Annotated in this window: 18 protein-coding genes and 1 pseudogene; 3 read left to right on the top strand and 16 right to left on the bottom strand. The window is 30.8% G+C overall.

The genetic code is table 11. The annotated features are described in order from the left end of the window. From BT997_RS15600 to BT997_RS13745, 7 genes and pseudogenes are all read right to left on the bottom strand, one after another. A pseudogene (locus BT997_RS15600) lies at positions 1-26,458 on the bottom strand (hypothetical protein); the annotation flags it as partial. 257 nt (positions 26,459-26,715) lie between these two features. After that, entirely contained in the window at positions 26,716-28,017 is a 1,302-nt protein-coding gene (locus BT997_RS13770) for an ATP-binding protein (protein ID WP_072682519.1), read from the bottom strand. A gap of 41 nt (positions 28,018-28,058) precedes the next feature. Further along, positions 28,059-28,502, bottom strand: coding sequence for a Sua5 YciO YrdC YwlC family protein (locus BT997_RS13765; protein WP_072682518.1), 444 nt, complete (start codon positions 28,500-28,502; stop codon positions 28,059-28,061). Beyond that, complete coding sequence (gene carB / locus BT997_RS13760) at positions 28,502-31,741, bottom strand: carbamoyl-phosphate synthase large subunit (RefSeq protein WP_072682517.1); 3,240 nt, start codon at positions 31,739-31,741, stop codon at positions 28,502-28,504. Before carB ends, BT997_RS13765 begins: the two co-directional genes overlap by 1 nt. 130 nt (positions 31,742-31,871) lie before the next feature. Continuing rightward, the gene (locus BT997_RS13755; protein ID WP_072682516.1) at positions 31,872-32,552 is read right to left on the bottom strand and encodes a ThiF family adenylyltransferase; all 681 of its coding nucleotides are present in this window, start codon (positions 32,550-32,552) and stop codon (positions 31,872-31,874) included. 137 nt (positions 32,553-32,689) lie between these two features. Further along, the gene (locus tag BT997_RS15475) at positions 32,690-33,385 is read right to left on the bottom strand and encodes a hypothetical protein (protein ID WP_143145210.1); all 696 of its coding nucleotides are present in this window, start codon (positions 33,383-33,385) and stop codon (positions 32,690-32,692) included. Between the two features lie 721 nt (positions 33,386-34,106). Next, a complete protein-coding gene (locus BT997_RS13745) occupies positions 34,107-35,102 on the bottom strand; it encodes a sensor histidine kinase (protein ID WP_072682514.1) in 996 nt (331 codons plus the stop codon). A 141-nt stretch (positions 35,103-35,243) separates the two neighbouring features. On the opposite strand from BT997_RS13745, the gene BT997_RS13740 reads away from it, so the two are divergent. Continuing rightward, complete coding sequence (locus BT997_RS13740; protein WP_072682513.1) at positions 35,244-35,726, top strand: helix-turn-helix transcriptional regulator; 483 nt, start codon at positions 35,244-35,246, stop codon at positions 35,724-35,726. On the opposite strand, the gene radC is transcribed toward BT997_RS13740, so the two are convergent. The 6 genes from radC to BT997_RS13710 form a co-directional block, all read right to left on the bottom strand. Beyond that, positions 35,723-36,367 (bottom strand): DNA repair protein RadC, encoded by a 645-nt coding sequence (gene radC / locus BT997_RS13735; RefSeq protein ID WP_072682512.1) that lies wholly within the window; start codon positions 36,365-36,367, stop codon positions 35,723-35,725. The genes BT997_RS13740 and radC overlap by 4 nt on opposite strands. 83 nt (positions 36,368-36,450) lie before the next feature. After that, a complete protein-coding gene (gene xseB / locus BT997_RS13730; RefSeq protein ID WP_072682511.1) occupies positions 36,451-36,651 on the bottom strand; it encodes an exodeoxyribonuclease VII small subunit in 201 nt (66 codons plus the stop codon). Then, on the bottom strand, positions 36,652-37,758 hold the full coding sequence (locus tag BT997_RS13725; protein ID WP_072682510.1) for a homoserine O-acetyltransferase: 1,107 nt from the start codon (positions 37,756-37,758) through the stop codon (positions 36,652-36,654). It lies immediately after the preceding gene. 99 nt (positions 37,759-37,857) lie between these two features. Continuing rightward, complete coding sequence (locus BT997_RS13720) at positions 37,858-38,304, bottom strand: protein tyrosine phosphatase family protein (protein ID WP_072682509.1); 447 nt, start codon at positions 38,302-38,304, stop codon at positions 37,858-37,860. Positions 38,305-38,306: 2 nt separating this feature from the next. Further along, a complete protein-coding gene (locus tag BT997_RS13715; protein WP_072682523.1) occupies positions 38,307-39,305 on the bottom strand; it encodes an adenosine deaminase in 999 nt (332 codons plus the stop codon). 14 nt (positions 39,306-39,319) lie between these two features. Next, positions 39,320-39,730, bottom strand: a complete 411-nt coding sequence (locus BT997_RS13710) for a gamma-glutamylcyclotransferase family protein (RefSeq protein ID WP_072682508.1) — start codon at positions 39,728-39,730, stop codon at positions 39,320-39,322. 107 nt (positions 39,731-39,837) lie between these two features. Here BT997_RS13710 and BT997_RS13705 point away from each other — a divergent pair, with 107 nt between their 5' ends. Then, a complete protein-coding gene (locus BT997_RS13705) occupies positions 39,838-40,863 on the top strand; it encodes a coproporphyrinogen III oxidase (protein WP_072682522.1) in 1,026 nt (341 codons plus the stop codon). An 8-nt stretch (positions 40,864-40,871) separates the two neighbouring features. Here BT997_RS13705 and BT997_RS13700 read toward each other — a convergent pair whose 3' ends face one another. From BT997_RS13700 to BT997_RS15595, 3 genes are read right to left on the bottom strand one after another with little or no spacing between them, the layout of a single operon-like run. After that, a complete protein-coding gene (locus BT997_RS13700) occupies positions 40,872-41,495 on the bottom strand; it encodes a LysE family translocator (protein WP_072682507.1) in 624 nt (207 codons plus the stop codon). Between the two features lie 11 nt (positions 41,496-41,506). After that, positions 41,507-42,466, bottom strand: coding sequence for a bifunctional helix-turn-helix transcriptional regulator/GNAT family N-acetyltransferase (locus BT997_RS13695; RefSeq protein ID WP_083568760.1), 960 nt, complete (start codon positions 42,464-42,466; stop codon positions 41,507-41,509). 50 nt (positions 42,467-42,516) lie between these two features. After that, on the bottom strand, positions 42,517-42,654 hold the full coding sequence (locus BT997_RS15595) for a hypothetical protein (protein WP_174247250.1): 138 nt from the start codon (positions 42,652-42,654) through the stop codon (positions 42,517-42,519). Positions 42,655-42,855: 201 nt separating this feature from the next. On the opposite strand from BT997_RS15595, the gene BT997_RS13690 reads away from it, so the two are divergent. Then, the coding region (locus tag BT997_RS13690) for a LysM domain-containing protein (protein WP_143145208.1) at positions 42,856-44,525 on the top strand (1,670 nt) is incomplete at its 3' end.

The raw sequence follows: 44,525 nt of genomic DNA, 5'->3' as shown, positions 1-44,525 counted from the left end.
TTAATGAATCAGAAGCACTTGCATTACTTAGATTTGTATTTAAATTTGAAGCTGTATCACTTGACACGGTTGCTGTCACTATCCCACTTGTATTTCCTAGGATTCCATTTACATTTGTTGCGCTTATTGCTCCTGTTATTGTTACTGCTTCATTCCCATCTAACACTCCACCTGTTAAGGCTGTATTTACTTCTGCGAAATCTGCTGCATCTTCTGTTAATGTTGTAACTCCTCCATCTGTTAGGTTATCTATTACTGTTGATATTCCATTAAACACTGAGGCATCTACTGAAGCTGTATTTATTGTTGCTGTATATACATTATTCCCATTTGCATCTGTTAGTGTTGCTAATGTTGTTGCATCTGTTTCAGTTATATCTGTTGTTACTACTCCTGTTGTTGCACCATCTATTGTATTTGTATTTGCTACACTGATACTTCCGCCTGTTATTGTTACATTTGCATTTGCTACTATTGCTAAGGCATCACTTATCTCTGTTGTTAAGCCTACTGTATTATATGCTTCTGTTATTGTTGCTACTGATGTTGTTGTGAAGTTATCTACTAAAGCATTTAAATCTACTAAATCACTCGCATCTACGCTTGTATCGTTTGTTGTAAATGTTATTACATCATTTACATCTACATTCCCTATCGCTCCTAGTGTGCTTGTTACTGCTCCTGTTGTTATTGTTGCTGTTACTGCTCCACTAGTTGCTCCTGCTATACTATTTACATCACTTGCACTTATAGCTCCTCCAGTAATCTCAGCAGTTTCATTGCCATCTAACAATCCTAAAGCATTACTAACTACTGTTCCTACATTTGCAGTACTAAATACTTCTGTTAAACCAATTATTGAACTATAATCTGATACATCTACTTTTGCATTAAGAGCAACTAAATCAGAAGCATCAACACCTGTTGTATCATTTGTTGTAAATGTTATATTATCACTTGTATTTACATTTGTAATTGCAGCTAAAGTACTTGTTACTGCTCCTGTTGTTATTGTAGCTGTTACTGCTCCATTTATTGCAGCTGCTACATCATCTACATCTGAGGCATCAACATTTGCATCACTTAAAGTAACATTACCATCACCACTTAAAACTGCTGTCTTCCCATTTAGTTTATTAAATGTAGTTGTTAGTGTTGCTCCTGTATCTACAGTTATATTTGAATCACCAAAATCTCCACTAAATGTAGAGTTTGCAGTAAATTGAATAGTTTCATTAGAAGCTGTATCTAAAGCTAATACTGCACTAAAATCAGTTGAACTATCAGAGCTTACTTCTACAACAGCACTTCCTGCTCCATTTACAACAACTGTTCCACTTGTTACTTGTGCTTCAGTTAAAGTTACAGTTCCACTTGTAACTTGAATTTCATCAATTATATTGTTTGTTCCATTTATATCATGTCCAGTTAAATCAACACTATTATTTACTATTAAATTAACTGTTCCTGTACCGTTTTTTGTAATTCCATCAAAATCATGATCAATAGGTGTAGATGTTGCGACAATATTAAGAATACCTGTTGTATTTGTGTTTATTGTTAAAGTCTCATCATCTAAATTAATTGCACTTATTGTTGCAGTATTTCCATCTGCTACTGAGATATCTTCAAAGTTTAATAAAGTAATACCTGATAAATCAACTGTACCAGATAATGATAAACTATCAGTTCCTGCACCTGCATCAAGAATAGTTACATTAGTTGTTCCTGTATAGTTGAATGTATCATCACCACTTCCAGTAACAATATGTTCAACATTTGTTAATGTATCTGTTTGTCCTACACTTGTAACTGTTATAGGATTTGTATTATCAATAGTAACTGTTGCAGCTGTTCCTAACCCTGTATAATCAACTTTATCAGTTGCATCTAAACCATCAAATTCTATTCCATCTATTGAGTCATTATTTAATGTATCAGTTTGATTTGAACCAATAAAATCTTCAATATTTTCAAATACATCATTACCATCACCAGAAACATTACCACTACCGCTTCCTGTAATATTAATAGTTACAGAATCAGTTGTACCACTATAACTTAAGGTATCATCTCCAGTACCACCAACAATAGAGTTAAATTCTGCATCACCTTCAATAATATTAGTTCCATTACCCATTCTAATATGCTCAAAAGTTGTAATAGTATCAGTACCATCTCCTGTTGCTGTTTGTGCTCTTAAGTTTACATTGATAGAAGTTGCTGCACCAGAATCACTCGTAGAATAATCTAACCAATCTGTCCCTACACCACCATCAAGAGTATCATCACCACTACCACCTGAGATAGTATCATCATTTGCACCACCTAAGATAGTATCATCTCCTGCATTTCCAACTAACGTATCATTACTAGCTCTACCTTCAAATACATTATTTTGGTCATTACCTATAATTGTGTCAGCTTGTGCCGTTGCAATTATTCCTTCAACTGTAATTAATCTATCAGTATCACCATCTGCTATAATATCAGTTCCGGCTGCATCTAAAGTAATATCAATAGTTTCAGCAATAGTACTATAATCAACAATATCTATTCCCGTATCACCAGTAATTGTATCATCACCAGCTGTTGTGATAAAGGTATCATCACCACTATCTCCAAATAATGAATCATCACCAGCTCCACCATCAATATAGTCATTATCAGCTCCACCATTTATAGTATCAACTCCATCCATACCATAAAGTGTATCATTATCTATTCCACCATTAATACTATTAGCACCACTATTTCCATAAATAGTGTCACTTAAATTACTTCCTATTACATTTTCTATACTACTTAAAGTATCATTTCCTTCCCCAGTAGCTGTGTTTGCTGATATTCCACCTTGTGCAATAGTTGCAATATTTACTTTTTCTCCAACAATTGAGTCTTCAAAAGTAATTGTATCTATTCCTAGGCCACCAATTAAATTATCATCTCCTAGTCCACCATTTAAAGTATCATTATCATCTCCACCATCAAGATAATCATCATCATCTCCACCAATTAATGTATCATCATCAGCTTCACCTAATAAACTATCCTCACCTTTGTAACCATATAAAGTATCATCACCCGCTCCACCCCATAAAGTATTTCCATTTAGTGCATCATTTTTACCTTGAATTACATCATTTTGGGCACTTCCTTTTACATTTTCAATATTGTAAATTACATCATTTGAAGCTGAAGCTTGACCATTAATTTGATAATCTGCAGTATTTAAAGAGTTTATATCTATATCAACACCATTTAGAGTAGTAATAGTACTAAAGTCTAATAAATCTTCATCACCATCTCCACCATCTATATAATCATTTGCATGTGAAGCATATACTGTATCATTTCCATCACCCATTAAAAGAGTATTTATTTCATCATTTCCTACAACTGTATCACTATTATCTGTTCCAGTAACATGTTCGATATTTGTTATTGTTTCTGTATTATCATACATATCTCTAGCATTGTTAGAAGTAGATGTTAAGTCAACCCAAATACCATTTGCATTTGCATCTGTTCCTTGGAATAATAGTCTATCACCAATACTATGAGTACCTCCATCAATAGTATCAACCCCTACTGAATTATAAACTATATCATCATCAGCACCAGCACTTATACTATCATTTCCATCTCCATCATAAATGGTATCATTATCAATTCCGCCGATTAATCTATCATCTCCATCTCCACCATAAATAGTATCGTCGTTCTCTCCACCATCTATGTAGTCATCTCCGGCTTCACCATATAATGTATCATTTCCATTTTGACCATAGATTGTATCTGCACTATTCTCACCATCAACTGTTCCTGATCCATCTATATCTTCAGCATTTCCACCATAAACTATATCTGCTCCAGTTCCAGCATAGATAGTATCAGAACCGCCTCTACCCCAAACGGTATCATTACCTTCAACTGAATTTATAACATTTGCATTATCATCAAATTTAATCGTATCATTGTAATTATCCCCAGTAAAATTTTCTACAGAATTTATATAATCTGTTGCACCTCTACCATCATTTGTAACTATATAAAAGTCAGCTGTAACATCAGTTGTTCCATCTAAATTAGAATCAACATCAATTGAAAGTGTATTTTCTGCATCAAAAACAATTGCTTGATTAGTTCCTACCCAACTTCTATAATCTACTGTATCAGTTCCTATTCCACCTAAAATAGTGTCATTTCCTGTTGCTGCATAAGCTATGTCGTTTCCTGCACCTAAATCATAAATATCATCTCCACTATAACCTACTGCTCTATCATCTCCACCATATAAAATCATAGAATTTGCATTATTATTAGCTAAAAAATATCTACCATTTGTTGCACCAGTACCTGTTACTGCTTCATTTACATCTAAAATATTATCAATATTTGTTAAAGTTGTACCTCTGTTGTATCCTGATTGATTTGTAAGAGAGATACTAGAATCTAGTTTCTGATTACTAATCCAGTCTGTTCCTGTACCACCATCTAAATCATCATCACCTAAAGATATAAATAGTGTATCATCTCCTGTACCTGAAGAAATACTATTATATGATGAACTTCCACCTATTGTATCGTCATAATTAGAACCAATTACATATTCAACATTTGAAACTTGATCTTGTCCACTAAAACCATCTTCAACAACTTCTACACTATTTGTAGTAGCAGTTCTTGTATCATCAACTGCATCTAAATGAACTATAATACCTTGTCCTGCATCTTCAAATGTAACTGTATCAGTTCCACCATTACCATCAATAGTATCATTTCCTGCTTGTCCATTTATAAGGTCATTTCCAGTTCCTGCTTCAATTACATCATTACCAATACCTGCATTGATAGTATCTCTACCACCACTACTTAGGAATGTATCATTATAGTTTCCACCATTATCAGTTCCATTATATCCTGTAATAATATCTTTTAAATTTGAACCAGTAATTGTTTCAATATGATCTAATAAAATATCTGTTCCATCAACATCTGCTTCAACAGTTCCTGTTCCATCACCAAGAGTTACAGTTACTCCATAATCAGCTGATGCAGAATAAGAAAGATGATCAGAATCTGCTCCACCTGTTATAGTGTCATTTCCTTTATCAAAAATAAAGGAATCATTTCCTGCTCCACCATCTAAAGTGTCATTTCCTAGACCACCAGTTAGAGTATCATTATCAGCTTGACCATTGATAATATCATTATTATCTCCACCATCAATAGTATCATTTCCTGCTCCACCTAAAAGTGAATCTGTACCCTCTCTACCTTCAATAATATCATTTCCATCTAAACCATTTAAAGTATTGCTAAATGCATCTCCATATAAAGTATCATTTCCTCTAGTACCAATTACAACTTCAATTCCAGATATTATATCTACTACTGGTGTTCCACCATTTTCAAAACCATCATTTATTGCACTTCCTGTACCTAAATCAACCGTAACTGCATTTCCATCATCATCAGTATTTCCAGTACTTCCGTCAGTATCAATATTACTATAATCTAAAGTATCAATACCTTCTCCACCTATAATATGATCAACACCTTTTGAAGCATAAAAAGTATCATCACCTTTATATCCATCTAAAGTATTAACTTGAGTATAACTACTATTTTCACCTATAAGGATATCGTTATTTGCTCCACCCTTAACATTTTCAATATCAATTAAATTATCAAAAATATTTGAGTCACTAGAATCTTGTACTTCTTTTGCAGTGTCATTTAAATCAATTGTAAGCTGTGTTCCATCTGCAAGAGTGATATAACTATAATCTGCCCAATCAGCATCACCATCATCAGCTAAATTATCTCCACCATAAATAGTATCTCCATCAAGACCACCTAAGATAGTGTCATCTCCACCTTGACCATAAATAGTATCAGCACCACCAGCACCTAAAATAGTATCAGAATTTCCACCCGCAAAAATAGTATTTACTTCACTATTTCCTATTAAAATATCATTCCCATTATCTGAACCAATAATATTTTGAATATCATAAAGTCTATCATTTCCTATTCCATCACCATTTGCAGCTTGTGTTCCAAAGTTTTTAACTTCTTCATTACTAATTGTATAAGAACCAGTTGTTGATAAGTTTACTTCAACTCCACTTGTTGATTGAGAATAGTCTACAACATCATTAAAGCCATCATTTAAAGCTGGATTTTCTGCTCCACCATAAATTGTATCTGCTCCTAATCCACCTCTAAAGCTATCTGCACCATCTCCACCAACTAAAGTATCATTTCCACTATTACCAAATAATGAGTCAATACCAGCCAAACCTTCAAGTTTATTATCTTCGCTATCTCCAATAATTGTATCTGATAAATCACTTCCAACTATATTTTCTATTTGATCAATATACTCTGTATTTCCAAATCTATCATTTACAACTCTTGAAGCTGCAGCTGCAGATAAATCAACTGTAACTCCTACTGTTGCATCAACATTCGCATAATCAAATCTTAATGTATCACTTCCATCACCACCAATAATCGTATTTTGATTGTGATCTCCTGTTATTTCATCATCTTTCTCTGTACCAACTACATGTTCTATATTTACAATAAAATCTTCCGTACCATTTGATGTTGCTTTACCACTTGAACCATCAGCTGTCGTATCATTTGTATCTAAGTCTAATACTAATGCATCATTATTATCAGTTAAATCTGAAAAATCAACTGTATCGTCATCTGCACCACCATCTAAATAATCAGCTCCAGCACCACCTCTTAAAGTATCATCACCAGCTCCACCAATTAATGTATTTGTACCATCTGCACCATAAATAGTATCATTGTGATTTGTACCTATAATATTTTCAATACCATCAATAAACTCTCTATTTCCAAATCCATCATTTTGAACTCTATATGTAGAAGTATCATTATCAGTTTGTACTTTGGTCATATCAATATCAATACCAGCAGTAGGACTTCCTAAACTATAATCAGCAGTATCTTCATCAGCTCCACCGATTAATCTATCAGCCCCATCAAGTCCGACTAAAGAGTCATTTCCTCTCCCACCTTCTAAAGTATTTGATAAACTATTACCACTTATCGTATCGTTATTATCAGAGCCTACTACATTTTCAATATTTGTAATCGTATCATTACCATAACTTGTATGTACTAACTGAGCACTTGTATCTGATAAATCAATATCTATACCACTACCTGTTAAAGTTAAAGTACTATAATCTAAAGTATCACTACCATCGTTTCCACCTGATGTATCACCATCAATATGGTCATCTCCAGCCCCAGCAATAATATAATCATCACCAGCTCCACCTTCTACGAAGTCTGCACCTGCACCTTCTGAAATAGTATCATCACCTGCAAGGCCAAGAAGAGTATTATCGTTTGAATCACCAATAATTGTATCACCTGTTGCAAGATCAGAACCCGTGATATTTTCAATGCTTGATAAATTATCAATATCTGTTACACCTATATCAACTCTTTTATTTACTAAATTTGCTTCAATAGCAGATGTTGCATTTGTATAATCAGCTGTATCACTTCCAGCCCCACCAAATAATCTATCACTTCCAACACCACCATCTAAAGTATCATCTCCATATCCACCATAAAGTGAATCATTTCCAGCATCACCAAATAAAGTATCATTTGCTCCTGCTACATCAGTACTAGCTTCATCATCACCATAAATAATATCGGTATTATCTCCACCATGTAATTCATCAACTCCAAGTCCACCAATAATAGTATCTTCACCCTCTTCACCTGAAATAATATCAGCACCATCATTTCCTGATAAGATATTATTATTTGAATCTCCAGTTATATTATCAGCTTGGTCTGTACCTATTACATTTTCAATATCTGTCACAATATGAGTTTGTGCATTTATTGTTACAATACTTGTATTTGTAGTATCTAAATCTATTGTAACACCATGCGTTGCTACAGCTGAATAATCAACAGTATCACCAGCTGTTGTATTTGAGCCACCATCAATTTCATCACCTGTAAAATCAGTACCTTTAAAAATATCATTATCAGCTCCACCAAATAAAGAGTCTGCATCTGCACCACCAGTAATCTCATCATCACCAGCTCCACCATCAATATAATCAGCTCCACCATTTCCAGAAATAGTATCATCACCATCCATACCTAATAGAGTATTAACTGAAGTATCACCTGTGATAGTATCATCATTTGTTGAACCCGTTACATGTTCTATATTTCTAATGTGGTCATCATTATCACCACTTACTGCTACAGTTGTTAAAGTTGAACCATTTAGTGTTACATTTATTGAATTATTTCTAGAACTATAATCAATCATATCACCATTTGTATGTCCAGCTCCATCAATTACATTTGTAACTCCACTTGCTGTAATAAATGTATCATCAAAATTTGAACCAAGAACATTTTCTATACTACTTAAAGTATCAGTTCCTGCTGTTTCAGTTGCTGTACCATTTTCTAAATCAACAGTAACTCCTGATGTTGCATAATCATATCTTACTTCATCAATTCCAGCTCCACCACTTAGGCTATTATCTCCTGCATCGCCTGTGAAAGTATCATTATTTGAAGTACCTACTACATTTTCAATATTTGTAATTAAATCTTGGTTAACCCCATTTATAGTTACTGTAGTTTGTGTTGAACCATTTAATGTTACAACAACTCCATCAGTTCCAGGAGTTCCTGTTGTAATAGCTGAGTAATCAATAGTATCACTATCTGCATTTCCATCAATTACATCTAATCCATCATTTGCACTTAAGAAGAATGTATCATCACCTGTTCCACCTGTTAAATTATCAGCAGCTGCATCTCCATAGATTTTATCATCACCTGTTCCACCATCTATTGAGTCGGAATCATTTCCTCCATGAAGTTCATCATCATCAGCTCCACCTAATAGTGTATCAGCCCCTGCAAGTCCATATAACGTATCATCACCAGCAAGTCCACTTAATGTATTTACTTCACTATTACCAGTAATAGTATCAGAGTAAACATCTGTGTTAGAACCAATAACATTTTCTATACCATATAAAGAATCATTTCCTTGGTCAGCTGATGTTGCAGTTCCTTGTGCATTTCCTTCACCTAAAACAATTTCCATACCATTAAATGATTGAGAATAATCAACAGTATCTGTTCCATCATCAGCACTACTATCTCCACCATAAATAATATCATCATCTACATCTGATCTTTGGAAAGTAAATACATCATCTCCTGCATTACCAGACATACTATCAGCACCTAGACCACCTTTGATGTCATCATTATCAGCTCCACCAAAAATTGTATCATCACCAATTTCACCTAATAATGAATCTGCTCCCGCATCACCATAAAGGATATCTTTACCATCTCCACCAATAAGTCTATCTAGTCCATCTCCACCATAAATAGTATCATCACCTGTTTGACCATCTAAAGTATCATTACCACTTCCAACTAAATCATTTGCTTCATTTCCACCATAAAGTTTATCATTTCCACCTTGACCAAATACAGTATCATCTTCAGACATACCTATGATTTTATTTGCATTACTATCACCAGTAATATTATCAATTTCATTTGTAGCAATTATATTTTCAATACCTGTAAAAGTGTGATGATTTGTTGTAGCTCCTACAGTAACATTTACATCTGTTACTCCATCCATATTTATAGTAACACCTTGACCTAAACCTTGATAATCAATAGTGTCAAAACCTGTCTCACCATCTATATCATCACCTGCTGCTTGTGCTTCATTTGTCATAACAATAAGGTCATCGTTAGCACCAGCATTTATAATATCTGCTCCGCCATGACCATTTAATGTATCAGCACCATCACCACCATCTAAAATATTTACACTTGTATTTCCTGTGATAGTATCGTTATTTTGAGTACCTGTAATATTTTCTATACTATTTAAAGTATCTGTATAGATTGGACTTGAAAAGTCTCCTGATGATTCATCAACTAATACATTTGAACTAGAACTTAAATCAACAGATATTTTATTTCCTGTACTATTACTATAGTCCATAGTATCACTATCATTACCACCATTTATTTGGTCATTGTTTAAAGAACTGTAGAAAGTATCATTACCTGTACCACCAGTTAAAGTATTAACTTCACTATTACCTGTAATTTCATCTACAAAATCTGTACCTATAACATTTTGAATTTGACTTAATACATCACTATCTGAAGCATTTATAACACCAGTTCCTGCATCTAAATCTACTGTAACTCCTGTAGATGTTGAATAATCATATGAAACTGTATTTACTCCAGCTCCACCAATTATTCTATCATTTCCAGCTCCACCAGATAAAGTATCATCTCCTTGATTACCATCTAATGTATTTACTTCATTATCACCAAAGATAGTATCAGCACTTGTACTTCCTATTACATTTTCAATATTTTGAATTTGGTCATTACTATCACCAGTAATTGTTACATCAGTTAATGTTGAACCATTTAGAGTTACATCAATTGTAGTTGCTTTAGAACTATAATCAATAGTATCACCCTCTAAACCATTATCTCCACCATCAATAATATTTGTTTCACCTGATGCACTTACAAAACTATCACTTAAAGTTGAACCTACAATATTTTCTATACCAAATAGTGAATCTAAACCTTGATCAATACTTTTTCCATATCCAGTAGCACCAGAAACTACACTTTCTCCTGTTGTATCATCTAAATTTACAGTTACAGAAGATACAGCAGAGCTATAATCTATAGTGTCTGTTCCACTATCTGTATGTGTTGTACCATCAAAGTTTCCACCATAAATTACATCGTCAAAGTCTCCAGCACCACCTTTAAAGGTATCATTCCCCGCTCCACCTATAAGTGTATCAGCATCACTTCCACCATCTAAAATATCATTACCTGCTTGACCACTTAAAGTATTTACAGCTGTATCACCTGTAATAGTATCACTATTTTGTGTTCCTATTACATTTTCTACATTTATTATTTCATCAACTTTATCTGAACCTGTATATGTTCCACTATTATCAGAATCAACTGTAAGGTTTACAACATTTGAACCATTTAAAGATACATTTAATCCACCAGTTGAAACATCAGTATCTCCGTCAGTTAGTGAACTATAATCAATTGTATCTCTTCCTCTTGCACTTGAAGCTTCACTCCCTCCATCAATATAGTCATTTCCTGTAGAGACAATAAAGCTATCATCTCCTGCACCACCTTCTAAACTATTATCCACAGCATCTGAACCAGTAAGAGTATCATCACCTGTACCACCTACTAAGTTTTCTATATTTAGTAAAGTATCATTATCACTTCCAGTTACCGTTTGAGAAGCTGTAGTTTTAAGACTTACGGTTACATCTGTTGTATATTTTTCATATGAAACAGTATCATCTCCACCTGCACCATCAATTACATTTGGATTATCACCAGCTTTCATAATAATATTATCATCATGAGAAGAACCATCAATATTCTCTATATCAATTAAAGTATCACTATCTGTTCCATTAACAACAGCTGTTTCACTATCAAGATCAACATTTACTGAACTTCCCGCATATGTATAGATAGCTTTATCAATTCCAGCTCCACCATCAATAGTATCAATACCATCTCCACCTTGTAAAGTATCATTACCTGACATACCTTTTAAGGTATTTTTTTCATCGCTTCCAGTAATAACATCATTACCAGCAGTTCCTGTAATATTTTCTATATTTATTAAAGTATCTGTTGTTGTAACACCACTTGCATCTACAACAGTTGCTATACCATCAGTTGATAGATTAACTGTTACACTATCGCCTGATTGATCTAGTTTATCACTATAATCAACTGTATCACCATTTACTTCATCAGCATCTGTTTCTGTTCCTGAGTTTGTTCCACCATCAAATCTATTATTTACAGCTATATTTGCATAAAATTTATCATCAAAACTTGAACCAAGCACATTTTCAACTTCAGTTATCTTGTCAAGTCCTTGACCACCACCAATATTTTGTGAAGTTGAACCATCATTACCTAAATCAACAGTAACTCCTGATGTTGCTGATCTATAATCAACAGTATCTATACCTGCTCCACCATAAATTTCATCATCATTTTCATTACCAGCTAAAGTATCATCACCATAACCACCATATAATTTATCATTTCCAAGTCCACCACTTAAAGTATCACCTGAACCTGTAACTAATACATTTGCTTCATCATCACCATAAATAGTATCACTTCCTGTTCCACCATTTATAATATCAACTCCTGCATCACCAACTAATTTATCATCATTGGCATTACCTTCAATAGAGTCATCACCTAATCCACCGTAAACAGTGTCGTTTCCAGTTCCTGCATCAATAGTATCATTACCACTTAAAGCTAAGTTTGTAGAAGAGTCTCCATAGATGATATCTTTTTCAGAACCACCTTCAATATCGTCATCACCTTCACCACCTTCAATAGAGTCAAGTCCTGCTCCACCTATTAAAGAGTCATTATCAGCTCCTCCAAATAGTGTATCATTTCCATCCACACCATTTAAAGTATCATCCCCTGCATTTCCATATAAAGTATTATCTTCACTATCTCCTATGATAGTATCATTTACACTACCACCTGAAATATTTTCAATATTTAAAACTGTATCGTTTGCTAATCCACCACCAATTGTCACTACACTTGGAGTTGAACCATTTAAAGTAACACTTACTGTTTGATTTATAGTGCTATAGTCTAAAGTATCATTTCCATCATTTCCATCAATTCTATTTGATACTGCACTATTTGTTTGGAAGGTATCATTACCTGTACCACCCTTAACATTTTCTATATTTGTTAAAATATCATTATCACCAGTAGCAACAGCTCCTGCACCCATATTTATAGTTAAGTCATCTGTATAATCTTCATAACTAACTGTATCTGTACCACTACCACCATCTATCTCATTTTCAACACCAGCTAATGAACCAGCACTTGATTTTAAAATTATTGTATCATTATCATTTGTACCTGTAACATTTTCAAATCCAATTAATGTATCACTATCACTTGCATTTACAATACCAGTACCATTTACTAAGTCAACAGTTACACCCGTAGCACTATATGAATAATCAACTCTATCATCATTTCCACTACTTGCATCTAAATAGTCATTTCCTAAACCACCAGCAATTGTATCATCACCTGCTAATCCTAATAAAGTATTATCTTCACCATCTCCAGTTATTGTATCATCACCTGCTGTTGCAGTGATATTTTCAATATCATCTAAACCATCTGTTACAGTTGCAACTCCATCATTTGTAATAGCAACTGTTCCTGCATTCATATCTACAATAATTTTATCATTTGCATCAGTTAAACCATTTGCATAATTATAATAATCAACTGTATCACCTACTGTTTGTTCATTCCCACCATAAAAAGTATTTGCATTATTTATATCACTATGGAAAGTATCATCATAATCAGAACCTAAAGCATTTTCTATATCAACTAATGTATCAGTACCAAGTCCAGCACCAACACTTACAGAACTACCTGACATATCAACAGTAACAGCAGATGTTGCATCAGAATAATCAACTGTATCTCCTACAGCTGTATTATTTCCACCATGGATATAATCATCTCCAGTTCCACCTTTTAAAGTATCATCTCCATCTTCACCATATAAAGAGTCATCTCCAGCTTTACCATCAACAATATCATTTCCATCTTGCCCAAAAATTGTATTTTGCTCACTATTACCTGTAATTGTATCAATACCTTGTGAAGCAATTACATTTTCAATATTTTTAATATTGTCAGCATCTCCACCACCAGCTATTGTAATTTGATTTGTATTTCCTGTTTCAGCTAAAGTAAGTGTTATCTCATTTCCTACACCTAATACACTATAGTCAACTGTATCACTATCAATTCCACCATCAATAGTATCAACTCCATCATTTACTCCAGTTGCAATGAATGTATCATTTCCAGCTTCACCTTGAAGGTCATCATCTCCATTTAATCCAGTAAGAGTATCATTTCCAGCACCAGCTTTAAGAATATTTACATCATTTGAACCAACAATAGTATCATTTCCTGCTCCACCAATTACATTTTCAAAATCACTTAAAGTATCACTATCAGTAGTATCTCCTGAAACATCAACTACACCTGTTCCAGCATTTAAGTTTACACTTACCTCATCAGCACTTCCTACATATGCATAAGATACTGTATCTATATGAGAATCACTTCCACTGCTTAATCCATAACCACTTAAATCATCAGCACCTAATCCACCAGAAATAGTATCACTTCCAGCTCCACCATATAAAGTATTTGCATCATCATTACCATCAATTGTATCACCATATGTAGAACCAATAACTTTTTCTACATCAATAAGATTATCAATTCCACCATCACCATCTTGTGATACCTCAGCATTTACAATACTCATATCTACAACTACTTTAGCACCAGCACTTGTATAATCTACAGTATCAATACCTGTTCCACCTATTAAAGTATCATTTCCTCCTGCACCATATAAAGTATCAGCACCTACACTACCATCTAGAGTATTATCATTACTATCACCTGTTATAATATCATTTGCACTTGAACCTATAACATTTTCAATATTTTTAATTGTATCATTTGCATAATCAGTGATTTGTACAGTTGTATCAGTAGAGCCATTTAAAGTTACATTAATAGATTTTGAAATTGCTGAGTAATCAACAGTATCTCCATTAGTTTCATCTAATGTCCCACCATCAATAATATCTGCACCATCATCTCCATCTTCTAGTATTTTATCTCCATTAGCATCTAGTCCAGCTTTAAAGATATCATCACCTTCTCCACCTTCTAAATAATCAATTCCACCATCACCAACTATTGTATCATCACCATTTAAGGCAATTATTGTATTTGTTGAAGCATTTCCACCTATATAATCATCTTGATTAGTTGCAGTTATATTTTCTATATCTTTTAGATAATCATCACCTATATTATCAAGTTTAGCTTGTGCAAATCCATTTACATCTACATCTCTAAGATTTAAATCAAGTTTTCCAGTTTCTGATGAGAAAACTACACTATCTCCTACAGAGTCTTGAGCTCCACCATCTAAATAGTCAATACCAGCTCCACCTGCAAGTGTATCATCTCCTGCTCCTCCAAATAATGAGTCATCTCCATCTTCACCTTCTAAAATATCATTATTCGCATCACCATAAATAGTATCTTCATCTATTCCACCTTTGATAGTATCATTGCCAGCTCCACCATATAGTAAGTCTTTTCCAACTTCACCATCTAAAGTATCATCACCTAAACCACCTTCAAGTCTATTATCTTCATTATCACCAGTAATATTATCATTTCCAGCTCCACCAATTACATTTTCAACACTTTGTAAAGTATCACTAGCAACTCCACTTATAGTTACTGTTCTTGCTGATGCTCCTGCTAAATCTACTGTTATATCTCTTGAAGTATTTGTTATATCACTATAATCAGCAGTATCAACATCAAGTCCACCAACTACTGTATCTATACCATTATTTGCTTCATCTGTTCCTAGTTTAAATAAATTCTGACCTAAACCACCTTCAAGTCTATCATCACCTAATCCACTATATAAAGTATCATCTCCATCTCCACCTAAAAGAGTATTGCCACTATCTCCAGCAATTAAAATATCATCATTTGTAGAGCCTTCTGCAATTTTAAAGTTTAAGATTGTATCTTGTTCATCATCTGCATCTGTATTATTTCCACTTCCGTCAAAAGTAAAACCATCACTATCTAAATCAGTAATTGCAGTATTATTTTTTAAATCAATTCTAACTGAGTTTGAAATACTTTCATAAGTAAGTTTATTTCCTAGGTTTTCACCTTGACCATCTAAATAATCTGCTCCTAATCCACCATCAATAGTATCATCACCATCTCCACCTAAAAGAGTATTAACAGCATTGTTACCAGTTAAAGTATCACTTACAGAAGAACCTATAATATTTTCTATATTTCTTACAGTATGATCATTTACACTTGCTATCTTAACATCAGAAGTAATTCCACCATCTAATAAAGTTACATCTATACTTGAACTTACATTACTATAATCAACTGTATCACCTGTACTATTATGTGAACCACCATCAATTATATCACCAGTAGTTTCTCCATCTTTTTGAATAATAGTATCATTTCCTGCACCACCTAGTAGTGAATCAATTCCTCCTGCACCATCTAAAGTATCATCCCCACCTTTACCTTCAAGTTTATTAGAGTTTGCATCACCAATTATAGTATCATCATTTGAACTACCTATAATATTTTCTATACCACTTATAGTATCACTATCTAAAGATGTTGTTCCATTAAAGACTTCTGCACTTGGAGTATCTAAGTTAACTTCAACATGATACGCTGAATTTATTGCACTATAATCTATTGTATCTGTATTACCATCACCATTTATAACATCATTATTACCATCTACATCTAATGAAGTTATAGTAAATACATCATTACCACTACCACCGTTTAACTCATCAGTACCATCTCCACCAGATAAAGTATCATTTCCTTGTCCTGCATCTATAGTATTATTACTTGCATCACCAGTTAAAATATCATTTTTATTTGAACCTATTATATTTTCAAAACCACTAATAGTATCCGTACCATCATTTATAGTATCTACAACTCCTAATTTTAAATCAACTGTTACACCTGAACTATCAGAAGAGTCTGCTCCTGCATATGATAAAGTATCAATTCCAGCACCAGCATTTAAAGTATTATCTCCTGAATCACCTTCAATAGTATCATTACCTGTTGTACCTATAATATTTTGAATATCTGTAAATTGATCAGTATCAGCTCCTACCTTACCTGTTCCAGCTCTTAAAGAGGCATCTACAGCAGACTCTAAAGCATATGAAACTGTATTTTCTCCAGTACCACCTATTAAACTATCACTTCCTGCACCACCTAAAAGTAAATCATCACCTATACCACCATTAATAGTATTTGCACTTGAATCACCTATTAAAGTATCGTCATTTGCTGAACCTATAATATTTTCAAAATTTGATAAAGTATCAGTACCATCTGTATTACTTGTTCCACTTTGTGCAGCTATATTTTCATTTGTAGCATCAAAATCTATATCACTATTTATTAAAGAACCTAAGTTAACAGTAACTGATGAAGTTGTATTTGCATAAGATATAGTATCATCTGTTCCAATATGTCCATCTAGAATATTATCGGCACTATCACCTTGAATAGTATCATTTCCTGTAGAACCTATAATATTTTCTATATTTGATAACTGGTGATCATCAACACTACTCCCAACTGTAACATTCCCTAAACCAGTATCATTTAAATTAACTGTTACTCCAGAAGAAATAGAACTATAATCAACTGTATCACTACCTCTTGAAGAATCAGCTTCACTTCCTCCATAGATTAAGTCACCTGCAGTATCATTTAAAACAGCTGTTTGAACAAAAGTATCCGCACCTGTATTACCATATATTGTATCTGCACCTGCATCACCTTGAAGAGTATCATTTCCTTCTCCACCTTCAAGTCTATCTGCACCTGCACCACCTGCAAGAGAATCATTTCCTGATTCACCTTTAAATGTATTTATTCCAGCATCACCAACAATAATATCATGGTCTTGAGAACCTATTACATTTTCGACATCAACTAATGTATCCTCTTCTTCTCCTGGTGTATGAACTTTTAATCCATCATCATTAGTATCTATAAAAGCAGTTCCATCACCATCTACTAAAGTTAAATCAATACCATCTGTTCTATCACTATAATCTACTGTATCAGTATCATTTCCACCATTTAAAAGGTCATTGCCTGTTCCACCTATTAAAGTATCATCTCCATCTTCACCATATAATGAATCATCTCCACCTTTTCCATCAATAGTATCATTTCCATCTCCACCATATAAAGTATTACTAGAATCATTTCCATTTATAACATCATCACCAGCAGAGGCAACTAAATTTTCTATATTTGTAAGGGTATCTGTACCTGTTGATTTAGTAACTAAAATAGAGTTGTCAGCTTGAACATTAACAGTAATTCCTGATTGAGAAGTATAATCAACTGTATCACCTGTAGTATGAGCTCCACCATCAATAGTATCACTCCCACCACTTGCAAAAATAGTATCATCACCTGATATTGAGTTTATTGTATTATCTGAAGCATTACCAGTAATAGAGTCATTACCTGTACCACCTTCAATATTTTCTATATTTTTGATGATTAAATCATCAGCCCCACCATTGATATCTTGTGCACCAGTATTTGATAAATCTACTTTAATACCACTACTTGCAGCTGCATAATTGAAACTTACAAAATCTTCTGTACCATCTCCACCATCTAAATAGTCAACTCCGCCAGTTGTTCCTAAGCCATATAGAGTATCATTTCCTTCTCCACCGATTAATGTATTTTGTCCAGTAGTTCCTCTTAGAGTATCATCAAAATCACCACCTATTGCACCTTCAATTGAAATAAATGTATCAGAACCAAGCCCTGCTCCAATATTTACAAGACCTGAAGCTCCTAAATCTATATTTACTGATGCATTTGCATCAGAAAAATCTGCGGTATCATTATCAGCTCCACCATTTAAGATATCATTACCTGCTCCACCTTTTAGAGTATCATCTCCTGCATCACCATATAGTTCATCATTATTGGCTCCACCAACTAATGTATCATTATCAGCTCCACCACTAATATAATCTTCACCTGCTCCACCATTTAATATATCATTACCATTTCTTCCATCAAGTGTATTATTTGAACTATTTCCAGTAATATCATCGATATCATCAGTTCCAATTACATTTTCAATATTTTCAATTTTGTGATTAGTTACATCAGAACCTACTTTTACAAAAACTGAACTTGTATTAGAATCATTTAAATTAAGAGTAACTCCATCTGTTAAATTATGATAATCAATAGTATCACCTACTGTTGTATTTGTTCCTCCATCTATTTCATCACCAGTGAATTCACTATCAACAATAGTATCATCACCCTCTTCACCAAAAATATAATCTACTTCACTTCCACCAGATAGAGTGTCATCATCATCTCCACCTTTTAAAGTATCAATTCCAGCGCCACCAATTAATGTATCATCACCAGTAAATCCATTTAATACATTTGCATTAGCATCACCAGTTATCTCATCATCAACTTGTGAACCTCTTATATTTTCAATTTCAAATAGACTATCTGTTTCACCTGAAACTCCTACTGTTGTAGTTCCAGAACCAGAATTTAAAGTTAGTGTTACACTCTCATTTCTACTACTATAATCAACTGTATCACCAGCTGTTAAATTATTACCACCTCTTAGTTCATCATTACCCGTTCCACCTATTAAGGTATCATCTCCATTCTCACCATATAAAGTGTCATCTCCTGCACTACCATCTAAAGTATCACTAGAATCTCCACCTTTAAATATATCTTTTGAAGCTCCACCGGTCATAGTATCTAAGAAGTCTGTTCCTTGAATCTCTTCTATATTTTGTAAAGTATCTGTAAATCCTGTATTTTTATTTACACTATTTCCACCTGTTACAATTATTCTAGTTGATGCATTTGAATAGTCAGCTATATCTGTATCATTTGATGTTGCATCTACTCCACCATCTATAGTGTCATTTCCTGAACTTGAGAAAAATCTATCACTACCTTCACTTCCATTTAATGTATTATCTGAATTTGAACCAGTGATAGTATCATCTAAAGCCGTTCCTATAAGATTTTCAATATTCAAAATAGTATCATTGTCACCTGTTGTAATCTCCTGAGAAGCAGAGTTTCCTAAATCAACAGTAATTGCATTTGTAGTATAATTAGAATAATCAATTGTATCTATTCCATTTTTACCATCAATTATATTAGAAGTAGTTCCACTTGCCATAATAAAAGTATCATTATTTTTACTTCCTGAAGCATTTTCTATATTTATTAAAGTATCAGTATCACTTGAATCATTTGCACTGTTTGAAGTAAAATCAACACTTACACTATCATTTCCACTATCTAAATATAAATAATCAACTGTATCGCTACCTGAACCACCATTTAGTGTATCTATACCTTCATTACCTATTAAAGTATCATCTCCTGTTTGTCCGTATACTGTATCATTTCCAGAACCACCACTAAGAGTATCCGCAGTATCTATATCCGCAGTATCTATACTTGTTAAGTCATTTCCATTTTGTGCACCATAAATAGTATCATCCCCAGAACCACCATTTATAATATCAGCTCCACCCATACCTTCAAATACGTTTGAAACATTATCATCAGTATCACCAATAATAGTATCATCATTTTTTGAAGCTCTAAGATTTTCAATATCTTTTAATACATCAACTTGTGTCCCATTATAATTTACTTCTCCAAATAAACTTCCAGAATCTGTACCAGCATTAAAATCAGCTCCAATTCCAAGACTATTAGTAATATTAGAATAATCAGCTGTATCTCCTAGAACATTATTTGTTCCACCATCTAAGTAATTATTACCTGAACCACCACTTAGTAAGTCATCTCCTGCACCACCAAATAATGTATTTGAAGAATCATTACCTATAAAAGTATCATCACCATCTCCACCTTGAAGATTTTCTACATTTTTTATTTGAACATTTCCAGCAGCACCACCATCTTGATAATTAAAAACTGAATTATCACTATCATTAAAGATATGTCCATCTCCAGAATTAGTAGTATAGTTTAAACCTAAATTTAATGTTACATTTCCAGTCTCACCATCATAGCTTACAAAATCTTCATCTCCTGCACCACCATCTAAGTAATCATATGTATCAGGAGTAGTTAAAGAATCTGTTCCATTTCCTAATAAAGTATCATTTCCTATACCACCAACTAAAGAGTTAGCATCCTCTGTACCTTTTAATGTATCATCATAGTCTCCACCAATAGCACCTTCTATATCAATAAATGTATCCGTACCAAGACCAGCTCCAATAGCAACTGATCCGGTATCACTTAAATCAATATTTACACCAGCATTTGCATCTGAGAAGTCAGCTGTATCAATATCAGCTCCTCCATTTAAAATATCATTACCTATTCCACCTTTTAAGATATCATTTCCCGTACCACCAAGTAATGTATCATCGCCATCATTACCTACTAATGAGTCAGCACCTAAAGCACCTTCTAAAGTATTATTTAAAGAATTTCCTTCAATAATGTCATCATTTTTAGAACCAAGTACATTTTCGATATTAACTAAAGTATCACTTCCAACTTCTGTTCCTGCACCTAAATCTGTAGCGCTATTACTTGATAAATCAACATTAATACCTGTACTTCCAGTTAAGTAAGAATAATCTGCTTTATCACCTATTCCTGCAGTATTATCTCCACCATCAAAGTAATCATCACCTTCACCACCTTGTACAGTGTCATCTCCATCATTTGTGAAAAATGTATTATCATTACTATCACCAGTTACTGTATCATCGCCACTACCTGTTATAATATTTTCTACTTCTTGAATAAAGTCATTATCTGTTCCATTTATCTTTACTCTAGTTTGATTAACTCCATCAAGTGTAACTACTATATTATTTGATTCTACACTATAATCAACAGTATCACTATCAGCTCCACCATAAATAGTATCTATTCCATCACCAACAGAAGATATAAAAGAGTCATTTCCTGCATCTCCATAAAGAGTATCACTTCCTAATCCACCATCAATAGAGTCATCTCCCGCTCCACCTCTTAGGATATTATCATTTGCATCACCTATTAAAGTATCATTACCACTTCCACCAATAACTTCTTCTATATCAATAATAGTATCCGTTGTAGTTGTTCCACCATCAGTTTTAATTACAGTTTGAGCTGTCATATCTACATTAACAGAAATACCTGATAAAGTAGAGTAATCAACAGTATCTATAGCTACAAAATCATTCTTTTGAGTTAAATTTACAGGAGTATTTACAGTTTGTTCAGAATCAACATATATATATGTTCCATCTGTACCTATTGTTCCTAGTTCTAGTATATTTGAAGCATTTTGAGAATTAAATTCAGCAATGATATTACTTATCTGTTCACTTGCATTTGCTCCAGTAGCAGATATTAAAACTCCACCTACAATAAAAGATATTGTACCATTAGAAGTTATAGTAAATCTATGATGATCAGAATCTTTTCCTCCATTTAAAGTATCACTTCCGGCACTTCCAAAAAGTTTATCTGAACCAATACTACCATTTATAGTATTATCCTCATTGCTACCTGTTAGAGTATCATCTCCATATCCACCATAAATATCTTCAACATTTGTAACTACAAGTTTTCCAACACCACTATTTTGTTCACTACTATTTGATAAGTCAATTTCCAGCTTGTCAGATGTAAAACCAAAACTGATTAAATCTTTGTCTGCTCCACCATCAATAGTATCAACTCCACCTGAACCATCAGTTACTCCATATCCACTTAAAGTGTCATCTCCACTTCCACCAACAATATTATTTGCGCCATCAGTACCAATTAGTGTATCATCTCCACTTCCACCAATAACTCCTTCAATTGAGTTAAAAGAATCAGTTCCTTGTCCTGGTGCAACTTGCGTTGGAGTTAAAGATTTTAAATCAACATTTAAATCTTGTGTAACATCACTATAATCAACTGTATCAACTCCAGTACCACCTATAAAAGAGTCATCTCCAGCTCCACCTTTTAAAGTATCATCACCACCTGCTCCATCAAGCGTATTATCTTCTGCATTACCACTTAATATATCATCAAAGCCAGATCCTACAATATTTTCAATATTTACTATAGTATCAAAGCCTTCTGTTCCACTAATATTTTGTTGTCCAGTATTACTTAAATCAACAGTTACTCCTGAAATAATAGTAGCAGAATAATCAACAGTATCATTTCCTTGTGAACTATCAGCTTCTATACCTCCATCAATATAATCATTTCCACCTGCTCCATATAATGTATCATCACCTTCTTGACCTTTTAATGTGTTATCTAGTGAATCACCTTTTATAGTATCATTTACAGTTGAACCTATAACATTTTCGATATTAAATAACGAATCTTTATCTATTAAATTTTCCTGAAGTTTTGCTTCTTGATTAGCTTTTAATTCTACATTTATACTATTTGATCTCGAACTATAATCAACTGTATCACTACCAGCTCTTCCTTCATATATATCATTTCCATTACTAGCTATTAATAAATCATCACCTAAACCTGCATCAATACTGTTATCTTGACTATTTCCACCTAATGTATCTGCAAAATTTGAACCTGTTATATTCTCTATATCTTTTATAGTATCTTGTTCTGAACCAATTGAAGCTGTTGCAGTTAAACCTATTTCTGCAAGAGTTAAGTTAACTGCGGTGCTTGCATCAGAGTAATCAACTTCATCGATATCAGCTCCACCATCTAAGAAGTCATTTCCTTCTCTTCCTACTAAAGTATCGTTTCCATCTAATCCATAAAGAGTATTCGCACTTAAATTACCCTTGATAATATCATTATTATTACTTCCTTCAACATTTTCTATATTTCTTATTATTAAACTTCCAAAACCACTATCTTGTGAAGAGGTAACTGCTAAATCCAATGTAATTGCATTTGGACTATCAATAAAACTTAATAAATCATCACTTCCACTTCCACCATCGATATAATCATTTCCTAAACCAGAAACTCCACCTGTAGTTATAGTATCATTCCCAGCCCCACCAATAATTGAGTTTGCAATTGAATCACCATCTAAAGTATCGTCAAAAGTAGTACCTATTAAGTTTTCAATATCAATAAGAACATCATCTCCCGCATTTACTGTATCTTGCGAAACATTTTGAGTTTTTAGACTTACTTCAACTCCACCAGTTGTAATATCATTATAATTTGCAGTATCTGAATCTTCTCCACCATTTATAGTATCATCACCAAGTCCACCTAATAATGTATCATCGTCTAAACCACCTAGTAATGTATCATCACCAAGCCCACCAGAAATAGTATCATCATCTTCTCTACCGTCTAATACATTATTTTCATCATTACCTGTTATTTCATCTTTGTGATCTGAACCAATTACATTTTCAATATTATAAAGTCTGTCAGTACCCTCTGCACCTCTTGCCCTATTTATGGATAAGTCAATCTCTTCTGAAGAACTAGCATTTGAGAAATCTACTGTATCAACCCCCTCTCCACCATCAATTGTATCATTACCCGTTAATCCAACAATATAATCATCACCATCTAATGCATTTATAATATTTGATGAACCATTTCCGGTGATAGTATCATTAAAGTTTGACCCTATTACATTTTCAAAATCATATAAAGTATCATTTCCATCTATACCTGAAGCACTTCCCTTACTTGGATTATTTACATCATCTTCTAAATTTACAGTTACTCCAGCTGTTGTTGAACTTGTAGCATTTTTATAACTTACAGTATCATTTCCAGAGTCACCTTTTAATAAGTCATCACCAAGTCCACCTTCTAATGTATCTGATGAAGCACCACCTTCTAATGTATCATCTCCTGCATTACCAAATAATGTATCTACTCCATCTTCACCTTTTAAAATATTTACTGATGAATCTCCTGTTAAAGTATCATTGTCTTGAGTACCAATAATATCTTCAATTCCAGAAACTGTATCATTTCCATCTCCCGTTACTATTCCAGAAGTAAGATTTGCATCAACACCTATATTATTTAAATTATCAATCGAAGAAAAATCTAATGTATCTCTATCTCCATCGCCACCATCAACTATGTCATCACCAAGTCCAGAAGTGATAGTATCATTACCTGCATTACCATAAATTGTATCATTCTCTACACCTGTAGTAACAGTATCATTAGATATTCCTCCATTAATAGTATTTGAAACAGTTTCAGAACCATAAATAATATTATCATTTATATTACTTGTAATAACAAATCCCGTTTCAACAACTTGTCCTTGTCCATTTACAAAAGAATCAAATAAATATTCATCAGGGTCATTAATATTACTTATCTCTTTTACATTTGCCCCATAACTTTTTTCATAAGTTAAAAAAGTGGTAACAGGAGTTTCAATTGTTGCTAAATTCTCAGGAGAAACATTTTCTAGACTAAAAATTGATTCTACCGCAATATTTACTTCAAAGTTAGGATTAGATTGAACTCTATTTAGAGAAAAAGTAACTTCTATCCCTCCTGTTGAGTTAAGTTGAAAACCATCAATTTCTGAGGTATTTGGATCATCTTTTTGTATAACCCAAGTACTTCCAACAACTGTTCCATAAGCAGCAACAAAACCATCTATTGCACTACTACTACTTAAAGTAATTTTTTCTAACGCAAACCCCTCTGGTTGAGAGGGATTAATCACTATCGTTCTTGAAATAGTATCTGAACCAAAGAATGTATTATTATCAGCGTTTATGACAACACTATTTGCTGTAGTACTAGTAATATTTGAATAATCAATTACTTCTGCATCAGTTTGTTTAATAATTGATGCTCTATCAGCTGTAGTATTTGTATCAGGATAAATATTATCATAAGAAGTACCTCCTCCTCCTTCAACAGTAAGAGTTGTAGTTTCCCCTGTATTATCGCTAAGACTTAAATGCTGAACATCAATATCAAAAGTAAGAGTAGGAGTTGCTCCTTCAGTTACAGATTCTTCTGTTTTTGAATTGCTATCAGGAGCATCATCTCTACTCTTAAAAGGACTTTCTTCTACTAGTTCAGGGATTTCGATAGGTGGTTGTTCAAACTCTGCTGGAGATTCATCATCTTCTGGATTTTCATCCGCTGCAACTTCAACTTCTTGTATTATTATTTGAGGAGTAGATTGAGGATTATTTTCTGTTGAATCTCCTTCTTCATTTTCACGAGCAGTATTATCAGGAATATTTATTTCTACACTTGAAACTAAAGAATCAATTGGCAATGCATTGATTTCTTCAACTTCAGATAAAATATCACCTAAAGTCATCTGTTTTCCAGAATTAGTTAAAAATCTTGGAGGAGTATCGTTATATCCCATTAAAGCCATTGATACAAAAGTAAAAGTACCATAGTTAGGGATATCAATTACAATATCACCGCCAACTAATTGATATTCTAACTCTTCTAAATCAACACCTGGTATTTTAAAATCTACTAAATCTCCAGGTCTTACATATACAGAAATATTCTCATCAGCTTGTGGTTTATCAATTAACTTTACAGTTTTATTTTGATACTTTACATATTTATTATCAGTTGCCATAATAATTTCCTCTTAATAATACTTAATTAAAATTATTATAGCTAAAATAGAAGTAGTTTAAAAGCAAGTATATTTATTCTTTTATATTTATTATGTTTAAAAACATAATAAATATAAAATTAGGAGATAAAGACTTTATAGATAGTGTTTATATAGATTTTAAATAAAAATAAATAATATGTTATATAACATATTAATACAATAAATTACATCTTTACATCCAACTTAAAAAAAGTTATTTTTAAGTTTAAATAAACTTATTTCATATTAAAAAATGTATTTTTTGTAACTATTACATACTTTTTTTCAAGTGAAGATTCAAACTTTTCAGAGCTTGATTTTAATTCACCATAAGATATTTTTGCCACATCTTTATCTTCCCAAAGAATTTGAATAAAGGTTACAGTCTTTCTATCATATGCAATCAAATCAATAGTATTGTTATTGTTATCCCACCAACTGCCAATATGTAAAGGTTCATACCCTAAGATATCTTTTTTCTTGTTATTTATCATCTCTTTTATACATTTTTTATAACTAAGAAAAACTGTTTTACTAATAAACTCGTCTTGAATTTGCTTACTTACTTCTTTTACATCATTTAATTGTAAAGCTGTAAGATTTGGATAAATATAAGAAAACCAGAATTTTAAAGCACTATCTTCAATCTCATATCTACCAAACTTTGATATTTTTTTATCTTCTCCAACAGGCACAATTTTCTTTATAACCATCATATCTATTAACTTTTGAAGATAACGAGTCAAATAAGTAGATTTTACATCCAAAGAATTTGCAATATCTCCTATCTTTGTATTTCCCTTTGCTATGGAGTGCAAAATAGAAGAATATGTACCAATATCACTTATCTCATTTTTTAGAACTCTTATTCCATAATCAAAAAGATAAGAGTTTGGTGATAAAAATAAATTAAAAATATTATCCGTAAAATCAATCTTTGGGTTATAGTATTTTAAGTTACTAGGAGTAGTTCCTAACAAAGAGTATACATAAAGCTGGTCTAATCTATTCATATCAGGGAAAAACTCTTTGATAGCTATAAAATCAAGATAATCCAAAGTTATATTGTTTGTTAAAACTTTCTCTATTTCATCTAGATTATCATTAAATAATAATGAACTTGATATTATAAGTTGTATATTTTTATTTTTTAGATTCTTTTTCCAAAATTTTAACAATTCTATTAATGCATTCTTCTCTACTTTTACAATATTTTGAAAATCATCAATTATAATCACTAATTTCTTTTCAATAACTTGTTTATCTAAAAACTTTAATACTTCAGAAAATGTACTAAAAGAAGTATTAACATCCCCTTCATAAAAGTATTCATTGATAGTATTTGCCATTTGAGTGAAAAACATAGATGGAATCATTTCATAGTTTGAAAAGTAGAGTCTATCTTTATCTTTTGAATACTCTTGTAAAATAGTAGTTTTACCACTATTTTTTGCACCAAATAAAAACTCTATAGATGAATTGGGTAAATCAAAACTCTTATTTAAAAGTTTTAACTCTTTCTCTCTTTGTAGAAACATATAACTGTCTTTTTATAAAATTTTGATAATTATACTTTATATTATCTTATTTTAACTATCTTCTTCTTATTTATTTTATACATTGTTGAAGAGGTATTTTCATGGAAACCATCTTTAGTAAATACCATAACATCACTATTTTCATATGCAAACTCATAATCAAATTTTTCCTTTGTAAGATTTGCAGATGTAGAGTATAGATTTTTAAACTTTGTAATAAAAGGATAAAAGCTATCATCTTTTGAAATAATTCTAAAAGATTTTAGATTTGGATATATAAAGGTTGATTTGTTAGATTTTCTAACTCTTTTTCTAAAGTTTTTTGGAACTCTTGTCATAGATTTTAAAGTTTTAAAAGAATCTACAGTTTGAAGTATTTTTTGAGATTTTGGTCTTTGTTTTATATCTGAAAGTTTCTCATCGTTAGATGATGAGAAACCTACAGTTGTATCAGTTTGTACTAAATATACTAGTTCTTTATCCATTAGTCATTTAAAAATTCTTGGATAGATTTAACACCTATTCCATCTTTTTGTCTTAATGCTTTCATAGCTTCAACACAAGCAAGTGCCGCAGCAGCTGTTGTAACATAAGGAACATTTTCTTTAAGTACTGATCTTCTAATATTTTTACCATCATCTTTAGATGACTCTTTTCCATCAGAAGTATTAAATGCTAATGCAATCTCACCATTTGTAATAGAATCTGTAATATTTGGTCTACCTTCAGAGATTTTAAGTACTTTCTCACACTCAATACCTGCATCAGTAATAGCTTTATGAGTTCCACCAGTTGCAACAACTGTAAAACCTTCTTCTACTAATCCAGAAGCAATTTTTGGAGCAAATTCTTTATCTAAATCACATAATGAAATAAATACTTTACCTTCTGTTGGTAAGTCATTTTTAGCAGCACTTTGCGCTTTTGCATATGATGTACCAAAGTTATCAGAGATACCCATAACTTCACCAGTAGATTTCATCTCAGGTGTTAAAATCATATCAGAACCACTTAATTTATTAAATGGAAATACAGCTTCTTTAATAGCTACATGGTCTTTTAAAATAGGTTTTAATACTCCATTATCTTCCCAAACTAAATCTTCATTATATGTTGCAAGTGCATTTCTTAAACTCTCACCCCACATAACTCTAGTAGCTACTTTTGCTAAAGGCATACCAGTTGCTTTAGATACAAAAGGAACAGTTCTTGAAGCTCTAGGATTTACTTCAATTAAGTAAATTTGACCTTTATGAATTGCATATTGTGTATTCATAAGACCAACAACACCAAGACCTAGTGCCATATTTTTTGTTTTAGTTTCAAGTTCTTTGATTAATTCATCTGAAATTGAAACAGGAGGTAATGAACAAGCAGAGTCACCAGAGTGAACACCTGCTTCTTCAATATGTTGCATAATTCCACCAATATAAACTTCTTTACCATCACAAATACAATCAACATCTAATTCAATTGCTCTATCTAAGAATTTATCAATTAATACTGGTGCATCATTTGAAACAGATACAGCTTCATCCATATATTGTTTTAATTCTGCAGTTGAATAAACAATTCTCATACCTCTACCACCAAGTACAAATGATGGACGTACAAGTACTGGATAACCAATTCTTTCAGCAATTTCAATCGCTTCATCAACTAAAACAGCTGTTCCATTTTCAGGTTGTAATAATCCAGCTTTTTCAACAAAAGTAGAGAACTTTTCTCTATCTTCTGCTAAATCAATGACTTCAGCAGTTGTACCAATAATCTTACCACCTGCATCAGTAATTGCATTTGCAAGTTTTAAAGGAGTTTGTCCTCCAAAATGTACAATAATACCATCTGGATTTTCTTGCTCAATTACAGATCTTACATGTTCAAAATCAATAGGTTCAAAATATAAAATATCTGATGTATCATAATCAGTTGAAACAGTTTCAGGGTTACAGTTATACATAATCGTTTTTACACCCATTTCATTTAAAGCAAATGAAGCATGTACACAACAATAATCAAACTCAATACCTTGACCAATTCTATTTGGACCACCACCGATAATCATTACTTTCTTATCATCTGTTGTTTTATCAACTTTTGGTAACTTTGTAATATTTGTAGTTGAATAAAGATATGGAGTAAGAGCTTTAAACTCTGCTGCACAAGTATCAACTTCATTGTATTCAAAATCTACATCTAAAGCTTTTCTTGCTTTATATACATCTTCTTCAGTTTTACCAATAAGTCTAGCAATCATAACATCAGAGAAACCATTTGATTTAGCATTTCTCATAGCAAACTCATCATTTAAGATTGATTCGTCTATTGATTTTTCAATATTGTACATCTCTCTAAATTTAGTTAAAAACCATGGATCAACTTGACAAAGTTCAAAAATCTCTTCATTTGTAAGTCCTTGTCTCATACCATCCATTAAATATAAAAGTCTATCACAGTTAGGTCTTCTAATCTCTTTTTTGATTAATTCTAAATCAGTAGAAATAGAATCAAACCCTACAAGACCAGTCTCTAAAGAACAAAGTGCTTTTTGAATAGATTCGTTAAATGTTCTACCCATAGACATAACTTCACCTACTGATTTCATACCAGTTGTTAAAGTCGAATCTGCTTTAGGGAATTTTTCAAAAGTAAATCGTGGAATCTTTGTAACAATATAATCAATTACTGGTTCAAACGATGCAGTAGTACCTGTAATATCATTTTCAATCTCATCAAGTGTAAATCCAACTGCAAGTAAAGTAGCAACTTTAGCAATAGGATAACCAGTTGCTTTTGAAGCAAGTGCAGAAGAACGAGATACTCTCGGGTTCATCTCAATTACAATCATTCTTCCAGTTTTTGGACAAATAGAAAACTGTACATTTGAACCACCAGTATCAACACCAATCTCTCTAAGAATTGCAAAAGAGGCATTTCTCATATTTTGGTACTCTTTATCTGTTAAAGTAAGAGCAGGAGCAATAGTAGTTGAGTCTCCTGTATGAACACCCATTGGGTCTAAGTTTTCAATAGAACATACAATAATACAGTTATCTTTTCTATCTCTGATAACTTCCATCTCATACTCTTTCCAACCAAGCATAGACTCCATAATCTCAATTTCATTAATTGGGCTTGCATCAATACCAGCTTCTGCAAGAGCTTTGAATTCTTCCATATTATATGCAACACCAGACCCACCACCTGCAAGAGTAAATGAAGCTCTAGAAATAACAGGGAAACCAATCTCTTTAGCAACCTTTACCGCTTCATCAACAGTATAAGCGTTGGCACTTTTTGGTAAATCCATACCAATTTTAATCATTGCATCATTAAAAAGTTGTCTCTCTTCACCTTTTTTGATTGCATCAGGATGAGCTCCAAGGAATTGAACACCTTCAAGCATACCTTTGTCATACATTGAAGTTGCAACATTAAGTGCTGTTTGTCCACCCATAGTTGGTAAAATAGCATCAATTTTTTCTTTTTCAATTATCTTTGCAACAACCTCTTCTGTGATTGGCTCAATATAAGTTTTGTCAGCAAATTCAGGATCTGTCATAATAGTAGCTGGGTTTGAATTAATTAAAACAACTCTATATCCCAACTCTTTAAGTGTTTTTGTAGCTTGTGTACCAGAATAGTCAAACTCACATGCTTGACCAATGATAATAGGTCCCGAACCTATAAGTAAAATAGATTTTATATCTTCTCTTTTTGGCATTTAAAGTTCCCCGTATGTGTTAGTTAAAATTTGGAAAGTGTATCTAAAATGTGCTTAAAAAATTGTTAGAGAAAAACGTTTATAAATAAAAGAATTTTAAAGTGTAATCTAGTATCTAAAAGATACCAGATTAATTTGTTGGAAGATTAAATTTTTTTGTACTAATAACACCCTCTTCATCAAAAGAAAGATAATACAATACATCTTTTTTTACAGGTAAACCTGTAAGATATCTAATTGCTAAATTTGCTTGTAAAGAACCAATATGCATCACAATTGGACAAGCAATACCGTTTGGTTTTCTATCATTTATTTGGAAAACCGCTTCATATGATGCTTTATCAAAAAAACAAACTTGACCATGGAACTCTTCTACAGAACCATAAATCCAAGCTTGATTGTTTTTCATACAGTACTCGTTTATAGCCGCTCGTGTTGGAAGATTATCAGTAGCATCAATAACTATATCAAATTCTAAACCTCTCTTTGCAAACTCTTCAAAACTCTCCACATAAGCAGTTGCTTTTGTATAAGGACATCTTGACTCTACAAGCTCTTTTAAAACCTCAGATTTAAATTTTCCATCATCACCAACTTTAAAACCAATCTGTCGATGGATATTGTGAACCCCTACTTCATCAAAATCTACAAGTGCAAATTCACCTATTCCAGAAGCACCAAGTGCAATAGCTAAAGTACATCCAAGACCACCAGAACCAATAATTGCAACCTTTTTAGAAGCTAAAGAGTCCTGTGTCTCTTCTCCCCAAAGTTTTATTTGCCTGTTAAAAAATTCATGTGCTTCATTCATATCTAATCCTTACTATATAAGTATAGTTTATTTTTATTATTTTATCCTGTAATAATACCGTATTTTGTTTAAAACTTTTTGATTGTTGTCAATATTTTAATCTTGAGTAAATTAGTTAATTTATACTATCTTTTAATTTATTTTAATTCAATATAATATTTATTTAAAAGTTTTTGAAACTTCTTTTTATCTTTTGCTACTAAATTTTTAATATTGTCTTCATTTATTTCTTTTATTCCATCTTTGCTAGTTTTAATATACTTTTTATTTATAGCTTCTAGCTTTTTTAGCATTATTTTATAATTAATATCATTTACTATTTTATTCTTTGCATTTACTAAAATATATTCACTACCCTCTCTATTAGCATATTTCTTTTCTTCTATTATAAATATTCTATAACCTATAAATTTTTTTTCTGCATTCTCATTTTCTATAAACAAATTTTTAAAATACATTTTTAAATTTGAAGCTATTTCTATATAAAAGTATTTATCTGAAATTACATACATATATTCATCTAACAAATCGCCATCTACACATAATTGATATATATTCTTTTGTTCATAATATTTAAGTTGATTGACTAGAGTTATATAATATTTATTTGGAATTTTTATTTGAATATCTAGTGAATTAGTTTGTAAATTTCCATTATTAAATATCAAGTTTGTAGAAAAAACGTTATTTGAACTTATTTCTTTTGACCAAGAACTTTTATTAGAATACATAAAAATTGAATATGCTATTAAAATAAAAAATGCAAAAAATAAGAGAATTGCTCCATTTGATATTTTTTCTGTATCATTTTTAATATCTGAATAAAGAAACATAATCATATAACTAATAAAAGAAGAAAAAAAGAACAATATAAAAGATTTTAAATAAATATCACTTTTAAAAAATATTAATATGGATATTAAACCAATTATTACATAAAGGACTATAGTATTAAAAGAAAATATATTTTTGTATATATCATTTTCTATATTTAAAGTTATGATTAAAGATAAAGAAATATATATAAGAATAATTACATATAGAACTAAAAAACTATTTATAAAAAAGAACTCCGCTACTTCAACATATATAATTGGTAAAAAAATCAAAAATAACCAAAATTTTATTTTAAGAAGGTGTAAATGTATTTTTTTTAAATCACTAAAAATTAAGTTTTTCTTTTTTTTTAAACTTATAGAAGGATAGAAAGGAGACGCTTTTACAGTTTTTTTAGAAGAAAACTCGTTATAAACAAATATACTTATATATACATATAGACCAATAAATAGAAAAGACAATAAAATTAATAATACAATTGAACTTATCGAAACAAAATCTACTCTATCAAATAAAGAAAAAAATAAACCTTTTTCAAAACCAAAAAAATCTACAAACAAAAAATAGTCTAAAAAAAACAAAGATAATATAAATACACTATAAATAATATTTACTATCCAAAATATAAACTTTAAATTCTTTTCCATAACACCTACCATATATATAATTTTTTATTATATAAAAATAATCTTTATAGAAACTAATTCTTATGCATTTTTACCTTATAGGAAATACAATACTAAACAAAGCCCCTTTGTATTCTTTATCTAAATATTCAAAATCTACATTCTTAACACTTATCATTCCATCCAGTTTATTTTTTATGATTATATATGAAATGTATAAACCTAACCCTGTACCTTCTGATTTGTGTTTTGTAGTAAAATATGGTTCAAAAATTCTATGGATTATATCTTCATCTATTCCTCCTGCTATGTCTTTTATTTGAATTGTTAATATTTCTTTATCTACAGATATATCTATAAAAACTAATTTATCTTCCATCTGTTTTTTTTCATAAATATCTTTTGAATTAGTTACCATATTTATAAGTACTTGTATCAGCTCATTTTTATCTGTATACAAAGTTATATCTTTTTGTATAGTATATATCACTTCTATTTCTAATATTTTTGATAAATCTAAAAAACTATTCATTAAATGCTGTAGTCTAAAAACATCTTTCTTTTTTCTTTTTTTACTAAAGCTTTTAAAACTATTTATAGTTTCAGACAAGTATTGTGCTTTTTCATTTATTATAGAACAACTACTTAATACATCTTCTGTTTCTAACTTCCCTACTTTCTCATAAAGCTGTATACTTGTAGCTGCACTTGAAATAACTGATAAAGGCTGTCTCCAGTGATGAGCTATATTTGAAATGAGCTCATTCATTGATGTTAATTTTGATTGTTCATATATGATTTTATCTTTTGCTTTACTATTTTTTATTTCATGCTCTAACCTATTTTGAAAATCTTCATTTAAATATTTTAATCTTTTGTTTAAAAATTTTCCTATTTTTCTCTCTTTTAATAGCAAATAAAATGTAAAAAATAATATACTTACAAAAGTAGATAATACAAAAAATAATAATGTTCTATTATTAATTATATTTGTAAAATAGGTATTTAAGACAATATTATAAATAAAATAATTTATAATACAAAACAACAAAATAAAAATAATACCAATCTTCATTTTTTCACACATGAAACAGCCCTTATAGTTTTCATAATCTTTTGAAATATTTTTTCAAAAAAAAGTTAATTATTAGATTCTACTTTTAAGAGTATTAATATTCTATTAAATAAATAATATTTTTTAATACAATTAAGAAAAAAAAGGTCCTTGATGGAAGTATATGAGAGAATAAATATATTACTTAAAGATAAAAACCTTACTAAAAGAGAATTTGCAAAAAGACTTAGGGATTTAGAACCAAAGTTAAATAGTACAGGAGAAACCCCTTCTGAGAAAACTATATACAAATATCTTAATGGTAGCATATCTATAAAAATAGAACTTATTCCATATATTGCAGAAGCTTTACAAATAGCAGAACAAGAACTTTTCACAAGAGACAATAAAAGTAGAAAAAGATTTTTCCAAAACCTTATAAAAACTGCAACACTAGAAGAAATAGAAATACTAAAAAATAAATTCAATCTAAAATACAATGAATCATCACTAGTAAAAGAACCAAATAGTACTTATACAAAAGATTCTTCTTTAGAATCACAGCTAATAGAACTACTTCCATATTCTCCTAAGCCTTTATTACAAAATTTTGTAACAAAACTTAAAGAAATAAAAGATTTCAACGAAACTATTTAAAGAATACTTTTAAAACCTTCATTTGTAATTATTACGTGGTCTACAAACTCTATACCTAATAACTTTGCACTATCTATAAGTCTTTTAGTAATAAGTTCATCTTCTAAACTAGCTTTTAACTGTCCACTAGGATGATTGTGAGCTACTATTATACTAGCTGCTCTTAGTTCAATTGCTGGAGATAGTACTTCTCTTGGATGAACTAAACTTTGGGTTAAAGTACCTATAGTGATAACTCTTTTTTCTATTAGATGATTTGCTCCATCTAGATACAAAGCTAAAAAATACTCTTGTTTTTTGCTTTTATATTCAAACAGTTCTTCATATACTTCTTTTGCAGAAGTGATTTTTTTATTACTTTTAATTAGATATCTTCTTGATAATTCTATAGCACTTAATACTTGTGAAGCTTTTACTTTTCCTAATCCATGTACTTCTAATAACTTATCTAAACTCAAAGTATCAAAATCTTTTTCTAAAAGTTTTATAATCTCTCTAGATAGTTTTATAACATCTTTACCAAATATTCCACTTCCAAGAATTATCGCCATAAGCTCATAATCTTTTAGTGATTTAGTACCTTTTTTAAGTAATTTTTCTCTTGGTTTATCTAAATTTTCTAGTTGTTTTAACGCGGTCATAAACTTCTCCATATAATATATGAAGAAGTTTATCTCAAAATATAAGTTATATTAAAAAATATAACAATTTGCAATATTTATTTTTAGTTTTTGTCAGCTTGTGTAAAAATTAGTTTTGCTTCATCAAGAAGTTTTTGAGCTTCTTCTAACTCTTTTATACCAGTTTTATATACTTCTAAAGAGTCACTTAGAGTTATTTGAGGATTTGAAAGCTTTTCTAATAACTCTTTAGCTTTTTCTATTTTAACTTCAAAACTTAATTCTTCTTTTTTTTCTTCACTCATCTATTTGTTCTCCAAAATATCTACTACGTAGTCATCAAATTTATCAACTTCTACTAAAAATGAATCATGTCCTGATTGACTATCTACCATTTTATAAGTTACCTGATCGCCACGTCCTAGTTTAATCATAATATCTCTAATCTCTTCCATCTCTTCAGGGAAAAATAACATATCATCTTTAAAAGATATTAGATGTAGTTTACATGTTACTTTATCAAAAGAGTCTTCTAGTTTGTCTTTGTTTCTTCCTGCATCAAAAATATTCATAGTTTTACATATATATAAATAAGACAGAGGGTCAAAGATTTTTGGAAAACTATATGCGTTGTATTCCAAGTATCTTTCAACTTCAAATCTTCCAAATAACTCATATAAACCATCTGTTCTTGAATATTCACGTCCAAACTTTTGATTAAACAAAGTAGGACTTAAATAGGCTATTAATCCTGCCATTCTTCCAATTGCAAGACCAGGTAATCCACGAGCAAACAAATCATCTTTTGCATAGTGCCCATCTTTAAATATAGGGTCATGTCTTATTGATTCTATTGCGATTTTATTTATAGCAATTGCCCAAGGTCTAGTATAGGCAGTTGTAGCCATAGCAAATACATGTTCTGCAAAATCTGGAAACTCTATCGAGTAACAAATAGCTTGCATTCCACCCATTGAGCCACCAATTACTGCTTTGGCATTTGTGATACCTAAACTATCATATAATCTCATTTGTGCTTTTACGATATCTGATACTGTTAATATTGGGAATTTTAGTCTATATTCTTCTTGCGTTGAAGGGTCAATACTAAGTGCATTTGTAGAACCAAATGTACTTCCAATATTATTTGAACATATTACAAAATATTTTCTCGTATCAATAGCTTTTCCATCACCAATAAACTTATCCCACCATCCAGGTTTAGCCTCATCAGCATATCTTCCTGCAACATGATGAGAACCAGCTAAGGCATGACAAATAACAATTACATTTGATTTATCAGCGTTTAATTGACCATATGTTTCATATACTAGTTCAAACTCCTCTAGTATCCTACCACTTTCTAGGTATAATGGTTCATCAAACTTTGCTACTTTAGTTTCTATCTTCAATTTCTATATCCCATTCTTTAATAATAACTTATAATAATTATCCAAAATATTGATGCAATCCTATCAAAAAGTTAATAAATAACGTGTTAAGCCTCTATTTTATAGGCTTAGTTCTTCTGGTTTAGTTTTCATAATTTCTTGCCATTTTTCATCAGGAGACCATTGCTCAAATACTTCTAAATTAATATTATCGAAAGGTGTTTTAAGTATGTATTTATGATAAACATACATAAAAGCAGAGACTCTATAATTCATAATACAATGAACCCATACTTTTTTATTTGAAAATGATGATAGTATTTCAATAAAATCTTTTAGATTTTTTACTGTAGGTTCTAAAAACTCAACTGGAATATGCACATAGTTCATACCCAAAGAAGTAACTATGTCATCTTCATTTTCTATTTTTCCTTCACTATGTGCTACTGCAAGATTTATCACAATTTCATAGCCATCTTCTGCAATCTTTTCAAACTGTTTAGCAGTTGGTTGACCTGATGTAGAGATTTTTTCATTTATCTTTATATAGTTATTTATATCTTGCATACTTATCCTTCGTAAAGCTTTACTTCTTTTATATACTTCTGCTTTAACTCATCTTCTATAAATGATGAATTAAAAGAGTTTTTCACAAGTTTTACAATATCTTCTTTTGATAACTCTAAGTTTTCATATAGATTAATAAAGTTTTGATTTAAATAACCTTTAAAATATGCTGGATCATCTGAATTTACTGTCACATTTAGCCCAAAATCTAAAAGCTTTTTTATATTATGTTCTTTATAGTTTTCAAAGACTTTTAACTCAATATTTGAATTAGGGCAAACTGTTAGTGGAATTTGTTCATCTTTTAATCTTTGCATTAATTCATCTGATTTTATAGATTGAACACCGTGGTCAATCCTTTGAATATGAAGTAAATCTAAGGCTTCGTAAATATATAAAACATCAGCTTCTTCCCCTGCATGGGCAACTAGTTTAAATCCATTTTCTTGGGCTTTTTTAAAAACTTTTTCAAACTTTGAAGGTGGATTTCCAAGCTCAGAAGAATCCAATCCAACTCCTATAATATCATCTTTAAAATTTAAGGCTTCATCTAAAGTTTTTAAAGCATCTTCTTGGGATAGATGTCTTAAAAAACACATGATTATTTGTGAAGTTATTCCAAACTTTTTATTTGCATCTTCTAAAGCCTCTTTTATTCCACTTATAACTGTTTCAAAAGAGACACCTCTTGAAGTATGTGTTTGAGGGTCAAAGAAGATTTCTGTATGAATTATATTATTATCAACACATTTTAAAATATATTCCCAAGTTAAATCATAAAAATCTTCTTTGCTAATAAGTACATTTGCCCCTGCATAATAAATATCTAAAAAGCTTTGTAGATTTGAAAACTCATAGGCTTTTTTCACATCATCAATCGTTTTATATGGTATTTCTATATTATTCTTTTTTGCTAATTTAAACATCAACTCAGGTTCCAAAGAACCCTCAATATGCAAATGTAACTCTGCTTTAGGCAATTTTTCAATTAAGTCAATCATATTAAATTCCAAATCTATACCTCTGTTGGAGTTGGAAGATTATATTTTTCCATACATATTTTCAATTTGTTAAAATACTCTTCATTTGATTCATCATCAGAAGGAGGATTTAATAAGTTGCAACATAAAGAGGCTACTAAAGTATCACCAATTTGCACGATTACAGACTCTGCTACATAATCAATCAATCCAGAATCTCTATATAATTTATTAATCTCATCATATGTTAAAGAGTAAACCATACCATAAGCTTCACAATTTTTAACTCTTAGTAAAGTAGCCATTTTTCCAACTCTAAGTTTATATCCATTTACTTTTCCAGCTCTTGGATTTCTAGGACTTACCCCTTTACTTTTTAATATCTCTTCATCCATATATAAACCATAAAAAAAGACTTCTTGTAATCTATTTTTAGAATTGTCCATACCTTACCTTTTAAATAATTTAAATTTTTTTAACATTGTACTTATTTAAAACTTTAAGAATAACCCTATGATATAATTGAAAAAAATTTAAGGTTTATATTATGATTATGGCTAAATCACCAGAAGCTATCAAAGCTTATACGTTAGTAAGAAGTTTGCAAAAAAGATTTGTTGATAAACTAAATAAACTTAGCTCACAACTAGGTGAAAATAAAAACTTTGAAGAAGTTATATGGTTAAGAGACGAAGGACAACACGGTGGAGGAAATAGATTTGAAGCTAGAGATAATATTCTATTTAATACAGCAAGTGTAAATGTATCTCAAGTTCATTATGACGATGATTCATCAAAAAAACTTCAAAGTGCAACAGCTATATCTACAATAATACATCCCAAAAAACCCCAAGTTCCTTCTATTCATATTCATATTAGTCAAACACAAATGAGAGATGGTTCTTCATACTATAGAATCATGGCAGATTTAAATCCTAGTATCCAAAACAGTAGTGATACAGAATTTTTTAATCGTGCAGTTAAGAAACTATCAAAAGATACTTTTGAAGAAGGAGTAGCACAAGGTGATAAATACTTTTATATTCCAGCTTTAAATCGCCATAGAGGAGTTTCACATTTTTATTTAGAGAATTATAAAACATCTAATGCAGATGAAGACTATAATTTTGCAGATACTTTTGGGAAAGGAATTATAGATTCTTATATTGATATTATTGAAAATGCAATTACACATAGAACAACTTTTAGTGTTCAAGATATTATGAAACAGTTAGATTATCATACTTTATACTTATTTCAAGTTCTAACTTTAGATAGAGGAACTACATCAGGATTACTTATTCATAATCAAAACGACAGAGGTATTATGGGTTCACTTCCCTCTTTTGTAGATAAAAAACTTCTAGAATCATGGGCTACAAAAGTGGACAAACCACAAAATGAATTAATAGAAAACCTTGTTTCAGTTATAGATGAAAAAGGAATAATAGATATAAAAACAAAAGAAAAACTAGCTCAAGTTGTTAGAGAGCACTATACAAAATATCCAGAAGCTTTAAAGATGCAAGCAAGTGGAAATACTATACCAACAACTATATCAAATCATGAAAAGAGATAATTAAAGGTTTAACTTCTCTCAGAAAATGCAAGTTTCAAACCAAGACCAACAAGTATTAAACCACTAGTTTTATGAATATAATTTAAAACCATAGGTCTAGCTTTTATCCAAGAAGATAACATACCTGCTAAAAAACCAATAGGTGATTTTAAGAAAAAAGTTATAACTGCAAAAGTTGTACCTAAAATAAACAGTTGTAAAGCTTCACTTCCTGCATTTGGAACAATAAATTGAGGTAAATAAGAAAAATAAAATATTGTAATTTTTGGATTACTTATATTTGAAATTGCACCTTGCATAAACATTTTTTTGTAAGATACTTTTGGCATATCTTTCATAGCTAATTTATGTTCTTTAGATATTAGAAGTTGATATCCTAAATAAATAAGATACGCAGCACCAATATATTTGATTATATTAAACAACCACTCACTTGCTAGTAACAAAGCTCCCAGTCCCAATGTTGTTAAAACTGTATGACCCATAAGACCTATACTTACTCCAAAAGCAGTCATAATACCTGCTTTCTGACCTTGTGCTATTGATCTAGACATAACAATAATCATATCTTGTCCAGGAGTTAGAATAATAACTACTGATGTTAATATAAATAAAAATGTAATAACTTCCATTCTTTACCTTTTTAACTTAATATTAGACTCATCTGAATATTTGACCGCTCATAAGGATGAGAATATCCAACTACTTTTTTAAATCCTAATTTTTTATATAGTGTTATTGCTGGATTTAAAACTGTATTACTTTGTAAAAATATTGATTTTCCACCTAGTTCTCTTGCTTTTTGAATAATCACATTTCCAAGACTTAAACCTATGCCTTTTCCTTGCAATTCAGACCTTACTGTCATTTTTGTCAATTCATAATCATAAGTCTCATCTTCACTTTTCATAAGACCACAAAAACCAGCAACTTCTTTTTCATACAATGCTACTAAAATAATTCCACCATCATCCAAGATATATTTTTTGGGATTTTCTAAAATATTTTTATCTTTTTCTTCCATTTCAAAATATCTATTTATCCATTGTTCATTAAATTTTTTAAAATCTTTTGCATATTTATTTTCAAAATTTACAATTTCTACTTTTTCATTTTCTCTTTTTCTTTGCACTTCTAAAACTCTAGGAAAAGTAGACTTCTCATCTAAAAGCTCTTCAAATTCATCAAGAGCATGCCATAGATTATATTCCATACCTGACAACATATTTTGAACAGCAATAGTAACATCTCCATGTTGGCTATCAAGTCCTGCAATTTTTTCTTTTCCTATATCACTTAATGAAATATTTGTTTTTCTTCCATCAGTTTTGTCTTTTTTTTCGATTAACATTCCTGCTTTTGACATCTCTCTTATGATTTTTACAACTGATACATGAGATTGACCTATTTCATTTGCAATTTCGGTTACTGTTTTTGGATTTTTGTCTTGGGAAAGGGAGAAAACAACGGGATACCATTTTTGTTTAATATCTACATTGTACAATTCAAACATCTTTTCGGCATCTTTTGCTAATCTTTCACTAAGCATTCTAAGCCTAGTGCCAATTGCCATGACACCAGTTTTATCAAATAAGTTATTCATAAAAACCTCTATAATAGTAAATACGTAAGTAGTTACATATTATAACATTTTTAAAGTTTATGACTTATACTACTAAAAGTTGGACTTGCTTTTTGTATCACATGAGAATTTGAATCAACAGGATTATTTAAAATTTTAACTAATCCAATAATCATATAAAACATCATTAGAATTTTAAAACATTTCATAATTTTTCCTTTTTATGTAACTAGTTACGTAATTATACATATAAATATTTTAAAAGTCAATAATATTTATATTAATTTCAATAATCAAACTATTTTTTTTGATTTTATTCAATATAGTATACAAAAATATAACTCTTTAACTTATATTTTATATATCTATGATAATATTAAAAATTATCATAGATATTTAAGGATAAAAAAATGGCAGAAGAAGAGAATATAGTACACATACCAAATTTCTCCTACCCATTTAAAAAAATCACAGATGAAAAAAAATGCTATGAACTATTAAAAGATAAAGCAGAAGGAAACTATCTCTTTTCACAGCATGGACTCTGGCATGGAGGATTACACTTTGATAGCTTCTTCGATAAAGAAATAAAATGTATTGCAGATGGAGAGATAGTTGCATACAAAATAAATACTAAATATCTTCAAAATGAAGGTGAAGAAAATGAAGAGAATGGATTATACTCAACAGGATTTATTCTAATAAGACACTATTTTGAGTATCCAAAAGATAACAAACTAACATTCTTTTCACTATATATGCATATGGCAGATAAAAGTAAATATAATGAAGAAAAAGAGACAACGACAACATATACAATAAAAAGTGGTGACTCCTTATCAAAAATTGCATCACAATATAAAACAACAGTAGCACAAATACAAAAAGATAATAATATCGCAAATGCAAACAGTATCGCAGTAGGACAAAAACTACAAATAAAAAGTAAAAGCACAGATACAAAACCAAAATATATAATAGAAAATCCAATATACGATACAGTACAAATATTGGCAGAACCAAAAAGTATAAAAGCAGGAGAAAACATAGGTTTAGTAGGATTTTACACACCACCTAGACAAAAAGCAAGAATAGCAACACACTTAGAAATATTTACAAAAGATGATGTAAAAAACTTTGCTAAAGATGCAAAGAAAAAATATGAAGAAGATAAAAGTCCAAATAAACCAAAACCAACACAAATAAAAGTACCAATAGAAAAAGACATCTATAAAATAGAAGAACAAGAGATAGTAAAAACACCAAAAGCAAATGATACTGCAACATTAAAAGATAACTGTGAAACACAAACAGAACAAGAACCACTCACAAATGGAACACAAATAGATGTAGATGAGTCTAGTTTAGTATGTGGGAGTAGATATGAAGTAGATTCAATAGAGGGTAAAGATGTAAGTGAAGAAAACTTCACAATCTATAAAGGTTCCGTAGGAACAATAAACATACCTAAGAAAACAGATAAAAAAACCCAAGAAGAAAAAATATATAAACTATCAGATGTAAAAATCATAGAATCAAATAAAATAAAATATGTACAAATAGATGAAGAAACAGTTCTTTTATATTCTGATTGTGAAGAACTACACCCTATAACATTTGATTGGGCAAGAATAATAGATATACAATCGAAAGATAAAATATCAATATTTGATAGCTTAGAGAATCATGTTGTTCCAACTTCTGTAGAGAAAAATATGTGTTTAAGTGATTCTTTTACAGAACTATTTAAATTAATAGATAAAGACAACAATAATATGCTAGAACTATTAGAGATAAAAGAAGCTTCAAAAAAAGAGCTTATAAAACAGACAACATCTAAATATATAGTAAAGCACTCATCAGAGTGGCACAAAGAAATAAATATGGCAGATGTATTTTTAGATATATTTAGCAAGCATAAAGAAGAAATAGAAAACTCATGTGAAATAGATGACCACTATAAGAAGCAAAAAGAAAGAATAGATAAGTTATCATTTTTTACAGAGTGTAAGGATATAGAAGAGTTTCCTAAAAGTGATGATGTTTATCATTTTAATCCTATTGGGTTGGTTGGGGAGTT

This window comes from Arcobacter sp. LA11, assembly GCF_001895145.1.
In the GTDB taxonomy this organism is placed as follows: domain Bacteria; phylum Campylobacterota; class Campylobacteria; order Campylobacterales; family Arcobacteraceae; genus Halarcobacter.
The sequence above is the reverse complement of the archived record's forward strand: the minus strand, read 5'-3'. Positions and strand labels throughout refer to the sequence as shown.

Bases quoted from the DNA above. Each gene is read 5' to 3' on its own strand.
- BT997_RS13770 (WP_072682519.1), bottom strand. From the start codon at position 28,017: ATGTTTCTACAAAGAGAGAAAGAGTTAAAACTTTTAAATAAGAGTTTT.
- BT997_RS13765 (WP_072682518.1), bottom strand. From the start codon at position 28,502: ATGGATAAAGAACTAGTATATTTAGTACAAACTGATACAACTGTAGGT.
- carB (WP_072682517.1), bottom strand. From the start codon at position 31,741: ATGCCAAAAAGAGAAGATATAAAATCTATTTTACTTATAGGTTCGGGA.
- BT997_RS13755 (WP_072682516.1), bottom strand. From the start codon at position 32,552: ATGAATGAAGCACATGAATTTTTTAACAGGCAAATAAAACTTTGGGGA.
- BT997_RS15475 (WP_143145210.1), bottom strand. From the start codon at position 33,385: ATGTTTCTTTATTCAGATATTAAAAATGATACAGAAAAAATATCAAAT.
- BT997_RS13745 (WP_072682514.1), bottom strand. From the start codon at position 35,102: ATGTGTGAAAAAATGAAGATTGGTATTATTTTTATTTTGTTGTTTTGT.
- BT997_RS13740 (WP_072682513.1), top strand. From the start codon at position 35,244: ATGGAAGTATATGAGAGAATAAATATATTACTTAAAGATAAAAACCTT.
- radC (WP_072682512.1), bottom strand. From the start codon at position 36,367: ATGACCGCGTTAAAACAACTAGAAAATTTAGATAAACCAAGAGAAAAA.
- xseB (WP_072682511.1), bottom strand. From the start codon at position 36,651: ATGAGTGAAGAAAAAAAAGAAGAATTAAGTTTTGAAGTTAAAATAGAA.
- BT997_RS13720 (WP_072682509.1), bottom strand. From the start codon at position 38,304: ATGCAAGATATAAATAACTATATAAAGATAAATGAAAAAATCTCTACA.
- BT997_RS13715 (WP_072682523.1), bottom strand. From the start codon at position 39,305: ATGATTGACTTAATTGAAAAATTGCCTAAAGCAGAGTTACATTTGCAT.
- BT997_RS13710 (WP_072682508.1), bottom strand. From the start codon at position 39,730: ATGGACAATTCTAAAAATAGATTACAAGAAGTCTTTTTTTATGGTTTA.
- BT997_RS13705 (WP_072682522.1), top strand. From the start codon at position 39,838: ATGGCTAAATCACCAGAAGCTATCAAAGCTTATACGTTAGTAAGAAGT.
- BT997_RS13700 (WP_072682507.1), bottom strand. From the start codon at position 41,495: ATGGAAGTTATTACATTTTTATTTATATTAACATCAGTAGTTATTATT.
- BT997_RS13695 (WP_083568760.1), bottom strand. From the start codon at position 42,466: ATGAATAACTTATTTGATAAAACTGGTGTCATGGCAATTGGCACTAGG.
- BT997_RS15595 (WP_174247250.1), bottom strand. From the start codon at position 42,654: ATGAAATGTTTTAAAATTCTAATGATGTTTTATATGATTATTGGATTA.